General features: G+C 63.4%; 56 protein-coding genes and 2 pseudogenes. 41 read left to right on the forward strand and 17 right to left on the reverse strand.

Features of this window, described 5'->3' with window-relative positions; translation table 11 throughout:
- Nucleotides 1-242 (reverse strand): annotated as a pseudogene (locus tag CWO91_RS15760) (4Fe-4S ferredoxin); the annotation flags it as partial.
- A 198-nt stretch (nt 243-440) separates the two neighbouring features.
- On the opposite strand from CWO91_RS15760, the gene CWO91_RS15765 reads away from it, so the two are divergent.
- The 10 genes from CWO91_RS15765 (at nt 441) to CWO91_RS15815 (ending at nt 9,560) form a co-directional block, all read left to right on the forward strand.
- The gene (locus CWO91_RS15765) at nt 441-1,148 is read left to right on the forward strand and encodes a biotin/lipoate--protein ligase family protein (RefSeq protein ID WP_283810966.1); all 708 of its coding nucleotides are present in this window, start codon (nt 441-443) and stop codon (nt 1,146-1,148) included.
- Nucleotides 1,145-1,684 (forward strand): DUF6505 family protein, encoded by a 540-nt coding sequence (locus CWO91_RS15770; protein ID WP_130214256.1) that lies wholly within the window; start codon nt 1,145-1,147, stop codon nt 1,682-1,684. Before CWO91_RS15765 ends, CWO91_RS15770 begins: the two co-directional genes overlap by 4 nt.
- Nucleotides 1,681-2,688: a DUF6352 family protein gene (locus CWO91_RS15775; RefSeq protein ID WP_130214257.1), complete on the forward strand. Its 1,008-nt coding sequence runs from the start codon at nt 1,681-1,683 to the stop codon at nt 2,686-2,688. Before CWO91_RS15770 ends, CWO91_RS15775 begins: the two co-directional genes overlap by 4 nt.
- A complete protein-coding gene (locus tag CWO91_RS15780; protein ID WP_130214258.1) occupies nt 2,685-3,203 on the forward strand; it encodes a DUF3305 domain-containing protein in 519 nt (172 codons plus the stop codon). Before CWO91_RS15775 ends, CWO91_RS15780 begins: the two co-directional genes overlap by 4 nt.
- Nucleotides 3,196-3,819 carry a DUF3306 domain-containing protein gene (locus tag CWO91_RS15785; protein ID WP_130214259.1) on the forward strand — a complete coding sequence of 208 codons (624 nt, stop codon included), beginning with the start codon at nt 3,196-3,198 and terminating at the stop codon, nt 3,817-3,819. The genes CWO91_RS15780 and CWO91_RS15785 overlap by 8 nt, the downstream gene beginning before the upstream one ends.
- Before the next feature lie 121 nt (nt 3,820-3,940).
- Nucleotides 3,941-4,720: a molecular chaperone TorD family protein gene (locus CWO91_RS15790; protein WP_130214260.1), complete on the forward strand. Its 780-nt coding sequence runs from the start codon at nt 3,941-3,943 to the stop codon at nt 4,718-4,720.
- Between the two features lie 29 nt (nt 4,721-4,749).
- Nucleotides 4,750-4,968 carry a twin-arginine translocation signal domain-containing protein gene (locus CWO91_RS15795; RefSeq protein ID WP_130214261.1) on the forward strand — a complete coding sequence of 73 codons (219 nt, stop codon included), beginning with the start codon at nt 4,750-4,752 and terminating at the stop codon, nt 4,966-4,968.
- Nucleotides 4,969-4,970: 2 nt separating this feature from the next.
- Nucleotides 4,971-7,913, forward strand: a complete 2,943-nt coding sequence (locus tag CWO91_RS42975) for a formate dehydrogenase subunit alpha (RefSeq protein ID WP_165405491.1) — start codon at nt 4,971-4,973, stop codon at nt 7,911-7,913.
- Between the two features lie 11 nt (nt 7,914-7,924).
- Nucleotides 7,925-8,521 carry a formate dehydrogenase FDH3 subunit beta gene (fdh3B, locus tag CWO91_RS15810; protein WP_091887497.1) on the forward strand — a complete coding sequence of 199 codons (597 nt, stop codon included), beginning with the start codon at nt 7,925-7,927 and terminating at the stop codon, nt 8,519-8,521.
- A gap of 31 nt (nt 8,522-8,552) precedes the next feature.
- Nucleotides 8,553-9,560 (forward strand): formate dehydrogenase subunit gamma, encoded by a 1,008-nt coding sequence (locus CWO91_RS15815; protein WP_130214263.1) that lies wholly within the window; start codon nt 8,553-8,555, stop codon nt 9,558-9,560.
- Nucleotides 9,561-9,589: 29 nt separating this feature from the next.
- Here CWO91_RS15815 and CWO91_RS15820 read toward each other — a convergent pair whose 3' ends face one another.
- The 4 genes from CWO91_RS15820 to CWO91_RS15835 all read right to left on the reverse strand — a co-directional run bounded on the left by CWO91_RS15820 (nt 9,590) and on the right by CWO91_RS15835 (nt 13,168).
- A complete protein-coding gene (locus CWO91_RS15820) occupies nt 9,590-9,793 on the reverse strand; it encodes a hypothetical protein (RefSeq protein ID WP_245471271.1) in 204 nt (67 codons plus the stop codon).
- A gap of 201 nt (nt 9,794-9,994) precedes the next feature.
- Entirely contained in the window at nt 9,995-11,026 is a 1,032-nt protein-coding gene (locus CWO91_RS15825) for a class II aldolase/adducin family protein (protein ID WP_130214265.1), read from the reverse strand.
- Nucleotides 11,027-11,036: 10 nt separating this feature from the next.
- Entirely contained in the window at nt 11,037-11,891 is an 855-nt protein-coding gene (locus CWO91_RS15830; RefSeq protein ID WP_130214266.1) for a TIGR01459 family HAD-type hydrolase, read from the reverse strand.
- The gene (locus CWO91_RS15835; protein WP_130214267.1) at nt 11,888-13,168 is read right to left on the reverse strand and encodes an FGGY-family carbohydrate kinase; all 1,281 of its coding nucleotides are present in this window, start codon (nt 13,166-13,168) and stop codon (nt 11,888-11,890) included. The genes CWO91_RS15830 and CWO91_RS15835 overlap by 4 nt, the downstream gene beginning before the upstream one ends.
- Nucleotides 13,169-13,307: 139 nt before the next feature.
- Between CWO91_RS15835 and CWO91_RS15840 the strand changes: the two genes are divergently transcribed.
- The 19 genes from CWO91_RS15840 to CWO91_RS15925 all read left to right on the forward strand — a co-directional run bounded on the left by CWO91_RS15840 (nt 13,308) and on the right by CWO91_RS15925 (nt 33,246).
- The gene (locus CWO91_RS15840; RefSeq protein WP_206732727.1) at nt 13,308-14,333 is read left to right on the forward strand and encodes a sugar-binding transcriptional regulator; all 1,026 of its coding nucleotides are present in this window, start codon (nt 13,308-13,310) and stop codon (nt 14,331-14,333) included.
- A gap of 23 nt (nt 14,334-14,356) precedes the next feature.
- Entirely contained in the window at nt 14,357-15,796 is a 1,440-nt protein-coding gene (locus tag CWO91_RS15845; protein WP_130214268.1) for an extracellular solute-binding protein, read from the forward strand.
- A 129-nt stretch (nt 15,797-15,925) separates the two neighbouring features.
- A complete protein-coding gene (locus tag CWO91_RS15850) occupies nt 15,926-16,852 on the forward strand; it encodes a carbohydrate ABC transporter permease (RefSeq protein WP_208753033.1) in 927 nt (308 codons plus the stop codon).
- 16 nt (nt 16,853-16,868) lie between these two features.
- Nucleotides 16,869-17,726 (forward strand): carbohydrate ABC transporter permease, encoded by an 858-nt coding sequence (locus tag CWO91_RS15855; RefSeq protein WP_130214270.1) that lies wholly within the window; start codon nt 16,869-16,871, stop codon nt 17,724-17,726.
- Nucleotides 17,727-17,730: 4 nt separating this feature from the next.
- Nucleotides 17,731-18,837, forward strand: a complete 1,107-nt coding sequence (locus CWO91_RS15860) for an ABC transporter ATP-binding protein (protein ID WP_130214271.1) — start codon at nt 17,731-17,733, stop codon at nt 18,835-18,837.
- Between the two features lie 16 nt (nt 18,838-18,853).
- A complete protein-coding gene (locus tag CWO91_RS15865; protein WP_208753034.1) occupies nt 18,854-19,969 on the forward strand; it encodes an ABC transporter ATP-binding protein in 1,116 nt (371 codons plus the stop codon).
- A gap of 2 nt (nt 19,970-19,971) precedes the next feature.
- Nucleotides 19,972-21,552, forward strand: a complete 1,581-nt coding sequence (locus tag CWO91_RS15870; protein WP_130214273.1) for an FGGY-family carbohydrate kinase — start codon at nt 19,972-19,974, stop codon at nt 21,550-21,552.
- Entirely contained in the window at nt 21,545-22,585 is a 1,041-nt protein-coding gene (locus tag CWO91_RS15875) for a 2-hydroxyacid dehydrogenase (protein WP_130214274.1), read from the forward strand. The genes CWO91_RS15870 and CWO91_RS15875 overlap by 8 nt, the downstream gene beginning before the upstream one ends.
- 19 nt (nt 22,586-22,604) lie before the next feature.
- Nucleotides 22,605-23,354 carry a class II aldolase/adducin family protein gene (locus CWO91_RS15880; RefSeq protein ID WP_130214275.1) on the forward strand — a complete coding sequence of 250 codons (750 nt, stop codon included), beginning with the start codon at nt 22,605-22,607 and terminating at the stop codon, nt 23,352-23,354.
- Nucleotides 23,354-24,862 (forward strand): glycerol-3-phosphate dehydrogenase, encoded by a 1,509-nt coding sequence (locus CWO91_RS15885; protein WP_130214276.1) that lies wholly within the window; start codon nt 23,354-23,356, stop codon nt 24,860-24,862. Before CWO91_RS15880 ends, CWO91_RS15885 begins: the two co-directional genes overlap by 1 nt.
- Before the next feature lie 137 nt (nt 24,863-24,999).
- The gene (locus CWO91_RS15890; RefSeq protein WP_130214277.1) at nt 25,000-26,331 is read left to right on the forward strand and encodes an extracellular solute-binding protein; all 1,332 of its coding nucleotides are present in this window, start codon (nt 25,000-25,002) and stop codon (nt 26,329-26,331) included.
- 149 nt (nt 26,332-26,480) lie between these two features.
- The gene (locus tag CWO91_RS15895; RefSeq protein ID WP_245471277.1) at nt 26,481-27,368 is read left to right on the forward strand and encodes an ABC transporter permease subunit; all 888 of its coding nucleotides are present in this window, start codon (nt 26,481-26,483) and stop codon (nt 27,366-27,368) included.
- A gap of 4 nt (nt 27,369-27,372) precedes the next feature.
- Nucleotides 27,373-28,293, forward strand: a complete 921-nt coding sequence (locus CWO91_RS15900; protein ID WP_130214279.1) for an ABC transporter permease subunit — start codon at nt 27,373-27,375, stop codon at nt 28,291-28,293.
- A 65-nt stretch (nt 28,294-28,358) separates the two neighbouring features.
- On the forward strand, nt 28,359-28,730 hold the full coding sequence (locus CWO91_RS43725) for a glycerophosphodiester phosphodiesterase family protein (RefSeq protein ID WP_208753029.1): 372 nt from the start codon (nt 28,359-28,361) through the stop codon (nt 28,728-28,730).
- A 35-nt stretch (nt 28,731-28,765) separates the two neighbouring features.
- Nucleotides 28,766-29,062 (forward strand): hypothetical protein, encoded by a 297-nt coding sequence (locus CWO91_RS43730; protein WP_208753030.1) that lies wholly within the window; start codon nt 28,766-28,768, stop codon nt 29,060-29,062.
- Nucleotides 29,059-30,585, forward strand: a complete 1,527-nt coding sequence (locus CWO91_RS15910) for an alkaline phosphatase D family protein (RefSeq protein WP_130214280.1) — start codon at nt 29,059-29,061, stop codon at nt 30,583-30,585. Before CWO91_RS43730 ends, CWO91_RS15910 begins: the two co-directional genes overlap by 4 nt.
- Nucleotides 30,586-30,684: 99 nt before the next feature.
- Complete coding sequence (locus CWO91_RS15915) at nt 30,685-31,632, forward strand: sugar-binding transcriptional regulator (protein ID WP_208753032.1); 948 nt, start codon at nt 30,685-30,687, stop codon at nt 31,630-31,632.
- Between the two features lie 148 nt (nt 31,633-31,780).
- Nucleotides 31,781-32,800, forward strand: a complete 1,020-nt coding sequence (locus CWO91_RS15920) for a zinc-dependent alcohol dehydrogenase (protein WP_130214281.1) — start codon at nt 31,781-31,783, stop codon at nt 32,798-32,800.
- A 56-nt stretch (nt 32,801-32,856) separates the two neighbouring features.
- Nucleotides 32,857-33,246 (forward strand): NUDIX hydrolase, encoded by a 390-nt coding sequence (locus tag CWO91_RS15925; protein ID WP_130214282.1) that lies wholly within the window; start codon nt 32,857-32,859, stop codon nt 33,244-33,246.
- A gap of 185 nt (nt 33,247-33,431) precedes the next feature.
- Here the strand turns inward: CWO91_RS15925 and CWO91_RS15930 are convergent, their stop codons facing one another.
- The 5 genes from CWO91_RS15930 to CWO91_RS15950 are packed head-to-tail and all read right to left on the reverse strand — an operon-like array spanning nt 33,432 to nt 39,705.
- Entirely contained in the window at nt 33,432-34,763 is a 1,332-nt protein-coding gene (locus CWO91_RS15930; protein WP_130214283.1) for an MFS transporter, read from the reverse strand.
- Between the two features lie 17 nt (nt 34,764-34,780).
- Nucleotides 34,781-36,178, reverse strand: coding sequence for a dihydrolipoyl dehydrogenase (lpdA, locus tag CWO91_RS15935; RefSeq protein ID WP_130214284.1), 1,398 nt, complete (start codon nt 36,176-36,178; stop codon nt 34,781-34,783).
- Between the two features lie 4 nt (nt 36,179-36,182).
- The gene (locus CWO91_RS15940; RefSeq protein ID WP_130214285.1) at nt 36,183-37,454 is read right to left on the reverse strand and encodes a dihydrolipoamide acetyltransferase family protein; all 1,272 of its coding nucleotides are present in this window, start codon (nt 37,452-37,454) and stop codon (nt 36,183-36,185) included.
- A gap of 1 nt (nt 37,455) precedes the next feature.
- Nucleotides 37,456-38,469 (reverse strand): alpha-ketoacid dehydrogenase subunit beta, encoded by a 1,014-nt coding sequence (locus tag CWO91_RS15945; RefSeq protein WP_130214286.1) that lies wholly within the window; start codon nt 38,467-38,469, stop codon nt 37,456-37,458.
- 3 nt (nt 38,470-38,472) lie between these two features.
- On the reverse strand, nt 38,473-39,705 hold the full coding sequence (locus CWO91_RS15950; RefSeq protein WP_130214287.1) for a 3-methyl-2-oxobutanoate dehydrogenase (2-methylpropanoyl-transferring) subunit alpha: 1,233 nt from the start codon (nt 39,703-39,705) through the stop codon (nt 38,473-38,475).
- A 26-nt stretch (nt 39,706-39,731) separates the two neighbouring features.
- Here CWO91_RS15950 and CWO91_RS15955 point away from each other — a divergent pair, with 26 nt between their 5' ends.
- Both CWO91_RS15955 and CWO91_RS15960 read left to right on the forward strand, forming a co-directional pair.
- Nucleotides 39,732-40,163, forward strand: coding sequence for a hypothetical protein (locus CWO91_RS15955; protein WP_130214288.1), 432 nt, complete (start codon nt 39,732-39,734; stop codon nt 40,161-40,163).
- The gene (locus CWO91_RS15960) at nt 40,129-40,641 is read left to right on the forward strand and encodes an Lrp/AsnC family transcriptional regulator (protein ID WP_091883780.1); all 513 of its coding nucleotides are present in this window, start codon (nt 40,129-40,131) and stop codon (nt 40,639-40,641) included. Before CWO91_RS15955 ends, CWO91_RS15960 begins: the two co-directional genes overlap by 35 nt.
- A 161-nt stretch (nt 40,642-40,802) precedes the next feature.
- Here CWO91_RS15960 and CWO91_RS15965 read toward each other — a convergent pair whose 3' ends face one another.
- Nucleotides 40,803-41,312 (reverse strand): hypothetical protein, encoded by a 510-nt coding sequence (locus CWO91_RS15965; protein WP_130214289.1) that lies wholly within the window; start codon nt 41,310-41,312, stop codon nt 40,803-40,805.
- A gap of 542 nt (nt 41,313-41,854) precedes the next feature.
- Here CWO91_RS15965 and CWO91_RS15970 point away from each other — a divergent pair.
- The 3 genes and pseudogenes from CWO91_RS15970 (at nt 41,855) to CWO91_RS15980 (ending at nt 45,588) form a co-directional block, all read left to right on the forward strand.
- Nucleotides 41,855-42,799 (forward strand): NAD(P)-dependent oxidoreductase, encoded by a 945-nt coding sequence (locus CWO91_RS15970; protein WP_245471272.1) that lies wholly within the window; start codon nt 41,855-41,857, stop codon nt 42,797-42,799.
- Between the two features lie 92 nt (nt 42,800-42,891).
- The gene (locus CWO91_RS15975; RefSeq protein WP_130214290.1) at nt 42,892-44,373 is read left to right on the forward strand and encodes an aldehyde dehydrogenase family protein; all 1,482 of its coding nucleotides are present in this window, start codon (nt 42,892-42,894) and stop codon (nt 44,371-44,373) included.
- Between the two features lie 136 nt (nt 44,374-44,509).
- Nucleotides 44,510-45,588, forward strand: a pseudogene (locus CWO91_RS15980) (isocitrate/isopropylmalate dehydrogenase family protein).
- Nucleotides 45,589-45,595: 7 nt separating this feature from the next.
- Here CWO91_RS15980 and CWO91_RS15985 read toward each other — a convergent pair.
- On the reverse strand, nt 45,596-46,492 hold the full coding sequence (locus CWO91_RS15985; protein WP_128934643.1) for a LysR family transcriptional regulator: 897 nt from the start codon (nt 46,490-46,492) through the stop codon (nt 45,596-45,598).
- Between the two features lie 1,651 nt (nt 46,493-48,143).
- On the opposite strand from CWO91_RS15985, the gene CWO91_RS15995 reads away from it, so the two are divergent.
- Both CWO91_RS15995 and CWO91_RS16000 read left to right on the forward strand, forming a co-directional pair.
- Nucleotides 48,144-49,220 carry an AI-2E family transporter gene (locus tag CWO91_RS15995; RefSeq protein WP_165405492.1) on the forward strand — a complete coding sequence of 359 codons (1,077 nt, stop codon included), beginning with the start codon at nt 48,144-48,146 and terminating at the stop codon, nt 49,218-49,220.
- Between the two features lie 108 nt (nt 49,221-49,328).
- Nucleotides 49,329-49,772, forward strand: coding sequence for a potassium channel family protein (locus CWO91_RS16000; protein ID WP_130214292.1), 444 nt, complete (start codon nt 49,329-49,331; stop codon nt 49,770-49,772).
- A gap of 68 nt (nt 49,773-49,840) precedes the next feature.
- On the opposite strand, the gene CWO91_RS16005 is transcribed toward CWO91_RS16000, so the two are convergent.
- A complete protein-coding gene (locus tag CWO91_RS16005) occupies nt 49,841-50,521 on the reverse strand; it encodes a helix-turn-helix domain-containing protein (RefSeq protein ID WP_130214293.1) in 681 nt (226 codons plus the stop codon).
- 305 nt (nt 50,522-50,826) lie between these two features.
- Between CWO91_RS16005 and CWO91_RS16010 the strand changes: the two genes are divergently transcribed.
- Together CWO91_RS16010 and CWO91_RS16015 are read left to right on the forward strand one after the other, a co-directional pair.
- Nucleotides 50,827-51,450 (forward strand): response regulator transcription factor, encoded by a 624-nt coding sequence (locus tag CWO91_RS16010; protein WP_130214294.1) that lies wholly within the window; start codon nt 50,827-50,829, stop codon nt 51,448-51,450.
- Between the two features lie 159 nt (nt 51,451-51,609).
- A complete protein-coding gene (locus tag CWO91_RS16015) occupies nt 51,610-51,978 on the forward strand; it encodes a response regulator transcription factor (RefSeq protein ID WP_283810967.1) in 369 nt (122 codons plus the stop codon).
- A gap of 14 nt (nt 51,979-51,992) precedes the next feature.
- On the opposite strand, the gene CWO91_RS16020 is transcribed toward CWO91_RS16015, so the two are convergent.
- From CWO91_RS16020 to CWO91_RS16035, 4 genes are read right to left on the reverse strand one after another with little or no spacing between them, the layout of a single operon-like run.
- The gene (locus tag CWO91_RS16020; RefSeq protein ID WP_130214296.1) at nt 51,993-52,577 is read right to left on the reverse strand and encodes an invasion associated locus B family protein; all 585 of its coding nucleotides are present in this window, start codon (nt 52,575-52,577) and stop codon (nt 51,993-51,995) included.
- Nucleotides 52,578-52,600: 23 nt separating this feature from the next.
- A complete protein-coding gene (locus CWO91_RS16025) occupies nt 52,601-53,476 on the reverse strand; it encodes an alpha/beta hydrolase family protein (protein ID WP_433995561.1) in 876 nt (291 codons plus the stop codon).
- 20 nt (nt 53,477-53,496) lie between these two features.
- Nucleotides 53,497-53,643, reverse strand: a complete 147-nt coding sequence (locus CWO91_RS16030) for a hypothetical protein (RefSeq protein WP_130214298.1) — start codon at nt 53,641-53,643, stop codon at nt 53,497-53,499.
- A gap of 24 nt (nt 53,644-53,667) precedes the next feature.
- A complete protein-coding gene (locus tag CWO91_RS16035; protein WP_245471274.1) occupies nt 53,668-53,838 on the reverse strand; it encodes a hypothetical protein in 171 nt (56 codons plus the stop codon).
- A 118-nt stretch (nt 53,839-53,956) separates the two neighbouring features.
- Between CWO91_RS16035 and CWO91_RS16040 the strand changes: the two genes are divergently transcribed.
- From CWO91_RS16040 to CWO91_RS16050, 3 genes are all read left to right on the forward strand, one after another.
- Entirely contained in the window at nt 53,957-54,394 is a 438-nt protein-coding gene (locus CWO91_RS16040; protein ID WP_245471275.1) for a hypothetical protein, read from the forward strand.
- Entirely contained in the window at nt 54,391-56,094 is a 1,704-nt protein-coding gene (locus CWO91_RS16045; protein WP_130214299.1) for a SulP family inorganic anion transporter, read from the forward strand. Before CWO91_RS16040 ends, CWO91_RS16045 begins: the two co-directional genes overlap by 4 nt.
- A 173-nt stretch (nt 56,095-56,267) precedes the next feature.
- A complete protein-coding gene (locus CWO91_RS16050; RefSeq protein ID WP_130214300.1) occupies nt 56,268-56,702 on the forward strand; it encodes a hypothetical protein in 435 nt (144 codons plus the stop codon).
- Nucleotides 56,703-56,724 lie beyond the last annotated feature (22 nt).

The raw sequence follows: 56,724 nt of genomic DNA on the forward strand, positions 1-56,724 counted from the left end.
GCGCGCGCGCCGTCGCGCGACCAGCCGGCCGTTTCGCGGATGTTGACGAAGCTGATCGCATCAGGCCGCTCGCCGGCCTCCTCAGTGAACTGCGGCGCCTGCTGCGTGCAGGCGATCGTCAGTGCACCTCCAGCGGCCGCCGCGCTGCGGAAGTGATCGAGCTCGGCGCCGCAGAGATGGCGAAAGCTCTTGATCTCGCAGTTGGGACATCCACGCTGAATCGCGGCCGAGTCGAGACGCATCGTGTCTTCGCACGAGCAGATCAGGACGGTCTTGGATGGCTGCTCCAGGTTAACCCCTCCGCCAATCCGGTACCGACGACGGACTCGCGCCGGCCCTTCGCTTCCTATAGAACATTATCCATCGGGAAGAAAAGGAAAGCGGAGGACGGCCTGCCGTCGATCCCAGTCAGCCACGTTTCCCTGGTGGAACCGATCCACCTGCCGCCGCCGTTCACATTGGTGCGGCTGCGCGAGAGTGGCGACGCTTTTGCCCACGCATGCCGCATTGCACCAGAGAGCGGCGCCGGAACGCTCGTCTATGTCGGGCGCTTTGACTTGGCGGAGTTCGCCGTGGTGCTCGAGCCGGCCGAGCCGTTACGCAGCGCGCGGCGCGCGTTCTACGCCGGCATGGTCGCGCTCACCGATGCCTTGCGTGCCTACGCTCCGCCGAGCAAGCCGATCACGATCGGCTGGCCGGATGCCGTCAGGATCGACGGAGGGCTGGTCGGCGGCGGGCGCATGGGTTGGCCTCTCGCGGCCATTGAGGAGGAGCCGCCGCCATGGCTGGTGTTCGGCGCGATGATCCGGACGGTTGCCATGAACGAGGATGAGCGGGGTGTTCACCCGCTCGCCTCGGCGCTCGACCAGGAAGGCTTTGGCGAGGCTGGTGCGGCGCAGATCACGGAGAGCTTTGCCCGGCACCTGATGCTGGCATGCGATGACTGGCAGGCGGGCGGTTTTGATGGCGTCGCGCGCGAATATCTTTCCCGCATGCCCCGCGAACGGCAGACCGTTCAGCGCATCGATGATCGCGGCGATCTCCTCACGCGCCGGATTGGGGCGGGCGAGATCGAACGTGGCGACCTCGTGCAGGCGCTCGCGACGCCATCCTGGCTCGATCCGGCGCTCGGAGGGCCGCGGCTGTGAAGCTCCTGCGTACCATCGCGCTCGATCCCTCCGACACCTTCGTGTTCGATGTAGCGGCGGAGCCGGGTGAATGGGCCGTCTCCGGTGCTTTCCGCTTCTGGGATTGCGACGGTGCGAAGCTCGAGGGCAAGGCGCGCGCGGCGTTTCGCGGCGGGTTCCTCGGCGTGCAATCCTGGGGCTGGTCGACGCTGGCGCAGATCGTTCCGGCGACCGAGGATGATTGCCGCAGCCTGGTCGATCTCCTTGCCAGGCAGCTCGTCGATCGTTTCGGTGCGCCGGACATGGCGACAGCGATGACCGCCGCGGAAGAGGAGGTGGCGTTCTCGCAGTCGCTGTGCACCCATCCCGTCAGCTCGCTTATTGCAGTGCACCGGGCTTCAAGCGATGGCGAGGTTCGCGAGTCCTTTCGCCGACTGAAGCTCCGCGAAGGGCAGGGGCACGGCAAGGCGTTCTCGTTCATGGAAGTGGAGGACGACGTCCAGCCTGACGGCGACGTCAGGCTTGCGGATCTGGGCCGGGAGCCGACCGTCAGATGAACGATTTTTGGATCGCCTGCGGCCATCATCTGCTCGATCGCGACGAGGGCGGTGGGCTGTGCATCACCGACGAATTCCTCAAGGCCTATTTTGCCCGTCCCGAGCTGATGCCCCCCGATGATGCATGTCCGGTCGAACGCCGGTTGCACCGCGAACTGCTCGCCGATCCACGTCAGGGGGTCGGCGCCGACGAAATTGCCGGAATTTCCGATGCCGATGCCCGAGAGAACTGGCAGTTCGTGCTGGCCTTTCGCGATCTCCTGTTGCGGCATCCGACGCTCGAAGCCGCCTATCTTGCATCGGTGCGATCAGGCGCGAACGACCTGCCGCCGCTGTTCGTCAACCAGCTGGTCCATGTCATCCTGCGCAACGCGCTCGACGGCTGCGACGACCCGTTCGTGCTGCGCGCGGCCGAGCTGTTCTTCCGGGTCCAGCGGATTCTGCCGCATGAGCAGGCCCTGCTGCTCGGCGACGAGGAAATAGTCGGCGGCCGTAGTCCGACCCCGGTGCTCTCCCTGATGTCGATGCTGGGCGCCACCACCGATGCGGTACTCGATGTGTTGAGCGACGAGAATGTCGGGGTGTATTGGCAGCGGAGCGACCAATTCGACATGGCCCTCGACCTCACGGCCGGCGGACGCGGACCAGCCGCGCTGGCGGAGGCGATGACGCGCTGGATCTCCCACCTGCTGGGCATCGACGTCACGATCGAGCCGCTGCGTGCGTTGCAGGAGGCAAAGCTCACCTGGTATGTCGGGCTCGATGCCGACGCCACCAAGCTCGGCGACCGTCTGTGGCACGGCGAGGAACTCGACCAGCGCAGCGCCGACCGGGTGCTCGCACTGTTCCGGCTGACTTTTGCGGATTTAGGCCGCGCGCATAACGATGTCCGGGACGAACCTATCTACCTGATCCTGTCAATGACGGCGGATCAGAAGCTCCGGATGAAGCCACAAAATCTGCTGACCGGCCTGCCGGTGAAGCGCCTGGAGATGGTGACATGAGCCCGGCGGCATCGCCACTAGTGTCCATCTCCGTCGGCGTCGTCGTCGAGCGGCACAAGGCCGACTCGCCCTGGGTGGACTTCGTCTGGCGCGGAATTGCCGTCCTGCCGGACGAGCCGGCGGCACAGCCCTGGACCGTGCTCCGCGAACAGGACGGCACGACCCTGTTCTATGCCGGAAGCGCGACCGTGGATCTCTATCCCTCCGAGACGGCGCGCTATCGCGACAATCTCGCCTCCGGCAGTCCGAGCATCTGGACTGTGCTGTCGCCCTCGGAAGGCGCCTGGCCCTATACCCTTACTGCGGTTACCGCCGACCCCGCTGAGGGCGAGGGCTTTACCGAAGCCGCCGACAATCTCGTCGAGGCCGTGCCGATGCCGGAGGTGCTGCGCGAAGCAATTGAAAGGTTCGTCGCCGAGCACCATGTCGAGCGGGAGTTCGTCAAGCGCACGCGGCGCCGCGCTGATCCCGAGGCGCTGGCGCGCCGCGACCATGAAGGGGACAGGAATGAGTGAGGAGGAGTTCCTTGCACGTTGGTCCCGCCGCAAACGCGAAGCGCGAGCGGAGCCAGCGAAGCCTGCCGCGGCGCAGCCCACGCTGCCGCCCGAGGCCAAGGACGATGATAGTGAGTTCGATCTCACGAGCCTGCCGTCGATCGACGAGATCAATGCTGCGACCGACATCACCGCGTTCCTGAGCAAGGGTATTCCACAGCAGTTGAGCCGTGCGGCTCTTCGCCGCGCCTGGGCGACCGATCCCGCAATTCGCGACTTCGTCGGGCTTGCGGAGAATGCATGGGACTTCAACGACCCGACCGCTATGCCGGGTTTTGGGCCGCTGGATTGTTCGTCGGAACAGCTGGCCGCACTCGTCGATCGCATCGTCGGCGGGGTGCGTGAGGTGGTCCAATCCCTCCCCGAGACGACGATTGAAACAGCGGATCCTTCGGCGGAATTGCATCAAGCCGACGCGACGGCCGCATCGAATGTTGTCGAGACATCAGACGCGACGGAACAGCCGGCAATCTCTGTTGCGGTGCAACCAACAGTCGCGGACAGATCTGCGGATTTCGCTGAGCCCGTCAGGCGCCGTAGTCACGGTGGTGCACTGCCGCGCGAGCAGCACGACTAAAGGATATAGGCTCAGGCTATGGACGGATGATTGACCGTCCGTGGAACCGGGACTACGATCCCCCTAGCTCTTTGTTACCAAAGCAATAATCAAGCAGACGGGACTCGGATGGGAGGTCCACGTGCGTGATGACGGGCTTGATCGCGCAATCGATGCTGCAGGCGGCATTGCTCAGCTTGCGCGCAAAATAGGTATCACCCAACCCTCCGTCTCGAATTGGACCCGCGTGCCAGCACAACGGGTGGTTGCAGTCGAGGCCGCGACCGGCGTTGCACGCAACGATTTGCGGCCCGATCTCTACAGCGAACAAACCGTATCAGCAGAACTCGTCGATTCCCTCGATGCTGCGCGCGCGCAGGAATACGCGTTGCTAGCAACGTTGCTGTCCGCGTCGCCGTCGAAACGATTGCTCGAGCAGCTTGCGGCATTGACCGGTGACGCAACGCCACTCGGATGCGCGCATGCGGTGCTGGCCAATGCGGCCTCAAGCGCGGTCGCAGCGAAAGTCGAGCGCGAATATTTTGATCTGTTCGTGGGGCTCGGTCGCGGCGAATTGCTGCCTTATGCCTCGTACTATCTCACCGGCTTCCTCAACGAACGGCCGCTGTCGCGCCTGCGTGGGGACCTGGCGACGCTCGGCGTCGAGCGCGTCGCCAACAATTCCGAACCTGAAGATCACGCCGCCATCATTTGCGAGATCATGTCGGGCCTTGCCGGCGGGCGCTTCGGTGCCTCGCCAGAGGCACAGCGCGCCTTCTTCGAGAAACACGTGTCGCCCTGGATGGGGCGGCTGTTCGCGGACATCGAGAGCGCCGGGAACGCGGATTTCTATCGGGCGGTCGGCGCGCTCGGTCGCACCCTTATCGAGATCGAGACGGAAGCATTCACATTCGCCAACTGACCGGCACGCGCAGGTCCAGGAGAGATGCGATGAGTGAAGACAAGAAGACCACAGTGGGACGCCGCGACTTCCTGCGCAAGGTCAGCATCGGCACGGTCGGTGTCGGTGCGACACTCGCGACACCGTTGGTCGGCTCGGCGCAGGCCGACAGTGAGACCAACGATGAGAAGCGCAAGGCGCGCTACCAGGAATCCGACCACGTCAAGGCGTTTTACCGCGTCAATCGTTATCCGGCCAAGGGAGGCTGACCGTGCTGATCAAGCGAACACACCAGCATTCCCCGCGCCACGGCTCCGTTGTCGAGTCCCTTGCGGGGCAGGCCGGCGGTCTCGACCGCCGCAGCTTCTTGCGCAAATCCGGTCTTGCCGGCGGTGCGCTTGCCGCGCTCGGCACCTTGCCGGTCGGCAGCGTGCGCAAAGCGGAAGCAGCAATGGCTGGTCCGCTCACCGCAGGCGCGACCATCCGCAAGAACATCTGCACGCATTGCGCCGTTGGCTGCACGGTGACGGCCGAGGTCTTGAACGGCGTATGGATCGGCCAGGAGCCGAGCTGGGATTCGCCGATCAATCGCGGCTCGCATTGTGCCAAGGGCGCCTCGGTACGCGAACTCGTCCACAGTGAGCGGCGGCTGCGCTATCCGATGAAGCTGGTAAATGGGCAGTGGACCCGCGTCTCCTGGGATACCGCGATCAACGAGATCGGAGACAAACTTCAAGCTGTACGTGAGAAGTCGGGCCCCGATTCCGTCTATTGGCTCGGCTCGGCCAAGATGACCAACGAAGGCGCTTACTTGTTCCGCAAGCTTGGTGCGTTCTGGGGGACCAATAACACCGATCATCAGGCTCGCATCTGCCATTCGACCACCGTGACCGGCGTCGCCAATACCTGGGGCTACGGCGCGATGACCAACAGCTACAATGATATCCGCAATGCGAAGACACAGGTCATATTGGGCGGCAATCCGGCCGAAGCGCATCCGGTCTCGCTGCAACATCTGCTCGAGGGCAAGGAGCTGCAAAAAGCCAACTTTATCGTCATCGATCCGCGCTTGACGCGTACGGCGGCCCACGCGACCGAATATGTGCGGATGCGCCCGGGCACCGACATCCCGGTGCTCTACGGCATGATGTGGCACATTCTCCAGAATGGCTGGGAGGACAAGGAGTTCATCCGGCAGCGCGTCTACGGTTTCGACGACATCAAGAAAGAGGTTGAGAAGTGGCCTCCGGAAGAAGTCGAGCGCGTCACCGGCATTCCCGGCGAGCAGCTCAAGCGCGTCGCCAAGATGTTCGCCACCGAGAAGCCGGCAACCCTCATCTGGGCCATGGGCCAGACCCAGAAGACCGTCGGCACTGCCAACGTACGGGCGAGCTGCATTGCGCTCCTGATGACCGGAAATGTCGGGAAGGCCGGCGCAGGCGCCAACATCTTCCGTGGCCATGACAACGTGCAGGGCGCAACCGATGTCGGGCTCGATATCGTCACGCTGCCGTTCTACTACGGCCTCGCCGAAGGCGCCTGGAAGCATTGGTCGCGGGTTTGGGAGGTCGACTATGACTTCCTGAAGTCCCGCTTCGACTCCAAGCAGATCATGGAAACCCCCGGCATTCCGCTGACCCGCTGGTTCGAGGCAGTGACATTGCCCAAGGATCAGGTCGCGCAGAAAGACAATGTGAAGGCGGTGTTCGTGCAGGGACACGCCTCCAACAGCATCACCCGCATTCCTGAGTCCCTCAAGGGTCTGAAGGCCCTCGAGCTGCTCGTCATTGCCGACCCGCATCCGACGACCTGGGCCTCGCTCTCCGTCGAGGCGGGCCGCAAGGATGGCGTCTATATTCTGCCGGTCGCTACGCAATTCGAATGCAAGGGGTCGCGCGTCGCCTCCAACCGCTCGCTGCAATGGGGCGAGCAGATCGTGAAGCCGATCTTTGAATCGAAGGATGATCTCGAGGTCATCTATCTGATGGCGAAGAAGCTCGGCTTCGCCGACCAGATGTTCAAGAAAATCAAGGTCGAAAACAATCTTCCTGAAGCCGAGGATGTGCTGCGCGAGATGAACCGCGGTAGCTGGTCGACTGGCTATTGCGGGCAATCGCCCGAGCGCCTCAAGGCGCACATGAAGAACCAGGCCAAGTTCGACATGCTGAGCATGCGGGCACCGAAGGACGATCCCGAGGTCGGCGGCGACTATTATGGTCTGCCCTGGCCGTGCTGGGGATCACCTGAGGTCAAGCATCCCGGCACGCCGCTGCTCTACAACACCAATCTGAACGTGATGGACGGCGGCGGTACGTTCCGGCCGCGGTTCGGCATCGAGCGTGAGGAGAAGCTGCCGGACGGCACGACGCGGAAGGTGAGCCTGCTCGCGGACGGCTCGTACTCGTTGGGTTCGGGAATTCAGGACGGCTACCCGGAGTTCACGCTGGCCAGCCTGAAGAAGCTCGGCTGGGACAGCGAGCTCACCGAAGCGGAAATGGCCGTGATCAACAAGATCAATCCGGCCAATCCGGACACGGTGTCGTGGGCGCTCGACCTGTCGGGAGGCATCCAGCGTGTGGCGCTGGCGCATGGCTGCGTTCCTTACGGCAACGGCAAGGCGCGCATGAATGCCTTCGGTTTGCCCGATCCTATCCCTGTTCACCGCGAGCCGATCTACACGCCGCGCGTCGACCTCGTCGCCAAGTATCCGACGCTGCCCGACGCCAAGCAGTTCCGGATGCCGAATATCGGGTTCTCCGTGCAGAAGGCAGCGGTGGAGAAGGGAATTGCAAAACAGTTCCCGCTCATCCTGTCGTCCGGCCGTCTGGTCGAATATGAGGGCGGCGGCGAGGAGACCCGCACCAACCCGTGGCTTGCCGAATTGCAGCAAGACATGTTCATCGAGATCAATCCTGCCGATGCCGCCGAGCGCGGTGTCAAGGACGGTGGCTGGGTGTGGGTCACGGGTGCAGAGAACAATTCCAGGGCGAAGATGAAAGCGCTCGTCACCGAGCGCGTCGGCAAGGGCGTCGCCTGGATGCCATTCCACTTCGGCGGCTGGTTCGCGGGCAAGGATCTTCGCGGCAATTACCCGAAGGGCACCGACCCGATCGTGCTCGGCGAAAGCGCCAACACGATCACTACGTACGGATACGACCCCGCGACGGGCATGCAGGAGCCCAAGGTCACTCTCTGCCAAATCGCGGCGGCTTAGGAGTAACGACGATGGCACGTATGAAATTTCTCTGCGACGCCGATCGCTGCATCGAGTGCAACGCTTGCGTCACCGCCTGCAAGAACGAGCACGAGGTGCCCTGGGGCATCAACCGGCGTCGCGTTGTGACCATCAATGACGGCAAGCCGGGCGAACGCTCGGTCACGATGGCCTGCATGCATTGCACCGATGCGCCGTGCGCTGCGGTGTGCCCGGTGAACTGCTTCTACACCACCGCTGACGGCGTGGTGCTGCACTCCAAGGATCTCTGCATCGGCTGCGGCTATTGCTTCTACGCCTGTCCGTTCGGCGCGCCGCAATATCCGAAGGTCGGTAACTTCGGCTCCCGCGGCAAGATGGACAAGTGCACCTATTGCGCCGGCGGTCCGGAGGCGGACGGCAGCAAGGAAGAATACGAGAAATACGGCGCGAACCGGCTGGCCGAGGGCAAGCTGCCGCTGTGTGCCGAAATGTGCTCGACAAAATCGCTGCTCGCAGGCGACGGCGAGATCATCGCGCAGATCTACAAGGAGCGTGTGATGAAGCGCGGCTACGGGTCGGGTGCCTGGGGGTGGAAGACGGCCTATCGCGAGACGATCGAATCCTGACGAAGGTCGCGCGAACATTGAGGAGGAGCTCATGGTGTCGTTTGCAAAACTCGTTCGGGCGGCTGTCGGGGCCGGTGCTTTACTCCTCCTCATCGTGGCAGCTCCGGTACCGGTAGGCGCCCAGCAGGTCAATCCGACCGCGAGCTCGGTCAAGGAGCAGCAGCTCTTGCAGGAGCTGAACCGGATCCAGGGTCGCGTCAGCATCCCTGATCAGAGGTCCGGCGTTCTCGAGCAGCCGCAGGGGCGGGAATGGCGCGAGTTCCACAATGTCACGCTGCGCTGGATCGGCGGCATCGCGATCATCGGTATGCTGGCAGTGCTCGTGATCTTCTATCTCACCCGCGGCATGGTGCGCCTCGAAAGCGGACGGTCCGGCCGCACCATCGTGCGCTTCAACATCTATGAGCGTTTCGTGCATTGGATGACTGCCACGTGCTTCATCATTCTGGCGATCTCCGGACTGAACATCACCTTTGGGCGACCGCTGCTATTGCCGCTGATCGGCTTCGAGGCCTTCTCCGAATGGTCGCAATGGGCAAAGTACGCCCACAACTATCTGAGCTTCCCGTTCACCATTGGGGTCGTTCTGATCCTTTTGATGTGGATCGGCGGCAATATTCCGAACAAGGTGGACGTCGCGTGGATGAAGCGAGGCGGCGGCATCGTCGGGCATGATCATCCGCCGGCCTACCGATTCAACGCCGGCCAGAAGGCGATCTACTGGATCGTCGTGATCGGCGGCGGTCTCGTCGCTGCGAGCGGCTATGTCCTCATGTTCCCGTTCTACACGACGGGGATTGAAGGCATGCAGCTGGCCCAGATCGTCCACTCCATCGTGGCTGTGCTGTTCGTCGCGGCGATGATTGCGCACATCTATATTGGTACGATCGGCATGGAAGGTGCGTTCGAGGCCATGGGCTCGGGCGACGTCGACGTCAATTGGGCCCGCGAGCACCACAGCCTCTGGCTCGACGAGCAGACGGCGCGAACGGGTCCGAACGACGGACAGCCTCAACGCGCGACCGCGGCGGCCGAGTAAGGCGGACAGCCTGAAAGCGGAGATGCGCTCTACTGTGCCGGCTCTCTCGCAAACACGACAGAGCGGTCCTGTATCTCCAGCTCGGGCAGCTTGCTGGCCTGACCGGTCTGCAGTTCCTTGATGGATGGCATGCTGCTCTGACCGATATGGAGCAGTACGTGCGATCTGAGCACGCTGCTGGCGGCACCGGCGAGAAGCAAGGCTGCGATGAGCGAGGGCATGAGACGTTTCATGCGCATCTCCGTCTGCCATTCCATCCGACACGAGAGGTACACCTGGATTGTCCTGCGCGGTGTGAGCCACTTCACAGCCAGCGGTTCCACAGTCGTCGGCTTGGCCCGCGCAGCGAGGCCCGCGCGGGTAGGAGCCCGCAGAGTGGCCGATACCGCGCGAAGCTTCGCGAGCAAGTTACGGAATTGTTCCGTTTCAGCCGGTCAGCGATTTGCGGTCAGTTGCTGACGGTATCGCTCGGCATCCCAATTCAGCAGCGCGCACTCATTCTCCCGCGTCAGATAGCGAACCTGCGCGGTCAGAGGTAAACGGCCCGTCACCAGGGCGAGACAGCTCAGCATCGCCTCGGCGCCGTCGCTCGCGTCCTTGCGAACGATGCAACCGAGACCCGGTACGAGCAGCGCGACCGGCTGCGGCATCCCGTCCGCCTGCATCCGCGATGCCTCGGCGCGAAGATCCTGGCCTTGGTCCAGAACGGGTAAGCCCGGACCGAGGAAGACCACATGATCCGGATAGAGCGAACCGTTGATCGCAATGGCGCGGCTGTAAGAGTCGATTGCGATGCTATGGGATCGCGGATCCTTTGGCAGCCGATACCCTGTGCCGCCACAGATGGAACGAAGCGCGTCTTCATCTGCGCCAATTGCGGAGCGCGGCGCAAGCGCGAGGCGGCTCTCGACCTCGTCGACCAGCGCCTCTGCGCCGGCACAGGTCTTGGCGCCGACCACCAGGCCATGATTGCCGAGGACCAGTACATCTACTCTGTCCTGCGTCAGCGCATGGTCTACGGCCTTGGCCAGTGGCAGTCCGGGATGATGATAATCGAGCCAGCGCCAGGCCAGTCCATCCAGTCGCTCGGCGAACTCGGCGCGCGCATCGGTCCGCACCGCCCAGGCGATGGTGTTGACCGAATGGACGTGCAGCACGACCGGATGCGGCATGAGCGCATGGAGGGAGGTCTCGATCGAGGCGCGCAAGGCCGTGCCGGCGCCAGGCGCGAGGGGCACCCGTTCGTCGCCTTGCGACAGCGCCGCGCGTGCCGCACCGAGCGAGACGGGCACGAAGATGTCCTTGTGCTCGGCATCCGCAAGCCAGGTGCCGGAGGCCTTTACCCACAGCAGGTCGTCATGCTTGATCGACGAGTTGCCGCCGGCGCCCTGGACCAGGAGGATGTTGCGGCCGACGCGCGCCGACATGCGGCGAAGCTCATGGAGCAGGGCAGGTTGCTGTTGCATCGCGCGCCTCTCACCAGGCCAGATGGTCCATCGTCCAGTGCGGCATCCGCGCATCCGCTCCGGGCGGTTGTCGTACCAATTCACCCGGCGTCTGATCGCGGTGCACGCCGGACCTAAGCAGCAGTGTCAGCATGCCGGCGCGGCGGGCGCCGGCGACATCGTGGTCGAGGCTGTCACCGATCATCAGCACGCGCGCCGGATTCGGTTGGCCCAACCGTTCGAGCGCTGCCGCAAAGATCGGCGCGTGCGGCTTGCCGACATAGGTCACACGGCCGCCCAGCGTCTCGTAGAAGCGTGCCAATGCGCCGGGCGCGGGGATCAATCCGGTGGTGCCGAACATTGCGAGGTCGGGATTGGCGCACAGCATCGGCAAGCCGCATGCAGCGGCTTCAGTCAGGCATGCGCGCCAGTGTTCGGGCTCGGCGACGGCGTCGTCGAGACCTGCGAGCAGAATGAAGTCGGCCTTGCCAACGTCTGCGACGAGATTGAGGTCGAGTCCATCGACGATCGCATGATCGCCGCCGCGAGCAATCAGGAGGCAGGTGCGGCCAAACGCGATGAAGGGCTGCTGCGCACGCGCCTTCAGGCCGTGCCAGGTGACCTCACCGGACGTCAGGATGCCGTCATAGGCGTCCGCTGGAAGGCCGAGCGAGGCAAGCCGTGCGGCGTTGCTGCTCGCGCGCTTGCCGGAGTTCGACAGCACAAGCACGCGCTTGCCAACCTTGCGTAGACGCGCAACGCAGTCGCGCGCCAGGGGAAAGACGGCCTGGCCTTCGTGCAGCGTGCCCCATTGATCGAGCAGCACGTGATCGAAGCGGTCAGCGATCCTGTGGAGACCTTCGATTTCGATGAGATCGGCGATCATGGCGGGCCGCCTCGCAGTGCCAATAGCGCCGCGCCGTAACTTGCCTCCGTCTCTTCGGCAACGCTCACGGGAACGCCAAGAGCGCGGCGTCTGATCTCGGTCCAGGCCGCGTTCTTCGCCCCGCCGCCGATGCTGATGACGCGTCGCAGCTTTGGCGCTCCGAGCTCGGCCAGGCGCCGATAGGCGAGCGCTTCGATCCCCGCGATGCCTTCGAGCAGCGCCTGGAAGAAGCGATGGTCGTCCGCTGGGCGCGGTGCGACCCTTGCTGGCAACGCTGGATCGGCGATTGGAAAGCGCTCGCCGGGCTTGGGCAGTGGGTAGTAGTCGAGCCCGGTCGGCGTCTCCGGCTGCAATTGCGGTGTCAATCGGTCCATATCGGCGGCGGTGAAATGCGCGAGCAGTGCTCCGCCGCCGGAATTGGAGGCGCCGCCTGCGAGCCAGCGCTCGCCAAGCCGGTGCGAGTAGACGCCCTGATGGGCGGCGAAGATCGGCCGTGTCGCCAGCAGCTTCACGACCAGCGTCGTTCCGAGTGAGGTTACTGCATCGCCGGGCGTATCGGCGTGGGTCGCAATGAAAGCGGCGACACCATCGGTGGTGCCGGCCGCGATGCGCACTGCCGATGACAGGCCCAGCGTGGCTGCGATTTCGGGATCAATATCCGCAAAGGGGGTTCCCGGTACCAGCACCTTCGGCAGCAGTTCGCGGGATACGCCGAGCTCGTCGAGCCAGGCCGGCCAGGTGCGTGTCACGGGATCGTAGCCGAGCTTCAGGACGTTGTTCTCATCGCTGATGCCGTGACGTCCGACGAGCCGCCCTGCGATCCAATCGGCCTGATGCACGGCAAAACGCGCCTGGCCCGCTTCCGCGCGATCCAACAGATACAGCAGCTTCGCCAACGCGCTGCTCGCGCCGTGCGCACCGCTGTCCGAGGGGGCCACGGCCGCAATGCGGGCAGCCTCCGCTGCTGCGCGCGCATCGTTGTACATCAGCCCCGGCGTGCAGGGCCGACCCGCTGCGTCGATCATCAGGAGCGTGCCTGACGTGCCATCGACGCTGACGCGCTCGACGGTCTGGAGATCGATCGTGCGGCCGAGCTTGCGGATCGCGACAGCCGTCGCATCCCACCAGAGTTCCGGATCCTGATCGATCGCATTGCCGTTCTGTCGTGGCGGGGGAAGAGGCGCCGATTCCATTCCGAGCTTGGCGCCGCGCGCATCGACGGCGCAAGCGCGAACGCCGCCGGTTCCGACGTCGATGCCGAGGAACACGCCTGCCATTCGACCTCCCAGCGTGATGGCAACCATTGCTGATAGCGCAACTAGATTGCACCGCAGCACGTTTGGGGGATTGACGTTCCAATCCGCCTCTGCAATTTTTTGCAAGACGTGAAGAAAATTGCAAGCGGGCTTTTCCGGCGTGGCGATACCTTCCGACAGGCTGCCGATGGTTGACGGTGAGGCGTCGCTCGCAACGCGGGCGGCGTGGCTCTATTTCGCCGCCGGGCTGACCCAGTCCGAGGTCGCCGATCGCCTCAACATCCAGAGCACCAAGGCGCATCGGCTGATCGCGCGCGCGAGCCGCGAGGGCATGATCCGCGTCTTCGTCGAGGGGCCCGTGGCCGAATGCGTCGCGCTGGAGAACACATTGGCCGAGCGCTACGGTCTTTCTTTCTGCCGCGTCGCGCCGGATCTCGGCGAGGGCGACCTGCCGCTGAAAGCGCTGGCGCTCGAAGGCGCGAGCTTCCTGCGGCAGGTCCTGGAGCGCGGCGAGGACAAGATCATCGGCGTCGGTCACGGCCGCACGCTCGCCGCGGTCGTCGAGCAGTTGCCGCAGACGCCGGCGCGGGACGTGCAGTTCGTCTCCTTGCTCGGCGGATTGACGCGGAAATTCGCCGCAAATCCGTTCGACGTGATTCATCGGCTGGCGGAGCGTACCGGGGCGGAGGCTTATCTTCTGCCGGTGCCGGTGTTCGCCAATTCGGTCGCCGATCGTGCCGTGTTGATGAAGCAATATGGCATCGCGGACGTGTTCGCGCTCGCGCGCAAGGCCTCGCTCCTGTTCGTCGGCATCGGACAAATCCATGCCGAAGGCTTCCTGGTTTCGAGCGGCATGATCAGGCCGGACGAGGTCGTCGAATTGAAGCGTGCCGGCGCTTGCGCCGACCTGCTTGGACATTTTTTCAACGCCGATGGCGAAGTGCTCGACATCGACCTGTCGGCGCGCGCGACCTCGATGGAGGCGGCAGACCTCAGGAAGCATCGCATCGTCGCCATCGGCGGCGGGCTGGCCAAGGTCACGGCACTGCGCGCGGTGCTGCGCAGCCGTCTCCTGCACGGTCTCATCATCGACGAGGCAACCGCTCAGGCCCTCGCGACGGAAAAGCCGGAGGCAACATCCGGCAAGACTACCAAGACCAGGAATAAAGGTCGGAAGGGAAAGTAAACGCTCATAACGGGAGGTTGCTCATGTACGATCGCGAGAAGAATCTATTCGATTCCTACGCCGCCAAGCGCATCAGCCGGCGTGATCTGCTGGATGGTGCCGCAAAGCTCGGCATCGCCGGCGTTGCCGCCAACTCCGCCTACGTCGCCGCGATGTCGCGGGCAATGGCGGCGGACTTCAACTGGAAGGCCTATAGCGGCAAGACCATCAAGCTGCTGTTGAACAAGCACCCCTACGTCGATGCGATGATTGGCGATATCGAAGCCTTCAAGTCGCTTACGGGGATGAACGTCGCCTACGATATCTTCCCGGAGGATGTCTATTTCGACAAGGTCACCGCGGCGCTGTCCTCGAAATCGGACCAGTACGACGCCTTCATGACCGGCGCCTACATGACCTGGACCTACGGTCCTGCCGGCTGGATCGAGGATCTCAACGCCTACATCAAGGATCCCGCGAAGACCAACCCGGCCTTTGCTTGGGATGATGTGCTACCCGGCCTTCGTTCCTCGACGGCGTGGGACGGCGTTGCCGGCTCCGAGCTCGGCTCGGGCAAGGCCAAGCAATGGTGCATTCCCTGGGGTTATGAGCTCAACAACATCACCTACAACCGCAACATCTTCGACAAAGTTGGTGTCAAGCCGCCGAAGAATCTCGACGAGATGCTCGATGTCGCCGCCAAGATCACGAAGGATGCGGGCGGGCCTTATGGCGTCGGCGTCCGTGGCTCACGCTCCTGGGCCACGATCCATCCCGGATTCCTGTCGGCCTACTCGAATTTCGGCCAGAAGGATTTCGTGATGGAAGGCGGCAAGCTGAAGGCCGCCATGAACACCAAGGCCTCCAAGGAGTTCCACGAGAAATGGGTCAAGATGATCCAGACCTCGGGCCCGAAGAACTGGTCGACCTACACCTGGTACCAGGTCGGCACGGACCTTGGCGCCGGCGCCTCCGGCATGATCTTCGATGCCGACATTCTCGGCTACTTTATGAACGGCGGCGAGAACAAGGAGAGGGGTCATCTCGGCTACGCGCCGTTCGCGGCAAACTCGGCCGCCAAGGCGCCGACGCCCAACGTCTGGATCTGGTCGCTCGCGCTCTCCAGCTTCTCCAAGCAGAAGGACGCGGCCTGGCTATTCATGCAATGGGCAGCCTCGACCGAGCACGATCTGTTCGGAGCCCGCAAGATGGATTTCGTCAATCCGGTGCGCGCGTCGGTGTGGAAGGACAGCGAATTCCGCGACCGCATCGCGAAGTCCTATCCGGGCTATCTCGAGCAGCATGATCTGTCCTCGCCGGGCGCTAAGATCTACTTCACGGCCCAGCCCCTGTTCTTCGACTTGACGACGGAATGGGCCGCCTCGCTTCAGAAGATGGTGGCAAAGGAGGTCAGCGTAGACGAGGGGCTCGATAAACTCGCCGACAGCATCAATCGTCAGCTCAAGCAGGCAGGCCTTGGCTGACTTTGCCGCTATCGACGCCTCGCGTGGTGCCCGATTCCTCCGCGCCACGCCAACCCGCCGGTTCGGAACGCCCATCGGATCCGGGCCGGCGGTGTTGAAGCCAATGCGTGATCCGGTATCGTCATGAGCATGGTCCAGCTGTCCCAGACGAATGTGCTACCGCGCCGCGCCACGAGGCTGCGCGGGCGGATGCTGCCCTATGTGCTGAGCCTGCCGGCTCTGCTCGTTTGCATCGCCATCCTGGTTCCCTTCGTGACGGCGGCAGTTTACTCGCTCCAGCGCTACCGGCTGAACCTGCCATATCTGCGCGGTTTCATTGGGATCGACAATTACATCGATTTTCTCTCCGACCCCGCCTTCTGGAACACGCTTCGCATCTCGCTCACCTATACCGCGTTGACGGTCGTGCTTGAACTGCTGCTCGGCCTCGGCATCGCCTTGTTGTTGCGGCGTCCCACACGCTTCCATAACGCAGTGTCGATCGTCCTGCTGTTGCCGCTGATGACGGCGCCCGCGATCGCCGCGTTGATGTGGAAGCTCATGACCAACCCGAGCTTCGGTATCCTGTCTTACCTCGTGAGTCTGTTCGGCGTGCATGATTTCAAATGGGCATCCGATCCCTCGAGTGCATTGTTCACGGTGGTGCTGGTGGATGTCTGGGTCTATACGCCCTTCATCATGATCCTGCTCCTGGCGGGCCTGCGCTCGTTGCCGCGGCAGCCGTTCGAAGCCGCGGCGCTGGACGGCGTGCCGGCAAGCTTTGTCTTCTTCCGCATCACGCTGCCGATGCTTGCGCCCTACATCATCACCGCCTCGCTGTTTCGCCTGCTGGATTCGATCCAGCAGTTCGACATCGTCTATGCGATGACGCAAGGCGGCCCCGGTGATCGGCTGATGGTGTTCCAGGTCCAGGCCTATCTCGAATTCTTTCAATATACCAATGTCGGACGTTCGGCGGCGTTGCTGATGATCCTGTGGCTGATCACCAATCTCCTTTCGAACATCTTCATCAGGAACTGGCTGCGGCTGCGGGCGCGCGCCCACGGCCACGCGTGAGGGCGGGGAGGCGGCAATGGATCATTCCAGTCTCGCAGGTCGCATCTTCCGCGGCGTCGCGCTCGCGCTTGTGCTCGTCTTCTTCATGTTTCCGATCGTCTGGATCTTCCTGATGTCGTTCCAGACCAATGAGCAGATCCTGCGGATTCCGCCGCGCATCCTCTTCGAGCCGACGCTCGCCAATTACCGGGCGCTGATTTCAGGACAGCTCCGGACCGCCGCCGGAAATCTCGAAATATCGTTCATGCGCAACCTCGTGAACAGTTTCGCGCTATCGAGCGCAGCCGTGGTCCTTGCCTTGCTGCTTGGCGTGCCCGCGGCCTACGCCTTTGCGCGGTTCAAGTTTCGGCTCGGTGAAACCATCGCGTTTACGCTGTTGTCGTTTCGCTTCGCCCCGCCGCTGCTGGTGCTGCTGCCATTGTCGCTCTACTACCAGCAGCTCGGCCTCAACGACACCTATTTCGGCATCGTCTGGGTCTATCAGCTCATCGCGCTGCCGCTGATCCTGTGGATCGTGCGCGGCTACTTCGAGGACATCAGCCCGGACATCGAGCACGCCTATCGTCTCGCCGGTCATACATGGCGCGAGGCGTTCACACGGATCGCGGTGCCGCTCGCCGGGCCCGGCATCGCGGCGGCCGGTCTGCTCTCCTTCATCTTCTGCTGGAACAATTTCGTGTTCGCGCTGATCCTGGCCTCGGCCGACAAGCAGCCGGTGACCGTCGGTGCGCTGGCTTTCGTCACCGCGTCCGGCATTCAGTACGGCCAGATCGCAGCCGCGATCGTGCTCTCCGTCACGCCGACCCTGCTGCTCGCGCTCTATGCGCAGCGCTATCTTGTGGAAGGCTTGTCGCTCGGTGCGGTGAAAGGCTGAGGCCATGGCGCGTCTTGAACTCAACGCTGTCGGCAAGTCGTTCGGCCCGGTCTGCTGCGCCGAGGATGTTTCGCTGGCCGTCGAGCCCGGCGAGATCGTCGCGGTGTTCGGCCCGTCCGGCAGCGGCAAGACCGTGCTCTTGCGCATGATTGCTGGCATGTTCGAACCGGACGAAGGCGACATTCTGGTCGGCGGTCAATCGATCGTCGGGGCGCCGCCCGAGCAGCGCGGGATCGGCATGGCGTTCCAGAACTTCGCCCTGTTTCCTCACATGAGTGCGCAGGCCAACATCGCAAGCGGCTTGCGTGCCAGGGCGGGCGCGGCCGAAGTCGCGAGCCGGGTCAAATCGATCAGCCGGCTTCTGAAGATCGAGCATGTGCTCGGCCACATGCCCCGCGAATTGTCGAACGGGCAGAAGCAACGCACCGCGCTTGCCCGCGCGCTGATCGGCAATCCCGATGTGCTGCTGCTCGATGATCCCTTGCGCAACGTCGATGCCAAGCTTCGCTACGAAATGCGGCTCGAATTGCCAAGCCTGTTGCGGCGGAGCTCGGCTGCGGTGCTCTATGTCACCCAGGACTATCGGGAGGCGATGGCGATCGCCGACCAGATCGCGGTCCTGGTCGACGGGCAGCTGGTGCAGGTCGCGCGTCCCGAGGAGATCTATGCCAGGCCGGCATCCGTTGCCGTCGCGCGGCTGTTCGGCGATCCCAGCATCAATCTGGCGGAGGTCGAGCCGGCCGCGGCGCAGGGCGGTCTCAGCGCGGAGGTGGCGGGGACGTTCGTTCGTCTCGATGCCGCCGACCGTGCGGCCGTCGATCATGGTCCGTGCTGGCTTGGTGTGCGCCCGGATGATCTCGTCATCACCCGCCAACCAGGCGAAAATGCCATTCCGGCGCGCATCGTCGCCATCACGCCGATGCACGAAAAAGCTGTGCTGCTGCTGCGCTTCTCCGACGGGACCGAATGGCTGGCCGCCCTGCCACAGGACGCCGCCATGGCAAGTGCGGAGGATGGCGTCTTCGTTCGATTCGCGCCGGAGGCGGCTCTCTTGTTTGACCGCACGACAGGCCGGCGTTTGGACCTGTCGCCTCGGCGGCAGGCGGCATGATGGGAGCGCTATGAGGATGGGCGTGCTGGAGATCAGGAAGGTCGACAAGGTCTACCAGAGCCGCGGCAAGCCGCCGGTTCACGCCGTGCGCGCGCTGGATATGGAGGTCGACAAGGGGGAGATCGTCGCGCTGTTGGGGTCGTCGGGCTGCGGCAAGACCTCGACCCTGCGGATGATCGCGGGCTTCGAGAGCGTCACCTCGGGGACGATCACGCTCGGCCAGCGCCGGATCGACGAATTGCCGCCGGCGAGGCGCAAGGTGGCGATGGCCTTTGAAGGCTATTCGCTCTATCCGCCGCTCACCGTTCGCGAAAACATCGCCTTCGCCTTGAAGGCGCAGCAGCTCTCGCATGGCGAGGTCTCCCGCCGGGTCGAGGCGATCGCGCGTCTGGTGGAAATCGAGGACATTCTCGACAGCTATCCGCGCTCGATCTCCGGGGGGCAGCAGCAACGCGTCTCGCTGGCGCGCGCCTTGGTGCGCGACGCCGATCTGTATCTGCTGGACGAGCCGATGGGCCAGCTCGAGCCGCAGCTCCGCGCGGTGCTGCGCGGCCGGATCAAGGGGCTGCTTGCCGAGCGCGGGATGACGGCGATATTCGTCACCCATGACCAGACCGAGGCGAGTGCGCTCGCCGACCGTATCGCGGTCATGGAAGACGGCGTGCTCCAGCAGTTCGCAAGCGAACGGGAGTTGAAGGATCATCCCGCGAACCTGTTCGTTGCGAGCTTCATCGGCGAGCCTCCGATGAACCTGCTCGAGACCGAGGTCGCTCGCGCCGACGGCGGCTTCCGTCTCTCGATCGGCCCGGATGTCGCGTTCCAGCTCGACGGGCGGACGCTCGACCCGGCCGCGGGCCGCGCGCTCGAGCAGAGCCCGCGTGTCCGGATCGGCATCAGGCCGCAGAAGATTTCCGTCGGCAACGGGGATGTGCGCGTGCGCGTCGTCTCAAACCAGTGGCTCGGCGACCAGTCGCATGTCGCGGGCGAACGCGAGGGCCGTCTCCTCATCGCGGTGACGCCGAACAAGATCGCCGCGCGACCCGGGGACATTATCCCCTTCGCGCTGGAGACGCGGCACCTTCATGTGTTCGGCGCCGACGGCAACTGCATTCGCCACGCGGAGGCAGCTTGATCATGAGCACCGCCTCGGGCCGCGACGTCATCATCGGCATTGATGCCGGCACGTCCTTGATCAAGACAGTCGCGTTCACGCGCGATGGCCGGCAGCTCGGCGAATACGCGCTTCCGAACAGCTACACGACGTCGGCCGGCGGACATGTCGAGCAGGACATGACGCGGACCTGGAACGATACTGTCGCCGCACTGCGCGGTCTGGGAGCGGCGATACCCGATCTTGCCTCGCGGCTCGCCGCCATCGCGGTGACAGGGCAGGGCGATGGCACCTGGCTGATCGACGATGATGGGCATCCCGTCGCGCCGGCCCTGCTCTGGCTCGACTCGCGTGCTGCCAGTCTCGTCGGGGACATCCGCGCCAGCGAGCGCAATGCGGCGCTCTATCGGCGGACCGGCTCGGGGCTGAACGCCTGCCAGCAGGGGCCGCAACTGGCCTGGTTGCAGGCGCATGCGCCCGAGAGCCTGTCGCGCGCCCGCACGGCCTTTCATTGCAAGGACTGGCTCTATTTCCTGCTCACCGGCGAGCGTGCGACCGATCCGTCGGAGGCAACCTTCTCCTGCGGCGATTTCCGCAAGCGCCGCTTTGACGCGGAAACGGCGCGCCTGATCGGAATCGCCGATTGCATGGCCCTGTTTCCGGACGTCGTCGACGGCGTCGTGACCACGCATCCGCTGAATGCCGGCGCAGCGCTCGAGATCGGACTGCCGCAGGGCGTTCCGGTCTCGCTCGGCTATGTCGACGTCATCTGCAATGCGCTAGGGGCCGGGCTCTACGATCCGGCGCCGGATGTCGGCTGCACCATCATCGGCTCGACCGGCATGCATATGCGGCTGGCGCCAAGCGCCGATGCGGTGGTCCTCAACGCCGAGGCGACCGGCTATACCATGCCGTTTCCGGTCTCCGGTCACTATGCCCAGATGCAATCGAACATGGCGGCGACGCTGAACATCGACTGGCTCCTCGACCTCGCGCGCGATCTGTTCGCCGCGGAGGGCATTACGCGTTCGCGCGCCGATCTGATCGGCAGGCTCGATGAGCGCGTCATGCAGGCGCATCCCGGCGAACTCCTGTTTCATCCCTTCATCTCCGATGCAGGCGAGCGGGGACCATTCGTCGCGCACGAGGCATGCGCACAATTCCTGGGCCTGCGAACACGCCACGGCTATTGGGATCTGATGCGCGCGGTCATGGAAGGGCTCGCCTTCGCCGCCCGTGATTGCTATGCCGCGATGGGCGCGCTGCCGCGGGACGTGCGCATCACCGGTGGCGCGGCGCGAAGCCGGGCGCTCGGCGCGATCCTTGGTGCTGCGCTGGAATGCAACGTTCGTGTCTGTAGTCGTGGCGAAGCGGGAGCCGCGGGTGCCGCCATGATCGCGGCGGTGGCGACCGGTCTCTATCCGGACATGAGCGCCTGTACGGATGTGTGGGTGCGGCCGTATCTCGCTGCGCCGCAAACGCCGGATGCGGTCTTGGCGTCGCACTATGCGCGGCTGTTTCCGGCCTATCTCGAGGCCAGGCTCGCGGCGCGGCCGGTCTGGAAGCAACTCGCGGCCGTGCGTGCGGGAGCCGGTCATGCCTAAGACCATTGCCATCGTCGGTGACCGCTTCATGCTGCCGAGCGTCTTTGCCGAACGCATCACGGCGGCTTGCGGCAACGACATCGACATCCGCATCCTGGAGCAGCCCTGGCCGGACGAGCCAATGGAGCACGGCTATGCCGGCTCGAAGCTCGACGGATTGAAGGAGTTCATGGGCGACCCCGACGAGGTCGCGGATTTCATCGGCGATGCCGCGCTGCTGGTCACGCATCTCGCGCCGATCTCGCGGTCGATGCTGCAGCGGCTGCCGAAGCTTAAGTTCATTGCGGTGTCGCGCGGCGGTCCGGTCAACATTGACATGCAGGCAGCGCGCGATCACAAGGTGCTCGTGGTCAACACGCCCGGCCGCAATGCCAGTGCGGTGGCGGAGTTCACCATCGGCGCCATTCTCGCCGAAACTCGCCTGATCCGCAGCGGGCACGAATCCTTACGCGGCGGCGAATGGCGCGGCGATCTCTATCGCGCCGACCGCACCGGGCGCGAGCTCGGTGAGATGACCGTCGGCATCGTCGGCTATGGCGCGATCGGAACCCGCGTCGTGAAGCTGCTCAAGGCGTTCGGCTGCAGGATCCTGGTGGCGGATCCATATGTCCAGCTCAGCGCGCAGGATCGCAATGACGGCGTCGAGCACGTCGGCTTGAGCGAGCTCTTGGCGCGCGCCGACGTGATCAGCCTGCATGCGCGGGTGACCGCCGAGACCACCGGCTTCATCGATCGCGCGGCGTTGGCACAGGTCAAGCCGGGCGCCATCTTCATCAATACGGCGCGGGGGCCGCTGGTCGACTACACGGCGCTTTACGAGGCGCTCTCCGCCGGGCGGCTCGGCGGGGCCATGCTCGACACCTTTGCCGTGGAGCCGGTGCCGGCCGACTGGCCGCTCCTGCAGCTGCCCAACGTCACGCTGACGCCCCACATTGCGGGGGCCTCGTTGCGCACCGTCACCATTGCCGCCGATCAGGCAGCCGAGGAGGTTCGCCGCTATCTCGCCGGCGAGCCGCCACTCAATCCGTGCTGAAGACGAAAGGTATCTTGCCATGACCCGTGAGGAGCGACAGTTGCGCGAGGCGATCATCGCCAAGTGCCGATGGATGAACGCTTCAGGGCTCAATCAGGGGACGTCAGGCAACATCTCCGCTCGCTACAAAGATCGGATGCTGATCACGCCATCGGCGACGCCCTATGACGCGATGAAGCCGGAGATGATCGCCTCGATGCCGCTTGAAAGTGACTACGGCACCTGGGATGGGCCGTTGCAGCCGTCGACCGAATGGCGCTTCCATCTCGACATCATGCGCGGCCGTCCCGACGTCGGCAGCGTCGTCCATACCCATTCCACCTACGCCACGGTGCTTGCGATCGCGCGCAAGCCGATCCCGGCATGCCACTACATGATGGCCGCGTTCGGGGGCAATGACATCCGCTGCGCCGGCTACGCGCGCTACGGCACGGCGGAATTATCCGAGCTGGCGCTCGCCGCGCTCGAAGGCCGCAACGGCTGCCTGCTGGCCAATCATGGCATGATCGCGGTCGGCGCCAACCTCGACAAGGCGATGTGGCTGGCGGTCGAGCTCGAGACCATCGCACGCCAATATTACCTCTCGCTGGCATTGGGATCGCCGCACATTCTCAGCGAAGCGGAGATCGCCGACACGGCGAAGGGGTTCTCGACCTATGGCCTCCAGCAACCCAAATCCAAGGCGTCGAAGGCAAAGCCGGGTAAGGCAGGCGCATCTGCAAGGGCGGCCGCGCGACAGCGGATCGAGAAGAAGCGCAGCAGGACGTGATGACGCAGACTGCGCCGCGCGCGGGCAGGGATCATGGGCTGGTCGACATCGCGATTATTGGCGGTGGCATCAACGGAGCCGGCATCGCGCGGGATGCGGCGGGCCGCGGCCTGAAGGTCCTGCTATGCGAGAAGGGTGACTTCGCCGAAGGCACCTCGTCGCGCTCTGGCAAGCTCGTTCACGGCGGCTTGCGCTATCTCGAATACTATGAATTTCGCTTAGTGCGCGAAGCCTTGATCGAGCGCGAGGTCTTGCTCGCGTCCGCACCGCACATCATTTGGCCGATGCGCTTCGTCCTGCCGCACTCGCCGGAGCAGCGGCCGGCCTGGCTGATCCGCACCGGCTTGTTTCTCTACGACCATCTCGGCGGCCGCAAGCGGCTGTGGGCGAGCCGCAGCCTCGATCTGGCGCACACTCCTGAAGGCGCGCCGCTGCGCTCCGAATTCAGGCGCGGCTTTGAATATTCGGATTGCTGGGTCGATGACGCACGGCTCGTGATCCTCAATCTGGTTGATGCCGCGCGCAACGGCGCCATCATCCTGCCCCGCACCCGCGCCCTAAGTGCGCGCCGGGAAGGGGACGCATGGCAGCTGGAGATGCAGGGGGATGACGGCGGAGCCCAGATCGTCCGGGCGCGCGCGCTGGTCAACGCGGCAGGGCCGTGGGTCCAGGACGTTGTGCAAGATGTCGTCGGGCTGAATTCGTCGCACAATGTGCGGCTGGTCAAGGGCAGCCATATCGTGGTGCCGAAATTCTGGAGCGGAGCGCAGGCCTATCTGCTCCAGAACGAGGACCGTCGCGTCATCTTCGTCAATCCTTACGAGAAAGACCTCGCACTGATTGGCACGACGGACATCTCCTACGGCGGCCGCGCGGAGGATGTCGCAATCGACGACAGCGAGATCGCCTATCTGCTCGGCGTATTGCGCCGTTACTTTCGCGTCCCCCCGGCAGAGCAGGAGATCGTTCATGCGTTTTCAGGTGTCCGGCCGCTCTATGATGACAATGCCGAAAACCCATCGGCGGTGACGCGCGACTATGTTTTCGAGGTTCATGGCGAGCAGGGCGTGCCGCCGCTGCTCTCGATCTTCGGTGGCAAGATCACGACCTACCGTCGGCTCGCGGAGCATGCGTTGCAGCGACTTGAGGCATGGTTTCCGAAGATGTCGCCGGGCTGGACGGCGGGAAGGCCGCTGCCCGGCGGCGACATCGGTGGTGACTTCGATGCCTTCATCGTCCAGCTGGCAGGCGAATATTCCGATCTTCCGCGCAAGCTGATCCACCATTATGCGCGCCTGTATGGTACGCGGGCACGCGAACTGCTTGGCTCGGCCCACGTCTCGGCCGATCTCGGTCGGCATTTCGGTGGAGACTTTTACGAGCGTGAGGCCACGTTTTTGCGCGAGAGCGAGTGGGCCAGGGAGCCTCAGGACTTTCTGGATCGGCGTACCAAACATGGCTTGCATCTGATAGCGGCGCAACGGGACGCCTTTGCGAGCTTTATCTAATTCGCCTGTGCCCGCGCGAGGCCGGGCGAAAGCTGCCCGGCGCGAGCCGACCCTCTTTCATCATCTCGACACATATGTCATGATAGGAATACAAATGTAAAAAGCCGGGCGTCCTGCCCGGCCAGGGAGGGCTGCCTATGGGTAGGAAAGTCGCATTCATTGCGGCCTTGTTCGGCGTGTTGGCATTGGCCGGTCCGGTACAGGCGCGGGTCGAGGTGCAATGGTGGCACGCCATGAGCGGCGTCCTGGCCGACCGGCTCAATGAGCTTGTCGAGAAGTTCAACACATCGCAGGACAAATACACCGTCGTCGCCGTCGCCAAGGGCAATTATGATGAGGTCACGAACGGGGTGATCGCCGCCTATCGCGCCAAGCGGCCACCGGAAATGGTGCAGATCGCCGAGCGCGGTTACATGACGATGCTGCTCTCGGGGGCCGTAGTACCCGTTCAGGACTTGATGGACCAGAAGGGTTACAAGATCGACTTCTCGGACTTCATCAAGCCTGTGGCAAGCTTCTGGAGCTACAAGGGTCGGATGTCGGCGATGCCGTTCAACTCATCGACGCCGATCTTCTGGTACAACAAGGATCACTTCCAGAAGGCCGGTTTCGACAAGCCGGCCGACACCTGGCAGGAGTTGGAGAAGCAGCTCTACACGATCAAGTCCAAGGGCATTAGCGAATGCGGCACGGTGCTGCCCGGCGATTTCTACTGGAGCCTGCTTGAGAACTACAGCGCCATCAACAACCAGCCTTACGGGACGCTCGCGAACGGCTTTGACGGGCTTGGGACCGAGTTCGTCTACAACAAAACCAAGGTGGTCTCGCAAGTCGCGCGCTTGAAGAAGTGGCTCGACGACGGCGTGATGCAGATCGCGGGCCAGGGCTTCAGCCCAGAGCAATTGTTCACGTCGGGACGGTGCTCGACGTTCGTCAATTCGACCGCATCGCACGGCAATATCGAGCGCAATGCGACCATCAACTGGAGCGCGACCTTCCTGCCGCACGAGAGCGATATCAATCCGCCCCTCAACAGCACCATCGGCGGCGGCGCTATCTGGGTCCTGAAGGGCCACACGCCGGAGCGATACGAGGCCGTCGCGGCCTTTCTGAACTTTGTCGCCCAGCCGGAAACCCAGGTGTGGTGGCATGGCGCAACCGGCTACGTTCCCGCCACGAACCGGGCCTATGCGCTTGCGCGGGAACGTGGCTACTACAAGGATCACCCGACCAGAGAAATTGCCGTGCTACAGCTCTCGCGTGGCACGCCGAATGAGAACTCGCGCGGCTTCCGCTTCGGCAATTTCGTGCAGACGATGCTGGCCCAGCGCCAGGAGGTGGAGGCTGTCTTTGCCGGTCAGAAGCAGCCGCAGCAGGCGATGGATGACGCGGTCAAGCGGGGCAACGAGATCTTGCGGCAATTCGAGAAGCTCAACGCCGGGAAGACTCCGGAAACCGAGCGTCCATGACTTTACGACTATCCATTCCTTGGCGTGATGGGCGCGCCCCCGTGCTTCAGAGAAGGCACGGGGGCGGCCAGTCCAAGGTCGGGGCGGGTGCGACGGCTGGCGGATCCCGAGCGCCCGCAAAGGCGCGGCGCCGCGAGCAAGAGGCAGGACTGAAGCGAGCCAATTTCGGCGATGGCCCCGGCCTGCCGACGTTGCTGTTGCTGCCGCAATTGCTGATCCTGCTGTTCTTCTTCTTCATCCCGTCGCTGCGGGCGCTGATGCAATCCGTCCTGCTCAGTGATCCCTTTGGAACCAACGTCCAGTTCGTGTGGTTCGACAATTTCAAGATGCTGTTTGCGAGTAGCGAGTATCGCCAGTCGATCACGGTGACGTTCTGGTTCACGGTGGCGCAGAACGTGCTCACGCTGGGGAGCGCGCTGGTGCTCGCCTTTGCCACCGACAGGATCGTGCGCGGTCGCTCGATCTATCGCACGATCATTCTGTTGCCGTATGCGATTGCGCCCGCGATCGCCGGTATCCTGTGGGCCTTCCTGTTCAATCCGGCGGTTGGCCCGCTCGCGCAGGTGCTGCACAGTTTCGGCATTGCCTGGGATCCCAACCTCAATCCGACCGACGCGCTGATCCTGGTGACACTCGCAGCGTCATGGAAGCACATCTGCTATGACTACATCTTCCTGGTCGTGGGTCTGCTCGCGGTGCCGGTATCGCTCATGGAGGCCGCCGCGGTGGACGGCGCCGGTCCGATCCGGCGCTTCGTCTCGATCGCGCTGCCGATGCTCGGGCCTACCATCTTCTTTCTCACCGTGATGAACTTCATCTATGGCTTCTTCGAAACCTTCGCCATCATCGATGCCGTCACCAAAGGCGGTCCGGCCGGCGCAACCAACATCCTGGTCTACAAAGTCTTCGTCGATGGCTTCGTCAATCTCGACCTCGGCTCTTCGGCCGCGCAATCGGTTCTTTTGATGAGCTTCGCGCTGATCTGCACGCTGCTGCAGTTCCGCTACTTCGACCGTAAGGTCAATTACGGGGTCTAGCCGTATGGTCGAGCGCTCACCGGTCCTTAGCATGGTCTGTCACGCGATCCTGATCGCCGGTGCGCTGACGGTCTGCATTCCGCTGTATTTCGCGTTCGTAGCGGGCTCGCTTACGGTCGCCGAGGTGCAGAAGGTGCCGCTGCCGTGGCTCCCGGGCAGCCAGTTCTTCGACAATCTGCAGTTGGCGTGGAGCAAGGGCAATTTCAGCCGCACCTTCACCAACTCCATCGTCGTGGCGCTCGGCATCACCGCCGGAAAGATCGCGGTATCGCTGCTGTCGGCCTTCGCGATCACCTACTTTCGATTCCGCTACCGAATGCTCGCATTCTGGCTCATCTTCGTCTCGCTGATGCTACCAATCGAGGTTCGGATCGTGCCGACCTTCGAAGCCGTGGCCAATGCAGCGCTGCCCCTGCAATGGCTCGTCGACACCCTGCATGTGGCGGATCTGTGGGGTTGGATCAGCGGTCACGACATCGCGATCACGCTCGAATGGAACATGGTCAACACTTATCCCGGGCTGATCCTGCCGCTGATCGCCTCGGCCACCGCCACTTTCCTGTTTCGGCAATTCTTCCTGACGGTGCCAGACGAGCTGTGCGAGGCGGCGAGGCTGGACGGTGCGTCGCCGCTGCATTTCTTCTGGAGCATCCTGCTGCCGCTGTCGGTGCCGAACATGGTGGCGCTTGCCATCATCCTGTTCCTGTTCGGCTGGAATCAGTATCTCTGGCCGTTGTTGTTCACGACCGACAAGGACATGGCCACGGCGGTCATTGCATTGAAGGGGCTGATTCCGCGCTCCGACAGCGAGCCGGCCTGGAACATCGCCATGAGCGGCGCGCTCCTCACGATGTTGCCGCCGGCGCTGGTCGTCCTGCTGTTGCAGCGCTGGTTCATCAAGGGTCTTATCGACAGCAGCAAGTAGGGATCGATCATGGTTTTCATCGCCGGGCATCGCGCGCGCGCAATCTTTGGCCGGAGAACAGCCTGATGGGCTTCCGCAACCTATGCAGGGAGGGGGTCGATGCGGTCGAGTTCGACGTCCATCAAAGCGCGGATGGCGGGCTGGTCGTGATCCATGATCCGCTGCTCGACCGCACCACGTTCGATAGCGGACCGGTTGGCGAGCGCAGTCTGAGGCGCTTGACGGCGACGCGTCTTCGCGACGCCGGCGATGAGTGCATTCCGACCTTGGACGACGTGCTCGACGTGTTCATCGAAACGACGCTCGAGCTCCACATCGAGATCAAGACGGATGCGCTCGGCAATCCCTATTCGGGTCTGGAGGCGCGGCTGATCGACGACATCAGGCGCCGGGGTCTGGAACGGCGCGCGTCATCACCTGCTTCGTGCCGGGCGTGATCGAGACCGTACGCCGGCTATGGCCGGAGGCGCGGGTGCTCGCCTCGCTCGACCGCCGTTCGGCGGAGATGATGGGTGGGATAGAATCCGCGCTGGCGCAATTTGCCGCCATTCCCGGCTGCATCGTCGCGGTTGAAAAATCGCTTCTGGGGCTCACGCTGCCGCTCGCCCTTAAAGTGCTCGGATCCGAGCGTCTCGGTGCATGGGTGACGAATGAACCGGAGGATATCGCCTACTGGCTTGCCCAGCCGGTGCGGCAGATCACGACCGACCGGCCCGATCTCGCCGTGAGCATTCGCCGCAAGCTCGCAACCGTGCCCGCGCGTCCATGATTGCCCGCCGCCGGTTTCTTGCGGGATCGTTGGCGAGCGTCGCCGTTGCGCCCGCCGGGTTCGTGCGGGGAGCGCCGGTTTCTTTCAGTGCAGATCCCTTCACGCTCGGTGTCGCGTCCGGATGCCCGCGACAGGATGGCGTCATCCTGTGGACCCGCCTTGCGCCACAACCTCTCGAAGGCGGCGGCATGCGGGACGCTCCGGTGGACGTCGAGTGGCAGGTTGCTGAGGACGAGGCTTTCTCGCGCATCGCCTCCCGCGGCGTCGTGCGGGCAGCAGCGGAGCTTGCGCATTCCGTGCATGCCGAGGCGACGGGATTGCGGCCCGATCGTGTCTACTGGTACCGCTTCCGCGCCGGTCCGGCGCTTAGCCCGGTCGGTCGCACCCGAACCGCACCGGCCGAGTCCGGGCGTCCTTTCCGCTTTGCCTTCGCATCCTGCCAGCAATACGAGCAAGGCTATTTTACCGCCTACCGCGACATGGCCGCACGCGATCTCGACCTGGTCGTGCATCTCGGCGACTACATCTATGAGAAATCCTGGGGATCACACCACGTCCGCCAGCACGGCGTCGGGATCCCGACGACGCTGGAGGAATTCCGCAACCGCTACGCGCTCTACAAAAGCGATCTTGACCTGCAAGCGGCGCACGCTGCCTTTCCTTGGCTTTCGGTCTGGGATGACCACGAGGTGATGGACGACTATGCCAATGATCGCTCCTACAGCGTGCGCGATCGCGGCCAGTTCCTGAAGATCCGTGAGGCGGCCTATCAGGCCTACTACGAACACATGCCACTGCCGCCTTCGGCCCGCCCACGGGGCGCGGATGCCACGATCTACGAGCACTATCGCTTCGGCGACGTGCTCGACGTGCTGCTGCTCGACGACCGGCAATATCGCTCGGCATCGGCCTGTGTCGGAAGCGGACGTCCAACCTGGGCGACTGACTGTGCAGGCCGGACGGACGAGGCGCGGACGATGCTGGGCGAGCGACAGGAACAATGGCTTGAGGCGCGCCTGCGCGACTGTCGCGGCCGCTGGACGATCGTCGCGCAGCAGACATTGATGGCGCAGGACAAGCGGGAAGGGGACGACGGCGCGCACTTCTGGATGGACGGCTGGGACGGCTATCCCAACGCCCGGCGCCGTCTTCTTGATTCGCTCGTCGCGCATCGCCGGCGCAATCCGATCGTGATCGGCGGCGACCGTCACGCCTTCTTTACCGCCGATCTGAAGCATGATTTTGCCCGGCCGGATGGTCCGACCATCGCGACCGAGTTCGTCGGCACCTCCATCACCTCGGACGGGCCGAGCGAGACCGGTGTGCGCAAGGCGCTGGCGGAAAATCAACATCTCGTCTATGCGCGTGGCGACAAGCGCGGCTATGCGACCGTCGAGCTCGACACCCGGCATTGCACTGTAGGATTCGAGGCGCTCGACGACGTCAAGGACGTCAAGAGCGCCGTACGCCGGCTGACGACCTTTGTGGTCGAGGACGGCGTGCCGGGGGCGAAGGCCGCATGACGAGCGTCCGCATGGCCCCACATTTGACGACCAACGAAAGATCGCCTCAAATGCTCCGACGTCTGATTATGCTTTGAGGCTGCTGCGGGGGGCTGCGCCGTGACCGATCAAACCATCCTGCGGGTCGCCTGGCTCTACTACATGGAGAACTTGACCCAGGCCGAGATCGGCGAGCGGCTGGGGCTGACGCGTGCCCGCGTCAACCGCATGCTGTCGGATGCCCGGCAGACCGGCATCGTCAACATCCGCCTCAACTCCGCCTTTGCGAGCTGCACGGAGCTGGAGCACCGGTTGCGTCGGGAATGCGGCCTCGAGGACGCGGTCGTCATCCCGACCCCGGAGAATCCCGAGCAAGTCGGTAGCCTGATCGGGATGGCGGCAGGCTCGTATCTGTCGAAATTCCTCGAGCAGAAGCGGCCGCGCATCATCGGTATCGGCTGGGGCGCGACCTTGCGCGAGACCATCCGTTACGTCACGCCGGCGGACTATCCCGAGCTCTCCATCGTCTCCATGATGGGCGGACTGTCGCGCGGACTCGAGCTCAACACCTTCGAAATCGCGGGCGAGCTCGCGCACCGGCTGCACGCCCAGTGCAGCTATCTGGCCGCCCCGATTTTTGCCAGCAGCCGGCGCTCGCGTGATACCTTCCTGGCCCAGGAGGTCTATCAGGAGGTGCTGAACAGCGTCGAGCGGATCGATCTTGCGCTGTTGAGCATGGGAGATCTGACCCCGCGGTCGCTGCTGGTGCGGCATGGTCTACCGCCGGACGTACGTATCGAGCATTTGCGGGCCGCAGGCGCCGTCGGCGACGTGCTCGCGCAATTTCTCGACAAGTCCGGCCGGCCGATCGATCACGGCATCAACAGCCGCGCCATCGCGCTTCCGCTCGAAAAGTTAGCGCGCGTGCCGACCTCGATGCTGATTGCCGGGGGCCTCAACAAGGCGCCCATCATCGCCGCGGTACTACGCGGCCGTATCGGCAAGGTGCTGGTGACGGACGAGAACGCCGCCGTCGCCGCGCTGAAGCTGATCGACAAGCAAAAATAGCCCTCGCAACGAGTGTCAGATCCGTGCCCTGGCGCGATGCCGGCGCGATCGCACCGTGCTGTCCCGGAGAGACGCAAAAGCATTTGTCACGTCATGATTACATATGTAATATGTCAAAGACAATTGCTCAAAGAGAGATGGCGTCGACATGCGCGCTGCGGTGCTCCAAGACATTCGCGATATCCGCATCCTCGATATCCCCGAACCGAGGCCGGTCGCGGAGGACGATGTCATCGTCCGCGTCAAGGCGGTCGGCGTCTGCGGCAGCGATCTGCATTCCTACCTCGAGGGCGGAACGACCGGCCCGGCGCGCGTCAGGCCGTTCGTCCTTGGCCATGAATTCTCGGGTGTCCTCACGCCGGACTCGGCGCGCAAGGCGGGACTGTCGGCCGATGCGCTGGTGGCGGTCGATCCTTCCATTCCATGCGGCCATTGTGAATGGTGTCACCGCGGCCATACCAATCTTTGCCCCAACGTGAAGTTCCTCGGCTACGCGCCACACAATGGCGCCATGGCCGAATTTGTCTGCGTGCCCAGATCCGCCGTGCATTTGGTGCCTGACAGCATCGACCCGGCCGGTGCAGCAATCCTGGAGACGCTCGGCGTCGCGATTCATGCCATGGACCTGGCGCGTCCGCGACTTCTGGAATCCGTGGCGGTGCTTGGCTGCGGGCCCGTGGGGTTGTTGTTGGTGCAACTCGCGCGGCTCGCCGGTGCCGGAAAGATCATTGCGATCGACCCGGTCGAGCAGCGCACCGCGCTGGCGTGCGACCTCGGTGCGGATGTGGCGTGCCGTAGCTACGCCGGGGTCGCGGACGTCACCGAAGGCCGCGGCGTCGATCTGGTGATCGAGGCGACCGACTCATCGCACGGTTTCGAGCATGCGGCGCGCTGTGCGCGTATCGGTGGCCGGATCGTTCTCGTCGGCATTCCCGAGAACAACCAGTACGTCCTGAGCGGTGCGGAGTCGCGCCGAAAGGGCTTGTCGATCAAGTTTTCGCGTCGCATGCCGGAGGTTTATCCGCGGGCCATCGCGCTTGCGCAGGGGGGACAGGTCAAGCTCACGCCGCTGGCGACGCACCACTTCTCGCTCGACCAGACGCCTGCCGCGTTCGAGCAACAGGTCGCGCGACGAGATGGAATCATCAAGGCGATCATTTGCCCGTAGATTGAGGGCTATCTTGCCAAGAGCTTGGTGTAGCGGGTGCAGCAGGACTGGTCGTGATGGCGAAATCGTCGAAGCTGGTCGTCGCAAAGAAAGGCCGCGTCCTGATGGTAAGACGCAAGCGTGACGGGCTCTGGATGTTTCCAGGCGGCCGCCGGCGAGCCGGCGAGAGCGACAGGCGCTGCCTTCGTCGTGAGATCAAGGAGGAACTCCCCAAGCTGAAGCTTGGGCCACTGAAACTCTGGAAGGAAGTGAAGGCGAAGAATCGCCGGTCCGGTCGCCGCATGAGTGATGCGATTTTCCTGGCAAAGAAAGTGTCAGGGCGCTTGAAGGTCGGCGACAAGAAGGAGATCGATAGAGCAGTTTGGCGTAAGCCGCATGGCGCCAGATTGACTCCGACCTCGCGCTACATTCGCGATAGGCTGTTTCCAAGGCGAGGACGTCGTTGAATTGTTAGCGACCGTTCTGCGATAGTGCGCGTGCCCCCGTGAGCCCGAGCCGTTCGCGCCGTCGCCGCCCGAGCCATGCGCGTCCATCTCAGCGAACACGCGCTTGTTCCTTGCCCGCGTAGCCGTAGCGGCGCAACAGGTCAAGGCCGCGATCGTGCAGTCTGCGCCGGCGCCGCCGGAAAGACTTACCGCCCCTGTTCAGCAAACTCGTGCTTGCTGTCGTGGCGGCCGACGAAGACCAGGATGCCGGCGATCAGCGGCAGAACGGCGAGCACGAGCAGGCCGGTCGAGGTCTGGCCGGTGGCTTCCTTGACCCAGCCGATCAGATAGGGCCCGCCGAAGCCGGCGAGATTGCCGACCGAGTTGATGAGGGCGATGGCGCCGGCGGCCGCCGTGCCGGACAGCCAAGCGGTCGGCAGGGTCCAGAACACGCCGAAGCAGCAGAACACCCCGATCGCGGCCACCGTCAGCACCACCATCGTGAGGGTGGGATCGGTGAGATAGGAGGAGATGCCGAGCGCGACGGCGGTGAGCAGCAGCGGCGCGCCGACATGCATCACGCGCTCGCGGCTCGCATCGGAGTGCCGCGCCCACAGGATCATGGCGATGGTGCCGAACAGATAGGGGATCGCGGTGACGAAGCCGGTCTGCGCGTTGGTGAGGCCGAACGCCTTGACGATCTGCGGCAGCCAGAACTGCATGCCATAGAGCGCGCCGACGAAGCCGAAATAGATCAGGCTGAGCGCGATCACCTTCGGCGACGACAGCGCCTCCCCGAGCGAGGGATGCTTCACCGCCTGCTTGATGGCGATCTCGGAATCGAGCTTGGCCTTGAGCCAGGCCTTCTGCTCGGCCGAAAGCCAATTCGCCTTCTCCGGTTTGTCGGTGAGATAGAACCAGGTGACGAGGCCGAGCAGCACCGAGGGGATGCCCTCGATGATGAAGAGCCACTGCCAACCCTTCAGCCCCATGATGCCGTCGAGCCCGAGCAACAGGCCCGAGACCGGCGCGCCGATCACGGTCGAGACCGGCACGGCGATGGCGAACGCTGCCAGGAAACGGGCGCGGTATTCGGCCGGGTACCAGTAGGTGAGATAGAGGATGATGCCGGGAAAGAAGCCGGCCTCGGCGACGCCGAGCAGGAAGCGCAAAACGTAGAAGCTCGTGACGCCGCTGACCAGCGCCATCAGCGCCGAGATGATGCCCCAGGTCACCATGATGCGGGCGATCCAGCGGCTGGCGCCGAATTTTTCCAGCGCGAGGTTGCTCGGCACCTCGAAGATGAAGTAGCCGATGAAGAAGATGCCGGCGCCCCAGGAGAAGATCAGCGGCGTGAACTTCAGCTCCGCATTCATGGTCAGCGCGGCGAAGCCGAGATTGACGCGGTCGAGATAGGAGAAGAAGTAGGCCAGCACCAGGAACGGAATCAGGCGCCAGGAGATGGCGCGGATGGTCGAGGTCTCGATGCTGCTTCTCGCACCGCTTGCAGCGTCGGCAAAGGTCGTGGACTGGCTCATGGTTCCCCCCTTATGTTTTAGACATGAATTGCATGGCCTAGTGATTTCAGCGCAGCCTCATGAAAGCCCTCACTCAGAGTCGGATGGGCATGGATGGTCAGGGCGATGTCCTCGAGGCGCGCGCCCATCTCCAGCGCCAGACTGAACGCCGCTGACAACTCGGCGAGGCCCGGGCCCACGCCCTGAATCCCGAGCAGGACATGATTGTCGGCACGCGCCACGGTGCGGATGAAGCCGTCGTCCCGATCCAGCGTGAGCGCACGACCGCTGGCCTTGAACGGAAACAGATCGGTCTTGACCTCAAGACCCTTGTCCCGCGCCTCGCTTGGTGAGAGGCCGACCGTGACGATCTCGGGATCGGTGAAGCAGATCGCGGGAATTGCGACGCGGTCCCAGGCGCGACGGTGGCCGGCGACGATTTCGGCGACCATCTCGCCTTGCGCCATGGCGCGGTGCGCCAGCATTGGCTCGCCCGTGACGTCGCCGATCGCGAAGACGCCGCGCATCGAAGTTCGGCATCGATCGTCAATGCGGATGTAGGGGCCGTCCATATCGAGATCGAGCAGCTCGAGGCCGAAGCCTGACGTGGCGGGCTTACGGCCGACCGTGACCAGGATCTTGTCGGCTTCGAGCGTTGTCTGTCCGCCGTCGGCGGTTTCGATCAGAAGCGCCGTGCCTTCCGCGACCAACTCCTTGGCTTTCGCGCTTATCAGGATCGTAACGCCCAGCGCACGGAGCCGCTTGGCAACGGGGGCGCTCAGCTCGCCGTCATATTGCGGCAGGATGCGCGGTGTGGCCTCGACCACGGTGACGTCGGCGCCGAGTTTCGCAAAGGCCGTCCCGAGTTCGAGGCCGATATAGCCGCCACCGACAACGACCAGCCGCGCCGGCACCTCGGCAAGCGCGAGGGCATCTGTCGATGAGATGACGCGGCCGCCGAAAGGAAGGGACGGTAGTTCGATCGGGGCCGAGCCCGTCGCGATCACGATGGTTTCGGCATGGATCAGCTGAACGCCATTGGTCGTCTGAACCTCGACGGTCTTGCCGTCGTGAAAGCTCGCGTGTCCGGCCACGTATCTGACGCCGGCGCGCTTCAAGAGTCCGCTCACGCCGCCATTGAGACGCCGCACCATATCGTCCTTCCAGGCGATGGTTTTGGTGAAGTCGAGTGACGGCTTTTGGGCGGAGATGCCGAGCTGAGCCTTGCCGTCGGCGGCACGTGCGACCGTCTCGTAAGTGTCGGCTGCGTGGATCAGGGCCTTCGAGGGGATGCAGCCGATGTTGAGGCAGGTGCCTCCCGGCTTTTCGGCCTCTACGATCACGGTGTCGATGCCGAGCTGGCCGGCCCGGATCGCACAGGTATAGCCGCCGGGGCCCGCGCCTATGACGAGAAGCTTACAGGTGGTGTCGTTCATAGTCTTATGCGTCAATGAAGATCATGGCGGGCGTTTCGAGCTGCGTCTTGATCCGCTGCACGAACAGCGCGGCGTTGAAACCGTCGATCACGCGGTGATCGAAGCTCGACGACAGGTTCATCATCTTGCGCGGCACGAAGCTTGCGCCGTCCCAGTGCGGACGTATTGCGATTCGATTAACCCCGACGATCGCGACCTCGGGGTGATTGATGATCGGCGTCGTCGCAAGCCCACCTAACGCGCCGAGTGAAGTGATCGTGATGGTCGAACCGATGAGCTCGTCGCGCGTCGCCGTGCCGTTCCGCGCCGCCTCGGTGACCCGGATCATCTCGGCCGCGCAGTCGAAGAGATCGCGCGCCTCCGTGTGGCGGACGACCGGCACCATGAGGCCAGCCCCGGTTTGCGTCGCAATCCCCATGTGGACGGCGGCGTGCTGGTGCACGATGCCGGCCTCATCATCGAAATGGGCATTGAGCTCGGGCTGTGCGGCGACGGCACGCACGATAGCTTGCATCAGGAACGGCAACAGCGTCAGCTTGGGCCTGTCGGTGCGCTTCTGCTCGTTGAGCTTTGCGCGAAGATCTTCGAGCGCGGTGACGTCGACCTCCTCGATATAGGTAATATGCGGGATCCGTGCATTTGCGATTGACATTTTCTCGGCGATCTTGCGGCGCAGGCCGACGACCTTGGTATCCGTGACGGCGGTCTTGGGTCGGCTCCGCAGCGCGGGCGCGTCGTCGGAGCCACGTGCGATGTAGCTGTCGAGATCGTCGTGGGTGATCCGACCGGCCGGGCCGGAGCCGTGCAACTGGCGCAGGTCGATTCCCGCCTCGCGCGCGCGGAGCCGGACCGCGGGCGCTGCCAATGGCCGTTCGCCTTCGCGACGGGGCGGTGTCGCCAGAGGCTGCAGGGAGGGTGCAACATGCGCGGGTGCGATCGCTGGCGTGGCGCGCGCCGCATGACCCGCTTTTCGCGCTGGCGCACCCGTCGTTTGCACTGCCGGCGCCGCAGTCGTGGTGGACGTTTCGCCCTTGCCGTCCACGTCGAGCCGGACGAAGTCGGAGCCAATCGCAAGCACGTCGCCAACCTTGCCGGCGAGCCAGACCACACGTCCTTCAGCTGGAGAGGGAATCTCGACGGTGGCCTTGTCGGTCATGACGGCGCCGAGCACAGCATCCTCGCGCACGAGATCGCCGATTTTTACCTGCCACTCCACCAGCTCGGCTTCGGCGATGCCTTCGCCGACGTCGGGCAGTCTGACGACACGCTCGGTCATCTCAGGCCTCCAGCGTTTCGGCCAGCGCGCGACTGACTCGCGCCGGGCCCGGGAAGTAGTCCCATTCCTGGGCATGCGGGTAGGGCGTGTCCCAGCCCGCGACGCGCGCGATCGGCGCTTCCAGATGATAGAAGCAGCGCGTCTGCACCAGCGCGCAGAGCTCGGCGCCGAAGCCGGACGTCAACGTTGCCTCATGCACGATCACGCAACGCCCGGTCTTCTTGACCGAGGCCTCAATGGTGTCGAGGTCGAGCGGCAGAAGGGTGCGGAGATCGATGATCTCGGCATCGATCCCGGTCTCGGCTGCCGCGCTTTCGGCGACATGGACCATCGTGCCATAGGCCAGGATCGTAACGGCTTCGCCCTGTCGGCGGATCGCGGCGCAGCCGAGCGGCACGGTGTAGTGCCCCTCGGCGACTTCGCCGAGATCGTGCTTCGACCACGGCGTCACGGGACGATCATGGTGGCCGTCGAACGGGCCGTTGTAGAGCCGCTTTGGCTCAAGGAAGATGACCGGGTCGGGATCCTCGATCGCGGCGATCAGGAGGCCCTTGGCGTCGCTCGGATTCGAGGGCACCACGGTCTTGATGCCGCAGACATGGGTGAACAGCGCTTCCGGGCTTTGGCTGTGTGTCTGTCCACCGAAGATGCCGCCGCCTGTCGGCATGCGCACCACAACCGGACAGGTGAACTGGCCGTTCGAGCGATAGCGCAGCCGCGCGGCTTCGGAGACGATCTGGTCGTAGGCCGGATACATGTAGTCGGCGAACTGGATCTCGACGCAGGGTTTTAGGCCGTAGGCAGCCATGCCGACCGCCGCGCCGACGATGCCGAGCTCGCTGATCGGCGTATCGAAGCAGCGGCTCTTGCCGTATTTCGCCTGCAGCCCTTGGCTCGCGCGAAATACGCCGCCAAAATAGCCGACGTCCTCGCCGAACACGACGACGTCGTCATCGCGCGACATCATCACGTCCATGGCCTCGCGGATCGCCTCGATCATGGTTCGCCGCGGCATGGCTTAAACTCCTGCTTCCTGGCGCTGCCGGCGCAGGTGCGGCGGCATCTGCGAAAACACGCCTTCGAACATATCGCGCGCCGACGGACGTTGCTCCGAGTGAAGCGTGCCGTAGGCTTCGGCTTCCTTCTGCGCTGAGATCACGGTGTCCAGTATTTCCGCCTCAGTCTGCTTGTGCCGCTCTTCCGACCAGGCGCCGCGTACGATCAAATGATTCTTCAGCCTGATCACGGGATCTCCCAGCGGCCACGCCTCGGATTCCGTCTTCGGCCGATAGGCCGCGGGATCATCCGAGGTGGAATGCGCGCCGACGCGGTAGGTCACGTGTTCGACGAGAGTCGGGCCGAGATTGCGGCGTGCGCGCTCACAGGCCCATTTCGCCACGGCATGGACCGCGAGATAGTCGTTGCCGTCGACCCGCAGCGCCGGAATGCCGAAGCCGAGACCGCGCGCCGCGAAGGTGCCGGAGCCGCCGCGCGCGATGCCCTGGAAGGTCGAGATGGCCCATTGATTGTTGACGATGTTGAGCACGACCGGCGCGCGATAGGTCGAGGCGAACACTAGCGCGGCATGGAAGTCGGACTCGGCGGTGGCGCCGTCGCCGATCCAGCCGACGGCGATCCTGGTGTCGTTCTTGATCGCAGACGCCATCGCCCAGCCGACCGCCTGGATGTACTGGGTGGCAAGATTGCCGGAGATCGAGAAGAAGCCGTGCTCCTTCGAGGAATACATCACGGGCAGCTGGCGTCCCTTCAGGGGATCATGGGTGTTGGAATAGATCTGGCAGGCCATTTCCACCAGCGAATAGCCGCCCGCGATCAGCAGTCCGGCCTGGCGATAGGTCGGAAAGTTCATGTCGCCCGGCGACAGCGCCTTGCGGAAGGCGCAGCTCACGGCTTCCTCGCCCATGTGCTGCATGTAGAAAGACGTCTTGCCCTGCCGCTGCGCCATCTGCATCCGCGCGTCGAAGGCGCGCAACGTCATCATGTGACGCAGGCCTTCCAGCAATTCGTCGTCGGAGAGCGATCCCGCCCAGGGGCCGACGGCTTCGCCGTCGCGATTGAGCACGCGGATGACGGAGAAGGCGAGGTCGCGGATCGCCTCGGCATCGACGTCGACCTCGGGGCGTGCGACCTGGCCTGCGCGAGGGATGCGGATGTTGGAGAAATCGGGCGTGTCGCCCGGGCGCACGGCCGGTTCGGGGACGTGAAGGGAAAGTGGTGCGTTGTCGGTCATGGGCGCGACCTCACTTCAAGCGAGAGATGCGGCGCCGGGCTCGGCAGCGCAACGTCACATTCGCCGCGCACCTCAACGGCACCAATGCAGACCATAGTACCAACGCGGCGGGCGAGACGGTCGACAGCGTCACGATCCGTGATGTCGATGGACGCGGATATCCGATACACGTCGGCTTCCGCCTGGGCGCTGACGGCCGCGAGCTTAAGGCCGGCGACGCGCGCCTGATCGAGCAGCCGGCCGAGGGCGGCATGCATGTCGCTGCTCCTGAGCTCCAGAAAAAACACCGTCCGCTCCTCCCTAAACGTAGTATGTTTGTACTGGCCAATAATCGGATTTTTGTTCCAATTATCTGGGTAATTCGGTCATTCGAGCTGGAATCATTCTGGAAATTGTGCCGACAGATAGAATGGAGTTCTGGATATGGCGAAGGTCAGACGTGCGGCGCGGCCAGCTAAGGCTCCGCGCAAGGATTCGCTTCGCCTTGACGAGATCGACCGCAAAATCCTCCGCGCACTGCAGCAGGATGCGCGACTGACCACGGCGCAGCTTGCCGATGAAATCGGGCTCTCCACCACGCCGTGCTGGAACAGGCTGAAGCGGCTCGAAACCCAAGGCTATATCGATGGCTATGTCGCACTGCTCAATCAGGAGAAGCTCGGCCTGCCCGAAACGGTCATCATAGAAGTGACGCTCGATCACCACGACGAGGAGGTACTTGAACGTTTCGGCCAGCTGCTTACGAACCTGCCGGAGGTGATCGAAGCCTATCTCACGACCGGCGACTACGATTACGTCGTGAAGGTGGCCGTCGAAAGCACCGCCGGATACGAACGCTTCCTGCGCGAAAAGCTCTATCGCATTCCCGGCATTCGCCACAGCCGATCGTCCTTCGCGTTGCGCTGCCTGAAGAAGTTGACCTCGGTCCAGGTATAATGTGCTTGCGGCTCATCAGCGCGAGGGCACCGGGCTGGCCTTCGGCTGTACGTCGAGCCCAGTCGGGAAAGCTCGACCAATCTCGCCGGTGGCGCGTGAACACGCAGATGCCATTCGGTTTGACGTCTGCTCCTTGCGTTCACTCTGGAAAGTATCGTTCGTCAGAAGGCGGTCTTCTTGCCGATGATGCCGACGTAGCTCGATCGTACCAGAGCTCCCCAGCGGCCATCCCTCTTGACGATCACGTAGAAAGAGTCGGCGGATAGTATCGGCTTGTCATTGGCGTCATAGCGCGTGAATCTCGTGACAAAGTGGAGCTTGTCGTCGGATTTCTGCACCAATTTGCGAGACGTCCACGCCGAGCGAGCCCATGTCGAAGCCTGCGCCAACTGCTTCGCATCGTTCGATTGCGCATATTCTCCCGGCGTGTTCCAGACCTGCACCTGCCCGCCAGCGATTCTTATATGCGGATAGTGAACCGTCTTGGACCAGGCTTCCGCATCTCGCGAGTTGAACGCTTTCATGAACTCGTCGAGATAAGCGCATCCTTGCTTCAGAAGCTCGTCGTTTCCCGGATTTTGGCACTCGTCGTCGGGTTGACCTTGAGCCAGTGCAACCGTGCTCATGCCAAAGAACACGCCCGCAAGCGCCAGCAGCCTGCGAATTTTCATGCGGGTACCTCCCTAATCGACCAAGCCAGCTTGGTTCGTCTTGATTGACAGAAACGTCGATCGAGGACCGATCTTAGATGGACAGAGCGCCGAGGCAATGCCGAAGCGGCGCAGTATTTCTGAAGGGGGCGTCAGTTTTTCTCAATCGCGGAAGGCTGGAAGGTGACGCAAGCTCGCGCGGGCCGAAGCGCGCGGCGGCCGCTCCAAGCGAGTGGTCTCTTGCTTCCTTGGTGGTTCGTATCAAAACACCGGTACATCAGAAAAACCAAACAGGGGGTCAGAAAAAGCGCCTTGCAAGAAGCGGGGTAGCGTCGCTCATCTTGCCGCACAAACAACAACCAATTGCAGGCAGGAAACGATGGTCGCGAGCGATCAATCTTGCGCAACAGTGCGGCTCGGTCGCGTCTTCGCATTCAGAGCCGGCGTCAGCGCGGCCTTGCGGAAACGTTGGATCTGACGATGAGCGTTCTGATGCGACGAACGCCCTCGTTCAAGCTGACGCATGTACGCGGCCGTCTACTAGACGGTTTTCCAACACGATCGTGGGCAGGCAGCGCCGTCCAGTCCAACCAGAGATGCGAATGATCAGCGAGGGTATCGCGATGAAGGTGGGAATTATTGGTGTCGGCCTGATGGGGCACGGAATCGCGAAGAACGTTCTGGTGCGGGGCGGCTATCCTCTTGCCTTTCTCGATCATCCGGGCAATCAGCCGGTCGACGATCTCGTCGATCTCGGCGCTACAGCCTGCAAGACTCCGGGCGACGTGGCAGACGTGTCCGATGTCATCATCTTTTGCGTGACCGGCTCCCCGCAGGTCGAAGCAATTCTTACCGGCGATGCCGGCATCTTACCCCGGCTGCGAAGGGGGACCATCATCGTCGATTGCTCGACCGCGCTGCCGGAATCGACGTTGCGGATGGCCGCTGCAGTCCGGGCCGCCGGCGGAAGCTTCCTCGATGCGCCGATGACACGCACGGCCAGGCATGCGGAAGAGGGAACGCTGAACCTTCTGGTCGGCGGCGATGAAGCAGACCTTCAAAGCGTGCGCTCCATCCTCGCCGCTTTCACCGAGAGCGTCGAACGGGTCGGACCCGTGAGCTTCGGCCATCGGCTCAAGCTGCTCCACAACTACGTTTCGATCGGCTTCATGGCGCTTCTCAGCGAAGCAGCCGCGCAGGCGGCCGATGCAGGCGTCGATCCCGCGGTTTTCGTCGATGTTCTCGCCAAAGGCGGCGGCGCCGGCGTGGCGCTGCAGCGGTTGGCGCCGGCCATCGTGGCTGGCGACGTCGAGTCGGTCCCGTTCTTCATCGGCAATGCGTTGAAGGACATCAACTACTACAGGACGATGGCGGGCACATCCGGCGCATGCAGGACGATCGCCGACGGTGTTGCCGGCGCGATGGCAGCGGTGGTCGAGAGCGGGCACGGGCAGGCCTATATCCCGGAACTGGCGCGCTTCCTCCGCAAACAGCAGCCGGCTGCGTAGAACCCATTCCCGAGACGATCGCTGCAAGGTAAGCACGACATCGAACGAGGCGGGGCATCCGACAATCGCCTCTGCGAGACAGGAGTAGACCGATGACAAAAGCTGAGATCCGATTTCCCATCGACGGCCGAACCCGAAAGCTGTTCGTGGACGGCGCGTGGGTGGATGCCCGCTCGGGGAAGGTTTTCGAGACGCGCAACCCCGCGACCGGCGAGGTGATCGGACGCGTGCCGCTGGGAGACGCGGCTGACATCGACCTTGCCGTCACCGCGGCCCGCCGCGCCTTCGAGGGCCCGTGGAGCCGCTTCAAGCCGTTCGAGCGGCAGGCCCTGCTGTTGCGGATCGCCGATCTGTTCGAGAAGCACTGGGAGGAGATCAGCCAGTCCGATACAGCAGACATGGGAATGCCGATCGTCAGAACGCGGGCGAACAAGCTCCGCGTGCTCGGCATGCTCAGATACTACGCCGGCATGGCAACCGCGATCCACGGGCAGACGATCGACAATTCGCTGCCAGGCGACATCGTCTCGTTCACGCGCAAGGAGCCGGTCGGCGTCGTTGGCGCCATCATCCCCTGGAACGCGCCGACGGCTGCGTCGGTCTGGAAGATCGGGCCCGCGCTGGCGACCGGCTGCACCATCGTGCTCAAGCCCTCCGAAGAGGCGCCGCTGACGCCATTGCTGATCGCGGATTTGATGAGCGAGGCAGGGGTGCCGCCGGGCGTGGTCAATGTCGTGACCGGGACCGGGCCGGAGGCCGGCGCGCCGCTGGCCGAGCACTCCGGTGTCGACAAGATCGTCTTCACCGGATCCACCGCAACCGGGCAGGCGATCGTTCGCGCCTCGGCCGGCAACCTCAAGCGGGTGTCGCTCGAACTCGGCGGCAAGTCACCGGTGATCGTCTGCGCGGACGCGGACCTCGACAAGGCCGTCCCGATTGCCGCGATGGCGGCGTTTGCCAATTCGGGCCAGATTTGCATCGCCGGCTCCCGCCTGTTCGTCGAGCGCGCGATCCACGACGAACTGGTCGAGCGGCTCGGGAAATTTGCCGCGGCCCTGAAGATCGGTGATGGCGCCGATCCAACGACGGAGATTGGACCGCTGGTCTCCGAGCGGCAGCTCGACAAGGTCGAAGGCTTCCTGCGGAGCGGGCGCGACGAGGGTGCGAAGGTCGTGACCGGCGGCAACAGGCTGAGGGAAGGTGCCCTCGCAAAGGGCAATTTCGTCGCGCCGACCGTGTTCGCCGGCGTTTCCGACAACATGCAGATCGCCCGTGATGAAATTTTTGGCCCGGTCATTTCCGCGCTGCCGTTCGACACGCTCGATGAGGCCGTGACGCGCGCCAATGCGACGCCATATGGACTTGCAGCGGGTGTTTTCACACGCGATGTGAGCAAGGCCCACGTCATCTCGAGGAGCCTCCGCGCCGGATCGGTATGGGTGAACACCTATCACGCCATCGATCCTGCGTTGCCGTTCGGCGGCTACAAGATGAGCGGGTATGGCCGCGAAGGTGGCACCGAACAGCTCGACGAATACCTGAACACGAAGGGGGTCTGGATCAAGCTGGATTGATCGATGGTCCGGCGCGGCCAATCGTGGCAGGGGCCGCGCAGCCGGACGAGAGCAGCGAGAGGCCATGCCACATCGTGCATGTCCGGCCACGGGCGAAGTGACATCACCACCACAGGATAATTTGTCGAGAAGCATCATGAAGGATACTTACAAGATCGCCGTCGTGCATGGAGACGGTATCGGGCCCGAAGTCGCTCGTGCGGCGGTCGCGGTGCTGCAAGCCGGTGTCCAGGCCGGGACGCTCCATTTTGTGGAATATCCCGCTGGCGCCACGCATTTTCTCGAAACCGGGGATTCGTTTCCGGCCACCTCGTTCGAGGGCTGCCGCACAGCCGATGCCATTCTCCATGGCGCGGCCGGCATTCCCGGTGTGGTTCACCGTGACGGAACCGAAGCCGGACTCGATTTCACACTCTCGCTTCGCTTCAAGCTCGACCTGTTCGCCAACGTGCGGCCGATCAAGCTGTACAAGGGCGTGCCGTCCCCGCTCGGGCGGCCGGGGTCGATCGACTACGTCATCGTCAGGGAGAACAGCGAGGGCCTCTACGCCGCGCGCGCGCTGGCGCGCTGCTCAGGGAGGAAGTCGCAGTCGACACGCTCGTCCAGACCCGGAAGGGCATCGAACGTATCGTCCGGTTCGCATTCGAGCTTGCGAGAACTCGGAATGGTTCACCAAAGGACGGACGGCGCCGCGTGACCTGCTGCGACAAGGCCAATGTGCTCCGCACCTATGCGTTCTTTCGCGCCGTCTTCGACGAGGTCGCCAAAGACTATCCCGATATCGAAGCCGAGCATGTCCTTGTCGACGCGATGACGGTTCATCTGGTCAACAAGCCTTCGCATTTCGACGTCATCGTCACCGAGAACATGTTCGGCGATATCATTTCCGATCTCGGTGCGGCGACGGTCGGCGGCATGGGCATGTCGCCATCGGAGGAGGTTGGGGACGGGATCGGTTTCTTCCAGGCCTCGCATGGCTCGGCGCCCGACATCGCAGGAAAGGGGCTCGCCAATCCCTATGGAACGATCCTGGCGGCGATCCTGATGCTGCGGCGGCTGGATCAGAACTATCGAGACAACCGGCTGCGGCTTGGTGCCGACAGGATCGAGGCCGCGGTCCGCACCGGGCTGGAGGATGCAGCGCTGAGGACTCGTGACATCGGCGGCAGCGCAACGACCGGTCAGGTCGTCGATGCGCTTCTGAAGTTGCTCTAAGCACGGCTCAGCGAAGCTGGGCCAGGCTCGAGCGGATCAATGAAATCAATTGTTCGGTGTTCGGGCGCCTGACAGGGCCGCGCGGGGTGATCAAGCCGATCTGGCGAAGCTTGACGTGGTCGGAGATCGGGACGACACGAAACTGCTGCACGCCGGCCTGCACCAGAGCGACCCGCGGTACGATTGCGATGCCGAGGCCGGACGCTGCCAAGGCCAGCGCCGTCGTGGCGGCCTGGACCTCGAATTGCACATCGAGCCGGACGGCGAGCGTCTCCAGCGTCTCGTCGATCAGCCCTCGGACCGCCGTCGTCTTCGACAGCAGGATGACCGGCTTTTCGACGAGATCGGCGAATCCGATGCTTGATTGGCCCTCGTCGAATACCGGCGGTACACAGGCAAAGAGGGGATCTTCGAGGATCGGCTCGAACTCATAATCCCCCATGTCGGGGACTTCCGGACCAATGCCGAACTCGACATCTTGCCGCTTGAGCAGTTCGAGCATCGGTGTCGTGGAGAGCTCCATGAGCTGGACCTGGCTCCGCGGATAGCGGACCTTGAATGTCGCCAGGATGTTGGGCAGCCATCCGGACGCAAGTGTCGGAACGCAAGCCATTCGAATGTGACGGCTGCGGGATTGCGCTGATTCGGTCAGCAGATCCAACCCGGACTGAACTTCCTGGAGGGCTCGCTTTGCCTGTTCGAACAGGATCCGCCCCTCAGGCGTGAGCAACACCTTCTGCGGTGTCCTGCGAAAGAGCAGGACGCCGATCTGCTCCTCCAGATCGCGAACCTGCATGCTGATGGCAGACGGCGACCGGTTCGATTCCTCCGCAGCCTTTCGGAAGCTTTCGTGCTCGGCCGCGAGCAGGAAAGTATGGAGAAGCTTCAGGTTGATGTTCGGCAAGTCCGAATACCTCGTTCAGCGCTTATGCGCTCCATGCGGAATGAACCCAGCGCTGATTGACATGTATATCTGGCCAAGAAGGCGGCCGTCTTGATCAAAGCAGATATGGTTGCGTTGCAGCATAGTTCGGGGCGTCGGGCCTCGGCCTAGCCACCAGACGGGCGAGGAGCTTGCCGGGAATGAACCAGTTATCTGGGCATGTATCGCCTATGTTATTTCGTCGCCTTCCTTGCCGTCACTGCGACCGTTTTTGGTGCCTTGCTAGGGTTCGATAAGTTTCTCGGCAGTTAGCCGAAGGCCGCTCGTTCTTCAGCATGATAATTCAGCTTCTAGGCCCGAAGCAGGCTAAATGGAGCACGTCTGCTCTGCCCAGTCAGGTCAGACGCCGACCTGATCTGCTATCGCGAGCGCGTTGTTAAATTCAATTCCGAGGTACCGGACGGTGCTCTCGATTTCGGTGTGCCCCAAAGCCGCTGCACGGCTCGCAAAGGCCATTCTTTCGCCCCTTCAGAACCTACGTCGGCTTTCGGACAATCGGCCCGTACTTGGGCCCAATTCGATCAGCGAAAAGGCGCAATAGACCGAAGCGGACCGTCAGAACCGAACTGCTATTGTCAATCGCACGGCGCGCGGTTCGGCGGGAAGAATATGGCGATCGGCGAAGCCGCCGATCGGCTCGCCCGGTAGGCGCGACAGGTAGCAGCAAGCCGACCGTGCGGCGGCTCTCTATGGTGCGCGTCTTGGCCTCGACATGAGGTTCGACTCCACGCGGCCCGACTGGGGGCTCAGGCTGATGTTCTTCCGTTGCGGAGATCTCGTTCCGGAAATCGTGCAGGACCTTCGCGACAGCGTACGGAACGACGACGATCGGCTGCACGGATTCAGTTGGCGGACACGGGACGCGCAAACGACCCATGCACGTCCGTCCCGCGAAGGCTCCGATGTCTCCGATATCCGGCCGGGGCGCCGGCCCGCACACTCGCGTTTTTACGGTCCGTAGCCGTACCGCGGGCATTCGCACCTTGTTTCTCGAAGCTCCGCGGGCCGCTTCGGCCTAGATTTTGAAGGGCGGGTGGCGAAGCCCAGGAGTTTGCATCGCAGGTCGCCAGACTATGCGTTTGCGTGGGAGGGTGCACTTTGAAGAAGATCGGCTTGATCGTTGGCGCCTTGGCCAGCACTGCGCTGCTTTCAACCGAATCTGGCCAGGCCAAATACGGGCCCGGGACATCGGCTACAGAAATCCGGATCGGCAACACTGTGCCCTATAGCGGCCCGCGTCAGCCGTCGGCGCGATCGGCAAGGCCCTCGAGGGCCACTTCGTGATGGTCAATGAAAGTGGCGGCGTGAACGGTCGTGCACGGGAAGATCAATCCTGCGCCGTCCAACGTCAGTCAGTTGAAATAGGAAGAGCAGTGTGACGCCAAGTGATTGAGGCTAGAACAGCGTAATTTTCACCGGTGGTGGTGCATCGCGCCATCTGCGCAGACGTGCCGATCTCTTCAAGCAACCGAACGCCCAGCTTGATCTGGATCAAGCCTCCGAAGCGGGCCGCACCTGTAGTTATTCAGCAGCGTGCCGACCGTCGATCAGGAGGCAACGAGTCTTGAAGACGCTTCGCCAGCTTGTGTCCGCGGAGGACATTGTCCAGCTCGTGATTCGGCTCGGCTTGCTCGGGCTGCTGATCTCGTGGACCTTCCTCGTTATCCGACCGTTCGTGCCGATCTTGAGCTGGAGCGGAGTGTTGGCTGTGGCGTTTCATCCAATCTTCGCCTGGCTCGCCCGACGCCTCGGCAACCGCCCGCGAACCGCCTCAGCCGTTCTGACCCTGATCACGCTAGGCATCGTCATCGGTCCCGCCGCCTGGCTGGGCCTGAGTGCTGTTGACGGGCTCCGGGACCTTGCGGGCCAGATCGGCAGCGGGGATCTCGTGCTTCAGGCGGCGCCAGAGCAGATCAAGAATTGGCCCTTGATCGGTCCACAGCTTTACGCGTTCTGGAATGAAGCCTACACGAACATCCGTGCTGCGTTGCGTGAGGTGGCGCCATATCTGAAACCGCTCGCCGGGATGATGTTGTCGTTTGCGGGCGACACCGGCATCGGAATGCTCCAATTCCTGCTGTCAGTGGTCGTCGCCGGCTTCCTGCTTCCGTACGGGGCGCAGCTTGTTGCCGCGCTCCGCGGCTTCCTGTTGCGCATCGTGCCCGACCAAAGCGAGCATTTCCTGGAGCTCGCCGGTGCCACCATACGCGCGGTCTCACAGGGCGTCATCGGTGTTGCCATCGTGCAGGCCCTGCTGGCGGGCATCGGTTTCAAGCTCGCTGGCATCCCAAGCGCGGGGCTGCTCGCCGTCATCGTGCTCTTGCTATCAATCGTTCAGATCGGCGCGGCTATCGTTCTTCTTCCCGTGGTCGTCTGGATATGGATGGACAAGGACGTGACCGTAGCCCTGCTCTTGACGGTCTATCTCGTCGCCGTCGGTTTTCTCGACAACGTCCTGAAGCCGCTTCTCATGGGTCGAGGCCTGACGACGCCGACGCTCGTGATCCTGATCGGGGTCATCGGTGGTACGCTCGCGCATGGGATCATCGGCCTATTCATCGGGCCGATCATCCTGTCGGTTGCTTGGGAGTTGGCGGCTGCATGGATCGGGATCGACCGTGCTGGGCCGATGCGGGTGGACCAGGCTGCCGTTGCCGCAACGGAAACCGTCGACGCACCGTTGACCTAGATCAATCGTCACCTTGGCCGATTGGCGCGAGCATGGTCACCATGGATACGATCCTCGTCGTCGATCATAACGAATTGTGTCTGCCGAATTGAGGTCGGGTTCGACGCTATGATGCTACAATTCTTGGTCGGCATCCTGGTCAGTGTGATCAATATCGGGCTCCACGCGCTGGTGACGGTGGTCGCGGTCGCCATCGCCCGCAGTGCAGGCCTGCGTCATACCAATCGGCCGAGGTTGCATCTCATGGGCGTCATGATCGCGGCCGCCGTCGTGTTGAAGATCGCCCACATGCTCGAAATCCTGATGTGGGCCGCGACCTACAATGTCGTCCAGGCCGCTGCCGCCGACAAGGACCTGCTCTACTTTGCTTTCGTCAACTACACCACGCTCGGCTACGGCGACATCACTCCGGTGCGCGAATGGCAGCTGATCGGCCCGTTGACCGCCATGAATGGCGTTCTTCTGTTCGGCTGGTCCGCCGCCATTCTGTTCGAAGTCTTGCGCAAGACACTCGAACATCTCGGGCTGACGGAAGCGCCCGGCGCAAGTTGACCACGGATCTAATGCCTCGCGTGGGTCCCCATCTTGACGGTTAAGGATGTAACCGAAAGTTCGCCCGTTCAAGGCTGCAGATCGAGACTGGCGAGCCGGTGCCGGTCGAGCAGCACGATTTGGCGTTGAGTGTTGCCGACGAAGCCGAGAACGCCAAGCTCATGGAGCCGCGACAGAGCGCGCGAGACGGTCTCCAGCGTCAGGCCGAGATAGTCGGCGATATCGCGCCGCGACATCGGAAGCGCCATGACGCCGGCCGCTGTCAGGCGCTTGTCCATTTCGAGCAGGAACGCCGCGACTCGCTCCAGGGAGGTCTTGCGGCCGAGAAGCAGCATGTGGTCTTCCGCGTGCTGGAGGTTATCTGTTGTCATGCTGAGGAGGTTTCTGGTTACCATGACATCGCTCTCGGCCACGGTTTCGAGACTTTGCCGTCTGATCAGGCGTACCGTGGTGTCGATGATGGCTTCCGTCGTGAACCGGTGCTCGCTGCCATTCTCGAGCCCGAAGATGTCGCCAACGAGGTGAAATGCGCCGATCTGCCTGCGGCCATCCGATAGCAGCTTGTAACTTCGTACCGCGCCGGACTTGACCTGGTAGACATACTCGGCCGGCTCTTTCTCGCCGTAGATCTCGGATCCCTTTCGGTAGGAGAATTCGCTTAAATTGACCAGCGCATTTGAATGAGCTGTCATGCCGAGGTCGCGGAGGGTATTGGGGCGTAGGGAATCCGTTGTGATGCGAACGAACATGGGCCAACTCCTCAGCTTGTCGCCGAATTGGTCGGTCGGATGAAATATTTTCAGCCGGAAATGCGCCGCGCTACCCCACTCCCGCCGCAGTTGATTTTCGACCAAGGTGGTAGTTCAATCCATTGTCCCAAGGTTCATTGTACCAAAGGACAGCACTGGCGATTGCTGCGCGGGATGAGAAGCTTGCCGCGGTGGAGATGCGACATACTGCGAAGCAGATATTCCGGCCTCCAAACGTGAAGATGACTTTGAAGAATGAGAGGGACGCCGAGCCGTCCTCATTAAATTGAGCGAGAGGTAAAAAGGTGCCAGGCCTCGTTCACGTTGTTGACGACGACGAGTCCTTTCGAACCGCGATCGAGCGCAGGCTGAAGCTCGCGGGATATGAGGTCGCGACCTATGCCTCAGCAGTGGAGCTCCTGGACTCGGCGCCAGATGACGAGCAGGTGGGCTGTATCCTGCTCGACGTACGGATCCCGGGACTGAGCGGTCCCGACCTGCAGGCCCGGTTGATCGCGTCTGGTTCGATGCTGCCGATCGTCTTCCTGACCGGTCATGCCGACACGCCAACCACCGTACGCGCGATCAAGGCGGGTGCGGAAGACTTTCTGACCAAACCGATATCCTCCGAGCAGTTGCTCGATGCGATCGAGCGCGCGTTGGCCAGTCAGCAAACGGCGCGCGCTCAGCGCAGCAGGCTTGATGCTTTTCGTGGTCATCTGGCCACGCTGACGCAGCGCGAGCGACAGGTGTTTGATCTCATCGTGCGCGGCCGGATCAACAAGCAGATCGCGCATGAACTCGGAACCACCGAACGCACAGTGAAAGCGCACCGTCACCAGGTGATGGAGAAGATGCAGGTTCATTCGCTGGCGGAACTCGTTTCGATCGCAGAGCGGCTCGGAACACTCGATCCGAACGAGCATTAGCCGCATCGTCACAGCGGTCTGTGACTGCCCCAAAGGACAATGCTGAGGCGTGTTGACAGTGCACGGCGAGCCGTATGCAATAGTGCACAGATGCCCGCTCGTAAACGCGGCGCAATCGTATCCAGTATCCCACCGCCGTTTCCCGGAAAGGCAATCGCCTTGCCCCTACGCGAGTCCGTTTTCGTCGTCGATGATGATCCGTCCATGCGTGCCAGCATGGACAGACTTCTGCGCCGACACGGTTTCGACACTACGCTGTTCGACACCGCGGGTGCCTTGCTCGATCATGGCAAGTTCTACACCGCGATTTGCATCATCCTTGACATCAATCTTGGCGCAAAGTCCGGCATCGACGTGCGGCGAAGACTGGCTGAGAATGGCGTCATCGTGCCGGTGATCTATGTAACCGGTAATGATTGCCCCGCGAACCGTACCGCGGCGATCGCGTCGGGCTGCATTGCCTACTTGATCAAGCCCTTTGGGGCGCAGTCGTTGATCGAATCTGTCGAGCGCGCCCGCACTTCGTAGCTCCACTCTGGCTGTCATTCGTCGATATATTGCTCGAGCGTCCTGGCTGGTGCCCCCTTGTGGGCGGAGGCGAATTGCGCCAACGGAATCGAGGTCGTCACGGCAAGAAGATTCGAATCGACGAGTTCGAGCAGAAGCGCCTTGCCGGTTTGCATCTCTTTGATGACTTTTGGTGCCGCTACGTCGGCCGCGACGCACAGATTGGTGAGACACCAAGTATACGGCACGCGGAAGGCCTCGCCGTGGTCGACGCTCAATTTCGGTGACTGTTGCAGGTACATGCCGACAGGTACAAAAAGTTGCAGGCGGGCCGTGGGAGCGTCCTCCCGCTCGATCAGATCGAGGCGCACGGCCGTCTGTCCGGTCGCGAATTGGCCGGTGATGGAGGTTCGGCACAGGGTTGGGGCACCGCCGGCCTTGAAGCAGAGTTTCTGCCAGGCGCCATAGCTGATGTCCTTGGCTTCGCGCTGGCCGCGCGTTGCGACCTCGGCGGGCTTGTCGGCTTTCGCGGCCTCCGGCGCGGCGACGGTTGCGCTTGTGGCGGTCCCGACGACTGCAACCATCAAGAGACCGGAAAGACAATCAAGAGGGCGGGGCATAGTCGCGTCTCTGAAGTTTGCGCTCACTTCTGCGCATCCAGGAACTTCGTCACCAGCGGCGACCAGAGCGGGATCGCGTCCGGCGAGCCGATGAAGAAATGGCCTTCCTTGCCGAACGGCGGCATCAGATGATATTCGGCGCGGCCGCCGGCGGCGGTGAAGGCGGCATGCATGCGCTTGGACAGATCGGGTCCGAAGAACGTGTCGTTCTCGATGTAGATCCACAGCATCGGCACGCGCGAGGTGCGGCCGAAATCCGCGGTCGCTTCGACGAGTTTGTCCGGCGCGCAATTGTTGTTGGGCTTGCCGCCGACCCGGCCGCCGCGGCCTGCGGCGAAGGTGATGATCGCCTTCACCTGCGGCGGGTTCACGCTCGACAATGCGATCGAAGCCGAGCCGCCGGCGGATTGACCGACCACGATCACGTCCTTCGGGATGATCCGCTTCTCGGCGGCCAGGTAGTCGATGATCCAGAGATCGACCTGCGCGACCGCGAGGCCCGCATCGTGGAAATTGGGATTGGTGCACTTGCCGACCTTGGAGAAGAACGGGCCAAACAGCGCGCGTTCGGGAATGTCGATCGCCTGCGCGCCATAACCGCTGCCGACCGGCGCCACCACGAGATAGCCGCGCCTGGCGAACCATTTGGCGGCATCGCGGAACTCCACCAGCGGAAAGAAGCTGCGGTCGGTCGGGTTGAGCGCGACGCCATGGTTCATGATCACCAGCGGGAAGGGGCCGTCGCCGACCGGGTGCACCAGATAGGCGAACATCGGCAGCGGCAGCGGGAGTGCCCAGACTTCTTCCTGGATGCGGACCTCGTCCTCGGCGCGCACGGGCGGTGCGACGACGAGAAGGACGAGGAGGGTGATCGCAAGAGCGTGGAGCAATGCAGGCATGCGACGCATCGCGACCTCCCTCATCCCGAAAACGCTGCGGCCACCACGATCGGACCGAGCACCGTCAGCACGACGTTGCCGACCGCGTAGGGCACGGCGACGCCGAGCACAGGCGTCTGACTCTCGGCGACGTCGCAGGCGCCGGTGACGGCGGCATCGACCGTCATGGCGCCGGGCCAGCGCGCCGCAGGTCACGACCGGTAGCCAATCGTGAAGACGAAGAGGCTGAACAGGATCGCCTGCAGGACCGGCGGAAACGTGAAGCTGCCGAGTTGTCCGATCAAGACGGCGACGATCAGGATGCAGGCCGTGGTGCCGATCGAGAAACTGCGAACCTTGATGTGGCCGAGGATGGTGCCCATCGCAATCGCCAGCAGCAGGAATATCTCCGGTGCGGTGATGATGATTCACCTGACGGTTTCCATGGTCGCATTCCCCCGGCGCTTTGGTGCGATTTGATTGGCGGTGCGGGGACATTGCTTGATCCAGATCAAGCCTCGGCAGAGACGAGGCAATGCCTATGGACCTCATGAAAAGTTTGCGACAGCCCGTATTGCCGACATGAGCACCCTGGACGTCGTAGCCGGAGCGATTCGCCGCGATGAAACGGTCGAGATCGTATTGCTGCTCGCTCTGGCCGGAACGCTCGGCATTTCCGTGATTGCGGCAATGCAAGCCGCGATGTTCGTCAAGGTCGAGGGCGAGAACATCTTCGCCGTCGTATCAGGCGGCGCGCCGCTGGGGACGTTGCGCCGCTGGGGCATCTTCTTCGCGTTATGTGCGGTATTCGGCTTTGGTGCCGCCGCCGGTGCTTTTGCGACCAAGAGCATCCCCGATCTCGCGCTGGACCTGCCGGTGGTCGCGTTGTTGATTATGCTGCCGCGCTGCGAAGCGTCTCGTTCGGAGGAGGGTCGATGAACACACGGACCGATCCGACCTGGATGCGATTCTTTCCACCGGCTGAGTGGCTTGCAGCGTATCGACGCGAATGGCTGCCGTCCGACGCGATCGCCGGCATCACGCTCGCCGCTTACGCTATCCCGGTCTCGCTCGCCTACGCCGCGCTCGCCGGCTTGCCGCCGCAGGTCGGCGTCTACGGCTACATGCTCGGCGGCATCGGCTACGCCTTGTTGGGGTCATCGCAGCAGCTTGCGATCGGCCCGACCTCGGCGATCTCGCTGATGATCGCCGGCACCGTCGGCGCGCTGGCCGGCGGCGATGCACTGCGTTATGCCCAGATCGCGAGCCTTGCAGCCTTTGCGGTGGCCGTGTTGTGCTTCATCGCCTGGCTGTTCAAGCTCAGCGTGCTAGTCCGCCTCGTCAGCGACAGCATTCTGGTCGGCTTCAAGGCCGGTGCCGGGCTCACCATCATCATGAGCCAGTTGCCGAGCCTGCTCGGCGTTGCCGGTGGCGGCCACAACTTCTTTGATCGCGCCATCACGCTGGTCGGGCAGCTCGGCGGCATCGATCCGCTTGTGCTCGCCATCGGCGCCGTCGCTCTCTTGTTGCTCCTGCTTGGCGAGCGGCTTTTGCCGGGCAAGCCCGTCGGCATCACCATCGTTGCGGTTGCGATCATTCTGGCAACACTCCTGGGTTTCCCGGCTCGCGGTGTGCCCGTCACCGGGAAAATACCGGAAGGGCTGCCGGCGCTGGGGATCCCGACATTCGGCCTGCTGGAATTCGACGATCTGTTTCCGCTCGCGGCGGGTTGCGTGCTGCTGGCCTATATCGAAGGCGTATCGGCGGCCCGCAGCTTTGCTGCCAAGCACGGCTACCCGCTCGACGTCCGTCAGGAGTTCCTGGGATTGGGCGCGGCAAACCTCGCCGCTGCCTTAGGCCATGGCTATCCCGTCGCCGGCGGCCTGTCGCAATCGGCCGTCAACGACAGTGCCGGCGCGCGGACACCGCTGGCGCTGGTGATCTGCTCGGTGGCGCTCGGGCTGTGCCTGTTGTTCTTCACGGGGCTGCTGACCAACCTGCCCAAGGCGGTGCTCGCGGCGATCGTCTTCGCCGCCGTCTACAGGCTGGTCGATGTTCGTGCACTGCTACGAATGTGGCAGGTCAGTCGGATCGATTTCTACGCCGCGACGATTGCCCTGATCTCCGTGCTGCTGCTCGGCATCCTCCAGGGCATTCTGCTGGCATCGATCGCGTCGATCTTCCTGCTGCTGGCGCGGGCCTCGCAGCCAAACGTCGCATTCCTCGGCCGCTTGCCCGGCAGCGGGCGTTATTCGGATAGTGCGAGGCATGAGGGCGTCGAGCCGCTGGTTGGAATCATCGCCTTCCGACCCGAAGCGTCGCTGCTCTACATCAATGCCGAGACGATCCTGGAAACCGTCCTGATCGCCCTCCGGGAGTCGCCGGCCGTCCGGCTGGTGGTCTGCGACTTGTCGGCGTCGCCCTATATCGATCTGGCAGGCGCCCGCATGCTGCACGATCTCCATGACGAACTTGCGTCACGCGGGGTGACATTCTGCATCGTCGGCGCTCATGCGCAGCTCCGCGACCTCCTGCGCGCCGAAGGACTCGCAGCCAAGACCGACAGCGGCCAGTGGCTGCGGTCGCTCGATAGCCTGCTGAGCGATGATCAGGCGAGCACCGCGCAACGAACGGCCTGACGCCTTCCTGTTGCGCGGCGAATGGCATGGCATTGCCTGTCACAATGCACGCGACCGTTGACTTGGATCAATGGAGCGACCGGCGCCGCACTCACGATCCTGCATCACCTTTGCCCCTTCGGCTACTTCGCGATGATCCTGGCGCAATGACCACAAGAGAGGAAAGAAACGTCATGAGGAAAGTTACTATCGGCGCCGTCCTGATTGCATCGATCACAGCCGCTACCGGTGTCAGCACGCCGTCGCGTGCTGACACCGGCCAGGTTGCCGTCGTGTTCACCAAGGGCGGATTTATCGTCGGTGTCGGGGGCGGCGAAGGTGTCCTGCTATACCGGGGCAAGAAATATCCCTTCACTGTGTCCGGCATGAGCGTCGGCTTGACGGTCGGAGCGTCGACCACGAAGTTCGTCGGCCGCGCGCTCAATCTGAAGGGGCCGGCGTCCATCGAAGGCTCTTATGCCGTGGGGGGAGCGGGTGGGGCAGTCGCCGCAGGCGCTGGTGCCGTTCAGTTGCAGAACAGAAATGGCGTGATCCTGCAGCTCAGCGGCCCGCGGGTCGGCGCGGAAGTATCGGCTGCCGTCGGCGGCGTCACAATCCGCTTGAAGTGATCCGAACATGCAACGGGCTGCG

The organism is Bradyrhizobium genosp. SA-3 (genome assembly GCF_004212635.1).
Taxonomy (GTDB): domain Bacteria; phylum Pseudomonadota; class Alphaproteobacteria; order Rhizobiales; family Xanthobacteraceae; genus Bradyrhizobium.

Coding starts and splice junctions, on each gene's coding strand:
- CWO91_RS15775 (WP_130214257.1), top strand. CDS start 1,681: ATGAACGATTTTTGGATCGCCTGCGGCCATCATCTGCTCGATCGCGAC.
- CWO91_RS15780 (WP_130214258.1), top strand. CDS start 2,685: ATGAGCCCGGCGGCATCGCCACTAGTGTCCATCTCCGTCGGCGTCGTC.
- CWO91_RS15785 (WP_130214259.1), top strand. CDS start 3,196: ATGAGTGAGGAGGAGTTCCTTGCACGTTGGTCCCGCCGCAAACGCGAA.
- CWO91_RS15795 (WP_130214261.1), top strand. CDS start 4,750: ATGAGTGAAGACAAGAAGACCACAGTGGGACGCCGCGACTTCCTGCGC.
- fdh3B (WP_091887497.1), top strand. CDS start 7,925: ATGGCACGTATGAAATTTCTCTGCGACGCCGATCGCTGCATCGAGTGC.
- CWO91_RS15815 (WP_130214263.1), top strand. CDS start 8,553: ATGGTGTCGTTTGCAAAACTCGTTCGGGCGGCTGTCGGGGCCGGTGCT.
- CWO91_RS15820 (WP_245471271.1), bottom strand. CDS start 9,793: ATGAAACGTCTCATGCCCTCGCTCATCGCAGCCTTGCTTCTCGCCGGT.
- CWO91_RS15825 (WP_130214265.1), bottom strand. CDS start 11,026: ATGCAACAGCAACCTGCCCTGCTCCATGAGCTTCGCCGCATGTCGGCG.
- CWO91_RS15830 (WP_130214266.1), bottom strand. CDS start 11,891: ATGATCGCCGATCTCATCGAAATCGAAGGTCTCCACAGGATCGCTGAC.
- CWO91_RS15835 (WP_130214267.1), bottom strand. CDS start 13,168: ATGGCAGGCGTGTTCCTCGGCATCGACGTCGGAACCGGCGGCGTTCGC.
- CWO91_RS15845 (WP_130214268.1), top strand. CDS start 14,357: ATGTACGATCGCGAGAAGAATCTATTCGATTCCTACGCCGCCAAGCGC.
- CWO91_RS15850 (WP_208753033.1), top strand. CDS start 15,926: ATGGTCCAGCTGTCCCAGACGAATGTGCTACCGCGCCGCGCCACGAGG.
- CWO91_RS15855 (WP_130214270.1), top strand. CDS start 16,869: ATGGATCATTCCAGTCTCGCAGGTCGCATCTTCCGCGGCGTCGCGCTC.
- CWO91_RS15860 (WP_130214271.1), top strand. CDS start 17,731: ATGGCGCGTCTTGAACTCAACGCTGTCGGCAAGTCGTTCGGCCCGGTC.
- CWO91_RS15865 (WP_208753034.1), top strand. CDS start 18,854: ATGGGCGTGCTGGAGATCAGGAAGGTCGACAAGGTCTACCAGAGCCGC.
- CWO91_RS15870 (WP_130214273.1), top strand. CDS start 19,972: ATGAGCACCGCCTCGGGCCGCGACGTCATCATCGGCATTGATGCCGGC.
- CWO91_RS15875 (WP_130214274.1), top strand. CDS start 21,545: ATGCCTAAGACCATTGCCATCGTCGGTGACCGCTTCATGCTGCCGAGC.
- CWO91_RS15880 (WP_130214275.1), top strand. CDS start 22,605: ATGACCCGTGAGGAGCGACAGTTGCGCGAGGCGATCATCGCCAAGTGC.
- CWO91_RS15885 (WP_130214276.1), top strand. CDS start 23,354: ATGACGCAGACTGCGCCGCGCGCGGGCAGGGATCATGGGCTGGTCGAC.
- CWO91_RS15890 (WP_130214277.1), top strand. CDS start 25,000: ATGGGTAGGAAAGTCGCATTCATTGCGGCCTTGTTCGGCGTGTTGGCA.
- CWO91_RS15900 (WP_130214279.1), top strand. CDS start 27,373: ATGGTCGAGCGCTCACCGGTCCTTAGCATGGTCTGTCACGCGATCCTG.
- CWO91_RS43725 (WP_208753029.1), top strand. CDS start 28,359: ATGGGCTTCCGCAACCTATGCAGGGAGGGGGTCGATGCGGTCGAGTTC.
- CWO91_RS15910 (WP_130214280.1), top strand. CDS start 29,059: ATGATTGCCCGCCGCCGGTTTCTTGCGGGATCGTTGGCGAGCGTCGCC.
- CWO91_RS15920 (WP_130214281.1), top strand. CDS start 31,781: ATGCGCGCTGCGGTGCTCCAAGACATTCGCGATATCCGCATCCTCGAT.
- CWO91_RS15925 (WP_130214282.1), top strand. CDS start 32,857: ATGGCGAAATCGTCGAAGCTGGTCGTCGCAAAGAAAGGCCGCGTCCTG.
- CWO91_RS15930 (WP_130214283.1), bottom strand. CDS start 34,763: ATGAGCCAGTCCACGACCTTTGCCGACGCTGCAAGCGGTGCGAGAAGC.
- lpdA (WP_130214284.1), bottom strand. CDS start 36,178: ATGAACGACACCACCTGTAAGCTTCTCGTCATAGGCGCGGGCCCCGGC.
- CWO91_RS15940 (WP_130214285.1), bottom strand. CDS start 37,454: ATGACCGAGCGTGTCGTCAGACTGCCCGACGTCGGCGAAGGCATCGCC.
- CWO91_RS15945 (WP_130214286.1), bottom strand. CDS start 38,469: ATGCCGCGGCGAACCATGATCGAGGCGATCCGCGAGGCCATGGACGTG.
- CWO91_RS15950 (WP_130214287.1), bottom strand. CDS start 39,705: ATGACCGACAACGCACCACTTTCCCTTCACGTCCCCGAACCGGCCGTG.
- CWO91_RS15955 (WP_130214288.1), top strand. CDS start 39,732: ATGCGGCGCCGGGCTCGGCAGCGCAACGTCACATTCGCCGCGCACCTC.
- CWO91_RS15960 (WP_091883780.1), top strand. CDS start 40,129: ATGGCGAAGGTCAGACGTGCGGCGCGGCCAGCTAAGGCTCCGCGCAAG.
- CWO91_RS15965 (WP_130214289.1), bottom strand. CDS start 41,312: ATGAAAATTCGCAGGCTGCTGGCGCTTGCGGGCGTGTTCTTTGGCATG.
- CWO91_RS15975 (WP_130214290.1), top strand. CDS start 42,892: ATGACAAAAGCTGAGATCCGATTTCCCATCGACGGCCGAACCCGAAAG.
- CWO91_RS16000 (WP_130214292.1), top strand. CDS start 49,329: ATGATGCTACAATTCTTGGTCGGCATCCTGGTCAGTGTGATCAATATC.
- CWO91_RS16005 (WP_130214293.1), bottom strand. CDS start 50,521: ATGTTCGTTCGCATCACAACGGATTCCCTACGCCCCAATACCCTCCGC.
- CWO91_RS16020 (WP_130214296.1), bottom strand. CDS start 52,577: ATGCCCCGCCCTCTTGATTGTCTTTCCGGTCTCTTGATGGTTGCAGTC.
- CWO91_RS16025 (WP_433995561.1), bottom strand. CDS start 53,476: ATGCCTGCATTGCTCCACGCTCTTGCGATCACCCTCCTCGTCCTTCTC.
- CWO91_RS16030 (WP_130214298.1), bottom strand. CDS start 53,643: ATGACGGTCGATGCCGCCGTCACCGGCGCCTGCGACGTCGCCGAGAGT.
- CWO91_RS16035 (WP_245471274.1), bottom strand. CDS start 53,838: ATGGGCACCATCCTCGGCCACATCAAGGTTCGCAGTTTCTCGATCGGC.
- CWO91_RS16045 (WP_130214299.1), top strand. CDS start 54,391: ATGAACACACGGACCGATCCGACCTGGATGCGATTCTTTCCACCGGCT.
- CWO91_RS16050 (WP_130214300.1), top strand. CDS start 56,268: ATGAGGAAAGTTACTATCGGCGCCGTCCTGATTGCATCGATCACAGCC.